The following is a 57,166-nucleotide window of genomic DNA, read 5'->3' as shown; positions in this document are numbered from 1 at the left end:
GTGCAGGTTGATGTAGCCGGGCCTGCCGACCGCCGCCAGGCCGAGCCCGATGTGGGCGGTCGGAGTCGTCGCCGTGGCCGAGGGGGCCTCCCCTGGTCGAGCGGAGCCGAGAGCTCGGGGAAGGGAGAAAGACATCGTGGGCTCCTCGTCGATCGGGTGCGCTTCCCCGTCAACGTAACTCAGCCGGATTCGCGTGCGCCCGGTCGCGGGATCCGCCCGATCGGACCCTCACCGGACGGGAAACGGACCGGGTCCGGTCATCAGCCCCGCGCCCTCTCGTCCCCCGCGCCGTCCGGTCGCCGGCCATTCCGGACGCCGAAGGGCGGGGAGCGTACGACCGCTCCCCGCCCCGAAGTCGCCGGCGCGCCGTCAGTTCTTCGCAGTGGCCCACGCCTGCTGGACGGCGAGGTCGGCCTTGACCTCGGCGAGCTGGACGGCAACGGCGGACGGGGCCGTACCGCCGCGACCGCTGCGGGAGGCGAGGGCGCCGGGCACGTTGAGGACCGTGCGGACCTCTGGGGCAAGGTGCTCGGAGATCTTCGCGAACTGCTCGTCGGTCAGCTCGTCGAGCTCGATGCCCTGCTGCTCGCACGTCTTGACGCACTCGCCCGCGACCTCGTGGGCGACGCGGAACGGCACGCCCTGCTTGACCAGCCACTCGGCGACGTCGGTGGCGAGCGAGAAGCCGGCCGGGGCCAGCTCCTCCATGCGCTCGCGGTTGACGGTGAGGGTGGCCATCATTCCGGTGAAGGCGGGCAGCAGGACTTCGAGCTGGTCGCACGAGTCGAAGACCGGCTCCTTGTCCTCCTGGAGGTCGCGGTTGTACGCGAGCGGGAGGGCCTTCAGCGTGGCCATCAGACCCGTCAGATTGCCGATCAGCCGACCGGACTTGCCGCGGGCCAGCTCGGCGATGTCCGGGTTCTTCTTCTGCGGCATGATCGAGGAACCGGTGGAGAAGGCGTCGTGCAGGGTGACGAAGGAGAATTCCTTCGTGTTCCAGATGATGACCTCCTCCGCGATCCGGGAGAGGTTCACGCCGATCATCGCGGTGATGAAGGCGAACTCGGCGACGAAGTCGCGGGATGCCGTGCCGTCGATGGAGTTGGCGACGGAGCCGTGCTCGAAGCCGAGGTCGGCGGCGACCGCTTCCGGGTCCAGCCCGAGGGACGACCCGGCCAGTGCGCCGGAGCCGTAAGGGGAGACGGCGGTCCGCTCGTCCCACTGGCGCAGCCGCTCGGCGTCCCGGGACAGGGACTGCACGTGGGCCAGGACGTGGTGCGCGAAGAGCACCGGCTGGGCGTGCTGCAGATGCGTACGGCCGGGCATCGCGACGTCCGGGTGCGCCTCGGCGAGGCCCACCAGGGCGCCCTGGAGCTCGGCGATCAGCCCGCCGATGATCCGGGCGTGGTCGCGCAGGTACATCCGGAAGAGGGTGGCGATCTGGTCGTTCCGGGACCGGCCGGCGCGCAGCTTGCCGCCCAGGTCCGGGCCGAGGCGTTCCAGCAGTCCGCGCTCCAGCGCGGTGTGCACGTCCTCGTCGGCGACGGTGCCGGTGAACGAGCCGTCGGCGACGTCGGCTTCGAGCTGGTCGAGACCGGCGATCATGCGGTTCAGCTCGTCCTCGGTGAGCAGACCCGCCTTGTTCAGGACGCGCGCGTGGGCGCGGGAGCCTGCGATGTCGTACGGCGCGAGCCGCCAGTCGAAGTGGACGGAGGCGGACAGCTTGGCCAGTGCCTCGGCGGGACCGTCGGCGAAGCGGGCGCCCCAGAGGCGTACGTCGCTGTTGCCGTTGCCGTTGCTCACTGCGTGCTCCTCGGAAGAACAAGGGGGTGGATGTGCGACCGCCTCCCCGTGCGGAGGGCCAGGGAGGCGGTGACGCGACTGCTGGGGGTCGGGCGAGGTCTACGTCACGCTATGCCTGAAGATCGCGCTTGGCGGCGATCTTCGACGAGAGGCCGAAGATCTCGATGAAGCCCTGCGCCTTGGACTGGTCGAACGTGTCGCCCGAGTCGTAGGTGGCGAGGTTGAAGTCGTAGAGCGACTGCTCGGACTTCCGGCCGGTGACGACGGCGCGGCCCGCGTGCATGGTCATCCGGATGTCACCGGTGACGTGCTGGTTGGCCTCGTTGATGAAGCCGTCCAGGGCGCGCTTGAGCGGGGAGAACCACAGGCCGTCGTAGACCAGCTCGCCCCAGCGCTGCTCGACCTGCCGCTTGTAGCGGGCCAGCTCGCGCTCGACGGTCACGTTCTCCAGTTCCTGGTGGGCGGTGATCAGCGCGATCGCGCCCGGGGCCTCGTACACCTCGCGGGACTTGATGCCGACGAGACGGTCCTCGACCATGTCGATCCGGCCGATGCCCTGGGCGCCGGCCCGCTGGTTCAGCTGCTGGATCGCCTGGAGGACGGTGACCGGCTTGCCGTCGATGGCGACGGGCACACCCTCCTTGAAGGAGATGACGACCTCGTCGGCCTCGCGTGGGGTGGCGGGGTTCTCGGTGTACTCGTAGATGTCCTCGATCGGCGCGTTCCAGATGTCCTCCAGGAAGCCCGTCTCGACGGCCCGCCCGAAGACGTTCTGGTCGATGGAGTACGGGGACTTCTTGGTGGTCGCGATCGGGAGGTTCTTCTCCTCGCAGAAGGCGATCGCCTTGTCCCGGGTCATCGCGTAGTCACGGACCGGGGCGATGCACTTCAGGTCGGGGCCGAGCGCGGAGATGCCGGCCTCGAAGCGGACCTGGTCGTTGCCCTTGCCGGTGCAGCCGTGGGCGACGATGCCGGCGTTGTGCTTGTCGGCGGCGGCGACGAGGTGCTTGACGATGGTCGGCCGGGACAGGGCCGAGACCAGTGGGTAGCGGTCCATGTAGAGGGCGTTGGCCTTGATCGCCGGGAGGCAGTACTCCTCGGCGAACTCGTCCCTGGCATCAGCGACCTCGGCCTCGACGGCACCGCAGGCGAGTGCGCGCTTGCGGATGACGTCCAGGTCCTCGCCGCCCTGGCCGACGTCCACGGCAACGGCGATGACCTCGGCGCCCGTCTCCTCGGCGATCCAGCCGATGGCGACGGAGGTGTCCAGACCGCCTGAGTAGGCGAGTACGACGCGCTCGGTCACGGGTTTCTCCTTACGGTGCAATCACTGATGGGTATAACTATGCAGTCCTCCGTATGTTTTGTCAAAGGTGCAGGTGAGAGTGGCGTGTCGCGGGGCCTTCGCGAGCGGAGAACAGCGGACTCGACGGTCCCGCGGCGCCTGGTGCCGCATCCGGCCGCACACCGGGACAAGGGCGGTGATCAGCGGCCACGAAGACCGCGAAGCGGTGCGCGACTGTTGCGGGCGGCGGGCCCGTACCGGCATCCCGCCAGCTGAAATGACCCCGGCCATGCAGTAGTTGGTGACGATAATGACCACCATGGGAAAAACGTACGAGCAAATCGACGGACGGATCAGGACCTTCATCGAAGAGCAGCACATCTTCTTCACGGCGACCGCGCCCCTGGACGGCGAGGGCACGGTGAACCTCTCCCCCAAGGGCGTCAGCGGCTCGTTCGCCGTCGTCGACGAGCTGACCGTGGCCTATCTGGACTTCGCGGGCAGCAATGCCGAGACCATCGCCCATCTGCGCGAGAACGGCCGCATCACGCTGATGTGGTGCGCCTTCCAGGGGCCGCCGAACATCGTGCGGGTGCACGGTCGCGGCGAGCCGGTCTTCCGTGACGATCCGCGTTTCGGCCCGCTGCTCGGCCACTTCCCCGACGTGGACCCCGCCACGCACGGGCTGCGCGCCATCATCGTGGTCACGGCCGAGCTGGTCCGGGACACCTGTGGGTTCGCCGTGCCGTTCATGTCGTACGACGAGGACCGGCCACTGCACGCCCAGCGCTTCGCCCGCGAGGACGACGCATCGCTCAGTGGCTACTTCGAGAAGAAGGAGCACGTCGCGACGAGTATCGACGGGCTGCCGGGGCTGCCGCTCCCGCTGCCGGCCATGCCGGGCGCAAAAGGAGACGTGGTGGGGAATTGAGCCGTCCGGAGCAGATCCGGAGGTGACAGCCCGCCGCACGGTCTAGCGTCCGTGGCATGCGCAGATCTCTGGTGATCGGTTCGGTACTGCTCGCGCTGGCCGGCTCGGTCGCGGCCCGGCCCGCCGCGACGCCGGCTCTCCCGGAACGGCTGGCCGACACCGGCGGCGGCACCCAGCTGATCACGGCCGAGGCCACGTCCGCGGGGTCCACCACGGGCACCGTCACCTGGTGGAATCTGCGCCGGGGCACCTGGGTGAAGGGCGGCTCCACCCCGGCCCGGTTCGGTGCGAAGGGCCTGGCCGAGGGGGCGTCACGCAAGCAGGGCACCAACACCACACCCACCGGCCTGTACGACCTGCCGTTCGCCTTCGGCATCAAGGCGGCGCCGGCCGGCACCGTCCACCCGTACCGCCGGGTCAACAACCGGTCGTGGTGGTGCCAGGACAACGGGGCGCGGTCCTACAACCGCTGGGTGGAGCCGCGGCCGGCGGACTGCCGGGCGAGCGAGGCGGAGCATCTGATCGCGTATCCGACGCAGTACGCCCGCGCGCTCGTCATCGGCTTCAACTACACACGCCCGGTGCGGGGGCTCGGCGCCGGGATCTTCCTGCACGTCAACGGGCGTGGCGCAACCGCAGGTTGTGTGTCCGTACCGGCGGCCGCGATGGACCGGATCCTGGACTGGGTGGATCCGGCCCGCCGTCCGCACATCGCGATCGGGACCCGTTCGGGACCGATCGCGATCACGCGCTACTGAGACCGACCGGCGATCGCCGGTCGGTCTCGGGTGCCTCGGGCCGGCGCCGGCCCGCTCAGCGTTCCTTCTGGGCCAGTCGCAGCAGGTGGTCGGCGAGCGCCTGGCCGCCCGCCGGGTCACGGCTGATCAGCATGAGGGTGTCGTCGCCCGCGATGGTGCCGAGGATGTCGTGCAGTTCGGCCTGGTCGATGGCCGAGGCGAGGAACTGGGCCGCGCCCGGCGGGGTGCGCAGCACCACGAGGTTGGCCGAGGCCTCCGCCGAGATGAGCAGTTCGGCGGAGAGGCGCCGCATCCGCTCCTCCTTCGCGGACCCGCCCAGCGGTGCCTGCGGGGTGCGGAATCCGCCCTCGCTCGGCACCGCGTAGATCAGCTCGCCGCCGGTGTTGCGGATCTTCACCGCGCCCAGCTCGTCCAGATCGCGGGAGAGCGTCGCCTGGGTGACGCTCAGCCCGTCGTCGGCCAGGAGCTTGGCCAGCTGGCTCTGCGAGCGCACCGGCTGCCGGTTCAGGATGTCCACGATCCGGCGGTGGCGTGCGGTGCGGGTCTGCGGCACGGACGGCCCGCCGTGCTCGGTCTCCTGCGCCTCGGTCATCGTCGTCGCCTCATTCTCCGGATCGTCCGTCCCCTTTTGCCGCGTCGAGAGCGCCCGGCAGCGCCCGGAGGAACGCGTCCACCTCCGTGTCACCGATGATCAGCGGCGGCATCAGCCGCAGCACATCGGGGGCGGGTGCGTTCACCAGGATTCCGGCTCCCTGAGCCGCCTGTTGCACCTGAGGCGCGAGGGGCTCGATGAGCACGATACCCAGCAGCAGCCCGGAGCCGCGGACATGGGAGACCAGAGGGTGCCCGAGACCCTCCACTCCGTTCCGGATCTTCTCGCCGAGCCGCTTCACCCGGTCCAGGGCGCCGTCGGCCGCCAGGGTGTCCAGGACGGCAAGACCGGCGGCGCAGGCGATCGGGTTGCCACCGAACGTCGTGCCGTGCTGGCCCGGCTTCAGCAGGTCGGCCGCCGGACCGAACGCGACGGCCGCGCCGATCGGCAGTCCGCCGCCGAGGCCCTTGGCGAGGGTGACGATGTCGGGCTCGACGCCCTGGTGGGCCTGGTGCTCGAACCACTGGCCGCAGCGGCCGATACCGGTCTGCACCTCGTCGAGGACGAGCAGGGTGCCGGTGGCCCGAGTGATCTCGCGGGCGGCTTCCAGGTAGCCCCTGGGCGGCACGACCACACCGTTCTCGCCCTGGATGGGCTCGATGATCACCAGGGCGGTGTCGGTGGTCACGGCGGCCCGCAGCTCCTCGGCGTCCCCGTAGGGGACGTGGGTGACATCGCCGGGCAACGGTTCGAAGGGCTCGCGCTTCCCGGGCTGGCCGGTGAGCGCGAGTGCGCCCATGGTCCGGCCGTGGAAGCCGCCGTCGGTGGCCACCATATGGGTCCGCCCGGTCAGCCGGCCGATCTTGAAGGCTGCCTCATTGGCCTCGGCGCCCGAGTTGCCGAAGTAGACCCTGCCCTCGCGGCCGAAGAGCTGGAGCAGCCGTTCGGCGAGGGCGACGGGCGGCGGCGCGATGTAGAGGTTGGAGACATGGCCGAGGGAGGCGATCTGGGTGGAGACGGCCTCGACGACGGCGGGGTGGGCGTGGCCCAGCGCGTTCACCGCGATACCGCCGACGAAGTCGAGGTACTCGGTGCCGTCGGCGTCCCACACATGGGCGCCTTCGCCGCGGACGAGAGACAGCTGCGGGGTGCCGTAGTTGTCCATCAGCGCGTGGCTCCAGCGCTGAGAGAGCTCCTGGTTGCTCATGACTCCCCCTGTGCGTCGGGCACGACCATCGTGCCGATTCCTTCGTCGGTGAAGATCTCCAGCAGGATCGAGTGCTGGACCCGGCCGTCGATGACACGGGCGGTCTCGACGCCGTTGCGCACGGCGTGCAGGCAGCCCTGCATCTTGGGCACCATGCCGCTGGACAGCTCGGGCAGCAGCTTCTCCAGCTCGCTGGCGGTGAGACGGCTGATCACGTCGTCACTGCCCGGCCAGTCCTCGTACAGGCCCTCGACATCGGTGAGGACCATCAGCGTCTCGGCGTTCAGCGCGGCGGCGAGTGCGGCGGCCGCGGTGTCGGCGTTGACGTTGTAGACGTGGTTGTCGTCGGCGGAGCGTGCGATGGAGGAGACCACCGGGATCCGGCCGTCGTCCAGCAGCGCCTGGATCGCCCCGGTGTCGATGGCGGTGATCTCGCCGACCCGGCCGATGTCGACGAGTTCGCCGTCGATGGTCGGCCGGTGCTGGGTGGCGGTGATCGTGTGGGCGTCCTCGCCGGTCAGGCCGACGGCGAGCGGGCCGTGCTGGTTGAGCAGTCCGACGAGCTCGCGCTGGACCTGTCCGGCCAGCACCATCCGTACGACGTCCATCGCCTCCGGCGTGGTGACGCGCAGACCGGCCTTGAACTCGCTGACCAGGCCCTGCTTGTCGAGCTGGGCGCTGATCTGCGGGCCGCCGCCGTGCACGACGACGGGCTTGAGGCCGGCCTGGCGCAGGAAGACGACGTCCTGGGCGAAGGCCGCCTTCAGCTCCTCGTCGATCATGGCGTTGCCGCCGAACTTGATGACGACGGTCTTGCCGTTGTGCCGGGTCAGCCAGGGCAGCGCCTCGATGAGGATCTGCGCCTTCGGGAGTGCGGTGTGCTTCCGCGCCGGAGTCATGAGCTGTACGCGCTGTTCTCGTGGACGTAGTCCGCGGTGAGGTCGTTGGCCCAGATGACGGCCGACTCGGTGCCCGCCGCCAGGTCGGCGGTGATCTCAACCTCCCGGTAGCGCATGTCGACCAGGTCGCGGTCCTCGCCGACTCCTCCGTTCTTGCAGACCCAGACGCCGTTGATGGCGACATTCAGCTGGTCGGGCTCGAAGGCGGCCTTCGTCGTACCGATCGCGGACAGGACGCGGCCCCAGTTGGGGTCCTCGCCGTGGATGGCGCACTTCAGGAGGTTGTTACGGGCGATGGAGCGGCCCACCTCGACGGCGTCGTCCTCGGTGGCGGCGTTGACGACCTCGATCCGGATGTCCTTGGAGGCGCCCTCGGCGTCACCGATGAGCTGCCGGGCGAGGTCGGCGCAGACGGTCCGTACGGCCTCGGCGAACTCGTCCTGGTCCGGGGTGATTCCACTGGCGCCGGAGGCGAGCAGCAGGACGGTGTCGTTGGTCGACATGCAGCCGTCGGAGTCGACCCGGTCGAAGGTGGTGCGGGTGGCGGCGCGCAGCGCGGTGTCCAGCGCCGGGGCGTCCACATCGGCGTCGGTGGTGAGGACGACCAGCATGGTGGCGAGGCCGGGGGCGAGCATGCCGGCCCCCTTGGCCATGCCGCCGACGGTCCATCCCTCACCGCCCGCGACGGCGGTCTTGTGGACGGTGTCGGTGGTCTTGATCGCGATGGCGGCCTTTTCGCCGCCGTGCTCGCTCAGCGCTGCGGCGGCGGTCTCGATGCCGGGCAGCAGCTTGTCCATCGGGAGCAGCGTCCCGATCAGTCCGGTCGAGGCGACCGCGATCTCGCCCGCGCTGTGGCCGGGGAGCACCTCGGCGGCCTTCTCGGCGGTGGCGTGGGTGTCCTGGAAGCCCTGTGGGCCCGTACAGGCGTTGGCACCACCGGAGTTGAGCACGACGGCGCTGACTTCGCCGCCCTTCAGTACCTGCTCCGACCAGAGGACGGGGGCGGCCTTGACGCGGTTGGAGGTGAAGACGCCCGCGGCGGCATGACGCGGACCGTTGTTGACCACGAGGGCCAGGTCCGGGTTACCGCTCTCCTTGATTCCCGCGGCGATGCCTGCCGCGGAGAACCCCTGTGCTGCCGTGACACTCACGGTGCGACTCCGATCGTGGAAAGACCTGTGTCCTCGGGAAGTCCGAGGGCGATGTTCATGCTCTGCAGGGCGCCGCCGGCGGTGCCCTTGGTGAGGTTGTCGATGGCGCTGATGACGATGATCCGGCCCGCCGCTTCGTCGTACGCGACCTGGATCTGCACCGCGTTGGAACCGTGGACGGCCGCCGTGGCGGGCCACTGCCCCTCGGGGAGCAGGTCGACGAACGGCTCGTCGGCGAACGCCTTCTCGTACGCGGTGCGCAGGGATTCGGCGCTCACGCCCGGCTTCGCCTTCGCGCTGCACGTGGCGAGGATGCCGCGGGGCATCGGCGCCAGGGTCGGCGTGAAGGAGACGGTGACCGGTGCGCCGGCTGCCGCGCTGAGGTTCTGGATCATCTCGGGGGTGTGCCGGTGGTCCCCGCCGACGCCGTACGGGGACATGTTGCCCATCACCTCGGAGCCGAGCAGATGCGGCTTGGCCGCCTTGCCCGCCCCGGAGGTGCCGGACGCGGCGACGATCACGGCCTCGGGCTCGGCCAGCTGGGCCACGTACGCCGGGAAGAGCGCGAGCGACACGGCGGTCGGGTAGCAGCCGGGCACCGCGATGCGCTTGGAGCCTGCCAGCGCCGAGCGTCCGCCCGGCAGTTCGGGCAGACCGTAGGGCCAGGTACCCGCGTGCGGAGAACCGTAGAACTTCTCCCAGCCCGCGGCGTCCTTGAGCCGGAAGTCGGCCCCCATGTCGACGATCAGCACCTCGTCACCGAGCTGCTCGGCGACGGCGGCGGACTGTCCGTGCGGGAGGGCGAGGAAGACGACATCGTGCCCGGCGAGTACCTCGGGGGTGGTCGGCTCAAGCACCCGGTCGGCGAGCGGCCGCAGGTGCGGCTGCAGCGCGCCGAGCTTCTGCCCCGCGTTGGAGTTGGCCGTGAGCGCCCCGATCTCGACCTGGGGGTGACCCAGCAGGAGACGGAGCAGCTCCCCACCGGCGTATCCGCTCGCCCCTGCCACTGCTGCACGTACCACCATCGAAATCCTCCTCGTGATGGCATGACTATACGCATTCCCGCACTTTTATGCAAAGGATCTGTGGGAGCGCGCTGCTCGGAACCCGATCCTGCAAGTCGTACGCCGACGGGCATCGCAACCTGCGCGTCGTAGTCGGCGAACGCCGCCAGCCATGGCCGAGTACACCTGGTGCCGTGACCGGCAATGTTTGCGACGGGGCAAAGCTTGCCGGGAGGGGCACTAGCCGAGCGCGCGGTCGAGACCGAAGGCCGCGCTGATCAGCGCCAGGTGGGTGAAGGCCTGAGGGAAGTTCCCGCGCTGCTCCCCGGTGTGGCCGATCTCCTCGGCGTACAGACCGAGGTGGTTGGCGTACGTGAGCATCTTCTCGAACGCGAGTCGGGCCTCGTCCAGGCGGCCGGCTCGGGCCAGCGCCTCGACGTACCAGAACGAGCAGATCGAAAACGTGCCCTCATCGCCCCGCAGTCCGTCCGGGCTGGCCTGCGGGTCGTAACGGTAGACCAGCGAGTCGGACACCAGGTCCTCGCCCAGCGCGTCCAGCGTGGCGAGCCACTTCGGGTCGGTCGGCGAGACGAACTTCGCCAGCGGCATCATCAGCAGGGACGCGTCGAGGACGTGCCCGTCCTCGTACTGGACGAAGGCATGCCGCTCCTCGGACCAGCCATGGCTCATGATCCGGCGATAGATCGCATCCCGGGCCCGCCCCCACCGCACGATGTCGACGGGCAGGCCGCGACGCTGGGCCAGCCGCATGGCGCGCTCGATGGCCACCCAGCACATCAATCGCGAGTAGAGGAAGTTCTTGCGCCCGCCGCGGGTCTCCCAGATTCCCTGGTCGGGCTGGTCCCAGTGGTCGCACAACCAGTCGACCAGCTCGCTGATGCCGTCCCAGTGCGCACTGGAGATGGGCTGCCCCCACTTGTTGTAGAGATAGAGGGCGTCGATGAGCGCCCCGTAGATGTCCAGCTGCAACTGGTCGACGGCGCCATTGCCTACGCGTACGGGGGCCGAGCCCCGGTAGCCCTCAAGATGGGTCAGCTCGCGTTCGGGCAGCTCACGGCGCCCGTCGATGCCGTACATGATCTGCAGCGGGCCGGTCTCCTCGGTTGCTTCGAGACGGACATGCTCGGTGAGGAAGCCCATGAAGGCCTCGGCCTCCTCGGTGAAGCCGAGCCTGAGCAGCGCATAGACACAGAACGCCGCGTCACGGATCCATACGTAGCGGTAGTCCCAGTTGCGCTCGCCTCCCATACGTTCGGGCAGGCTGGTGGTCGGCGCGGCGATTATGGCGCCGGTCGGGGCGTAGGTGAGCAGCTTCAGGGTGAGGGCGGAGCGGTGCACCATCTCCCGCCAGCGACCGCGGTACCGCGACCGGGACAGCCACCGCCGCCAGTACCCGACAGTGGCGTTGAACTGGTGCTCCGCCTCGGTCAGCGGGCAGAAGCGGGGTGCCACGTCGCCGCCGACCCGGTCGAGGGCGAAGACTGCGGACTCCCCCTCGTGCAGCTTGAACAGCGACCATACGTCCTGGCCGGCGACCTCGAGCGGCGCACTCGACGTCAGCGCGAGAGTGAGTGAGGGCGATTCGAAGACCGCCTGGCCATGCTGTACGTGAAGGGTGTGCGGCTGCTCCCCGTACTCGAAACGGGGGGCCACACGGGCGCGGAACGGCAGCGATCCGCGGACGCAGACCACGCGGCGGATCAGCCGGTGCCGGTCGGCCTCGCGCGAATCGTCGAGTACCGGCATGAAGTCCTGGACCTCGCCGACGCCGTCCTCCGCGAAGAAGCGGGTGATCAGCACATTGGTGTCGGGGAAGTAGAACTGCTTGGTACGCGTCGGAGCATCCGCCGTGAGTTCGAAGTACCCGCCACGGTCGGCGTCGAGGATCGAGGCGAAGACACTGGGTGCGTCGAAGCGCGGGCAGCAGTACCAGTCGATGGTGCCGTTGGTGTCCACCAGGGCCGCACTACGCAGATCGCCGATCAGGCCATGATCGGCAATCGGCAGATAGCGGGGCCCGCCGACACCCGCGGATGCGTCGAAAGCACTGACCGTCCCGGCGCTCGCGTTGGCCTCAACAGTCACATCGGACCTCCCTGAGCCTCCGCACCCCCTCTTCAGGCTAGCCAGTCGTCGACGTACAGAACAAACGGGAACGGGCGCCGGCGCACCTGCCCCAGTGACCGTGCCGAAGGGGCCGGTGCCCGCCCGTCGGCGCCGAGCGGATCGATGTCAGGATGGTCCCCATGACGAGCAAGGTTTACTTCGACATCACCATCAATGACGAGCCCGCTGGGCGGATCACGTTCAAACTGTTCGACGACGTCGTTCCCAAGACCGCGGAGAACTTCCGTGCCCTGGCGACCGGCGAGAAGGGATTCGGCTACAAGGGTTCCTCGTTCCACCGGATCATCCCCGACTTCATGCTGCAGGGCGGCGACTTCACCCGCGGTGACGGCACGGGCGGCCAGAGCATCTACGGCGCCAAGTTCGCCGACGAGAACTTCAAGCTCGCGCACACCAAGCCGGGCCTGCTCTCCATGGCCAACGCCGGCCCCAACTCCAACGGCTCGCAGTTCTTCATCACGACCATCGTGACGTCCTGGCTGGACGGCAAGCACGTGGTGTTCGGCGAGGTCGACAACCAGGAGAGCATGGACCTGGTCAAGAAGATCGAGGGCCTCGGTTCGCAGAGCGGCCGCCCCCAGGCGAAGATCACCATCGCGGACAGCGGCGTCCTCTGACCCGCACCCGCTGAACGAGCGCGCCCCCGACGGTCTCCGTCGGGGGCGCGCTCCGTCGTTCCCGGCGGCCGGCCGGACCCGGTCCTCCCGGCATGCGCACGAGTGGCATGCGCGGTCGGATTTCCGTCGGCCACCTACTGTCAACCAAAGGTTGACACATGTCGACTGTCAACCTAGGGTTGACACATGGAGAATCCCGTACGCATGACCCATCCGGTGCGCCTCGACGAGCTGATCGAGGCCATCAAGAAGGTTCACACCGACGCACTCGACCAGCTCTCCGACGCGGTCATCGCCGCGGACCACCTCGGGGACGTGGCCGACCATCTGATCGGGCACTTCGTGGACCAGGCCCGGCGCTCGGGCGCTTCCTGGTCCGACATCGGCAAGAGCATGGGGGTGACCCGGCAGGCGGCGCAGAAGCGGTTCGTCGCCAAGGACCCCGGCGAACTGTCCGACCTCGACCCCAGCCAGGGGTTCAGCCGCTTCACCGAACGGGCCAGGAACGTCGTGATGGCCGCGCAGAACGAGGCGCACGCGGCGCGCAACAACGAGGTGAGTACCGGGCATCTGGTGCTCGGGCTGCTCAGTGAGCCGGAGGCACTGGGCCCCGCGTTCATCAAGGCCCAGGGAGTCACGCTGGAGGCCGTCCGCCGGGCCGCGGCCGAGTCGCTGCCGCCGGCGGTGGCGGGCGAACTGCCCGAACTCGTCCCGTACGACGCGGGGGCCCGCAAGGCGCTGGAGCTGACGTTCCGCGAGGCCCTGCGGATGGGCCACAACTACGTCGGCACCGAGCACATCGTGCTCGCCCTGCTGGAACAGGAGGACGGTGCGGGTGTGCTGACGGGTCTCGGCATCGACAAGGCGACGGCCGAGACGGCGATCGCCGAGGCCGTCACCCTCGTCGCCGGCTCGCAGGAGCAGGCATGACCGGCTCGGTCAATCCGGGCTGAGCCGTGCGGGAGGCGGGAGGCGGGAGCCGGCCCCGCCTCCAGCACATCGTCACAGCGCCCCGTACACCGCCTCGATCAGGGCGGGACCGGCCTCCACAAGGCGACCGCCGGACCGCGGCTACCCGCGCCGTCGTGGCCGAAGGCCTGTGGAGCGAGGCCGCACGATCCCTCCGGGACGCGGTCGCCACCGCCTGCGGGACAAAGTTCGGTCAGCGCGCCCCGGCTTCGAGTCTGAGGCTCCAGCGGCCCGGCAGGCCGGTGAGCGTGACCGTGGACAGCGGCCGGACATCGATGTTCCAGTACGTCGGCGGCGGGGCCTTGAGCGCGTAGACGAGGGCGGCCCGGACGACCGCCGGTTCGGCGACGGCGACGATCGAGCCGTCGCAGGCCGGGCGGGTGTCCAGCCAGCCGCCTATCCGCGTGATGAAGGCGAGCAGCGGTTCACCGCCGTGTGGGGCGGAGCGCGGGTCCGCGAGCCAGGCGTCGACGGCCGCGGGTTCGCAGGCCGTGACATCGGCGAGGGTGCAGCCCCGCCAGCGGCCCATGTCGCAGTCGCGCAGGGCGGGCTGGACGAGCGGGGCGAAGCCGAGCGCGTCGCCCGTTGCGCGGCTGCGCGGGGTGGGTGAGCAGTAGCGCAGTTCGGCGGCGCCCAGCGGCACCAGCGCGTGCGCGGCGAGCTGCACCTCGTGCCAGCCGGCGTGGTCGAGCGGCCGGTCGTCGTCGAAGCGCTCGGCGAGCAGGGCGGAGCTGCGTGCCGCGGCGACGAGCGTGACTCGAACAGTCATGGCGGTGATCGTGGATCCGAACGCCACGCAGGTCAAGAGGGCCTCCACCGGCGCATCCGGCCGGGCATGACCACGTACCTCTCTTACGCCTCGTGGTGTCCTCGCTCACGGCGGCAGCTCACCCCCCGGACCCGCCCAGGACCTCGTCGCAGGCGGTGCGCAGACGGCGGACGCCCTCGGCGATCTCGGCCGCACCGGCCACCGCGGCATAGCTCAACCGGACCTGCGGGGACGGGGGTTCGGCGCAGAAGTACGGGCGACCGGGCGCGATGGCCACGCCCGCGCGCAGGGCCGCCGAGACCACCGCGGACTCGTCCGTACCGGCTTCCGCCTCGGGCAGGCGCAGCCACAGGCTGCCGCCGCCCGCGGGAATGTGCGGGAGTGCGAGGGCCGGGAGCTCCTGCCGCACTGCCGTCGTCATGGTGGTGCGCCGGTTTCTCAGCTCGGTCGACACCGAACGCAGATGGTGGCCCCACGCCGGGGAGCCGACCAGCTCGAGCGCGGCCTCCTGGAGCGGTCGGGGGACGAAGAAGCTGTCCACGACCTGGATGGCCCGCAGCCGGCCGAGGACCGGACCGCGCGCGGCGAGCGCGCCCACCCGCAGACTCGGCGAGGTGATCTTGGTGAGGGAGCAGACGTGGACGACCACGCCGTCCGGGTCGTCGGCGGCCAGGGGTGTGGGCAGCGGCCCGGCGTCGTCGTGGGCCAGGCGGCGGGCGAAGTCGTCCTCGATGACGAAGGCCCCCGCCGCACGGGCGATCCGGACGACCTCGCCGCGCCTTTCGGGGGCCAGGACCGCGCCGGTCGGGTTCTGGAAGAGCGGCTGGCAGACGAAGACGCGGGCGCCGGTGGCCCGGAACGCGGCGGCGAGCAGCTCCGGCCGCACACCGTCGGCGTCGACGGGCACCGGCACGGGCCGCAGCCCGGTGGCGCGGGCGGCCGCCAGCATGCCGGGGTAGGTGGGCGACTCGACCAGGACCGGGGCGCCGGGCGGGGCGAGCGCACGCAGCGCGGTGGCCAGGGCGCTCTGGCCGCCCGCAGTGATCAGGACATCGGCGGCGGTGAGCGCGGGCCCGATCTGGCGGGCGAACCAGGCCCGTAGTTCGGTCAGACCGTCGGTGGGCGGTCGCCCCCAGGCACCGGGGCGGCGCCCGGCCCTGGCGAGGGCGGCGGCGAGCGCCCGCTCCGGCTGGAGCGAGGGATGGAGGTAGCCGCCGTTGAGCTCGATGACACCGGGCGGGGGTGCGGCGAGCGTGACCAGGACACCGGAGGCGTCGACCGTGCGCGGCACCGCTTCGGCGCCGCGGTCGCCGCTGAGGGAGACCTCCTGCCAGGAGGTGTCGCCCTGCGGGGGCGCATCGGTACGGGGCTGCGCCCGGAAGGCTCCGGAACCGGGCCGGGTGACGACGAGGCCCTCGGCGGCGAGCTGGGCGATGGCCCGGGAGACGGTGACGGGGCTGACCCGGAAGCGCTCCACGAGGGCCCGGCTCGACGGAAGCTTTCCACCGGGTGAGTAGCGGTTCAGTTCGCTGCGGAGAGATCTGACGAGTTCAGCGACACTGCTACGCTCTTGCATGAAAGCTGATGATAGCGCTACTCCCGTTGGCACGATAGCGGTTGATGCATCGACGGCCGGACCGACGGCTGAATCGACCGCCGGATCGACCGCCGTATCAACGGCCGGTCCGGCGAACCGCGGTGGCGTGGTTCTCGCCGGGCTCGGTGTCGTCGCCTTCTCGCTGACCTTCCCGTCCACGGCCTGGGGCCTGGGGAGCTTCGGCCCCTGGTCGCTGGTGGCGCTGCGCACCCTGCTCGCCGCGGCGATCGCGGGCGCCGTGCTGATGGCGGGGCGCGTACCGGTGCCGGACCGACGGCACCGGCCGGGGCTCCTCGTCGTCGCCGCGGGCGTGGTGATCGGCTTCCCGCTGCTGACCACGCTGGCCCTGCAGACCTCGACGACCTCGCACGCGGCCGTGGTGGTGGGGCTGCTTCCACTGACCACCGCGGTGTTCTCCTCGTTGCGGACAGGGGCGCGGCCGCCCCGTACCTTCTGGGTCGCGGCGCTCACCGGGGCGGCGGTGGTGATCGCGTTTACCGTGCAGCAGAGTGGCGGCGCGCTGTCCGGGGGTGATCTGTATCTGTTCGGTGCGCTGCTGGTGTGCGCGGCGGGGTACACCGAGGGCGGCAGGCTCGCCGGGATCATGCCGGGCTGGCAGGTGGTCGGCTGGGCACTCATCTTCTCCCTGCCGCTCGCGGTGGCGGGGGCCGCGATCGCGCTGCCCCTGGAGCCGGTGCGGCCGACCGCGCACGGAGTGATCGGCCTGGTCTGGGTGGCGGCCGGGTCCACGTTCCTCGGCCTGTACGTCTGGTACCGCGGGATGGCGGAGATCGGGGTGCCGCGGGCCAGCCAGCTCCAGCTCGCCCAGCCGATGCTGACTCTGGTGTGGTCGTTCCTCGTACTCGGCGAGAAGGTCTCGACGGCAGCGCCGGTGGCGGCGATCGCGGTGCTGGTCTGCATCGCGGTCACTCAACGGGCGGGGCGCGCCCGGCGTGCGGGGTGAGAACCCCGCACCCTCCACCGGGCGAAGTCGCATTTCGGTCATAGACTTGTCGACATGGACCGCCACCCGTGAGGAGGTCACACCCGATGGAGGCACACGCGGGCGACCGTCTGCTGATGCACGGCAGGACCGTGGGACAGCACGACCGGGTCGCAGAGATCGTCGAAGTGCTCGGGGCCGGGGGCACTCCCCCGTACCGCATCCGCTTCGAGGACGGACACGAACACCTGATTTCGCCCGGTCCCGACAGCGTCGTACAGCACAAAGCCCGTAAGCAGGCACCGGAGACCCGGTAGCGGCCTCCGGCGGACGGCACTGCTCTTCCCCCGGGCCCCGGGCGGGCCGACGGGGATCCCGGCGGCCCGCCCGCGCAACAGGGTGCGTCCACCCCGCTGCTTCGGTCAGCGGGGTGGACGCACCCTGTTGCGGTAGTGGTCGGCCACCACCCGGCCCATGGTTCCGATCCGGTCCGTGACCACGTCCGTGCCGGAGAAGTAGACGTGGCCGCGCACCTGGTCGTAGTCGGCGGCGAAGTCGAGGTGGCGGGAGAGTTCGGTCGGGTCCTGCCAGGCGGCGGGCTGCGCGGGGTCGCCGGCCTTGTAGAGCGCCTCACCCACGAACAGATCGACGCCCGTGCCCCGTACGACCTGGTTCCACCAGGGCAGCAGCTTGGCGTAGTCGGCGGCTGCGAAGCCGATGTTCCAGTAGATCTGCGGACAGATGTAGTCGATCCAGCCCTTCTTGATCCAGCCGCGAGTGTCGGCATACAGATCGTCGTACGTCTGCACGCCCGCCTTCGTGTCGGAGCCGAGCGGATCGGTCGCGGCGTTGCGCCAGACGCCGAACGGGCTGATCCCGAACTGGACGTGCTTCTTGATGCTCTTGATCCGCTCGGCGGTCTCGCGCACCAGCTTGTCGGTGTTGGCGCGCCGCCAGGCGGCCTTGTCCGGGAAGCCCGCGCCGTACTTCGCGTACGTGGCGTCGTCGTCGAAGACCTGCCCGGCCACCGGGTACGGGTAGAAGTAGTCGTCCCAGTGCACGGCGTCGATGTCGTAGCGGCGGACCGCGTCGAGCATCGCGTCCTGGACGAAGCGGCGGACCTCGGGGATTCCGGGGTTGTAGTAGAGCTTCCCGCCGTACGGCAGGACCCAGTCGGGGTGCAGCCTGGCGGGGTGCGAGGCGATCAGCCGGGACGGATCGGTGTGGTTGGCGACCCGGTACGGGTTGAACCAGGCGTGCAGTTCCAGGCCGCGGCGGTGCGCCTCGTGGACGGCGGTGCCCAGCGGATCCCAGCCGGGGTCCTTGCCCTGAACCCCGGTGAGGTACTGCGCCCACGGTTCGTAGGGCGAGGGCCACAGCGCGTCGGCGGTCGGCCGGACCTGGAGGATCACCGCGTTCAGCCGCCGCTCGACGGCCTCGTCGAGATACCCGATCAGCTCGGCCTTTTGCTTGGCCGCCGTCAGACCGGGCGCAGAGGGCCAGTCGAGGTTGGCGACGGTCGCGACCCACATACCGCGCAGCTCACGCCGCGCGACCCGGCGACCGCCCACGCGCGGCGGTGCGTCCGTCCGCCCGGAACCGGCCTGCCGGGACGGAGCCGCGACGGCGTCACCGGCCATGGTGACGGTGCTCACCACCCCCGCGACCACTCCGGCCGCACCCGCAACAAAGCCTCTCCTGGCCATTTGCCGCATTTCGTTGCACCTGCCGTCTCTATGTCATCGTCCGTCGCCCCTGTATTCAGGCGTAACGCAGAGCATGCCCGCCCCGGCCCGCGGTGACCCCTAGGTCGCGGAGTAACGTCGGGGGGTCGGGGCGGGCACCGGATCGGACGGGAACCTGCGACTCTGAGAACAGCGAAAGGCATGAGGTGACGGACTCTATGGCCGACATTGCACGCGTCGGAGTGGTGGGCTGCGGCCAGATGGGCGCGGGCATCGCAGAGGTGTGCGCCCGCAGCGGTCTCGAGGTGATGGTGGCCGAGACCACCGGCGAGGCGCTGGAGATCGGGCGCACCCGGCTGCACAACTCCCTCTCGAAGGCCGCAGAACGCGGCAAGATCACTCCGGCGGAGCGCGACGAGACCCTCGCCCGGCTGAGCTACACCACCGACCTCGGGGAGTTCGCCGATCGCGATCTCGTCATCGAGGCCGTCGTGGAGAACGAGCAGGTCAAGACCGAGATCTTCCAGGTGCTCGACCAGGTGGTGACTCGGCAGGACGCGATCCTCGCCTCGAACACCTCCTCCATCCCGCTGGTGAAGCTGGCCGTGGCGACCTCTCGCCCGGACCATGTCATCGGCATCCACTTCTTCAACCCGGCCCCGGTCCAGAAGCTCGTCGAGCTGATCCCCGCGCTGACGACGTCCGACGAGACGGTGGAGCGTGCCGAGGCCCTGGTGCAGGACGTCCTCGGCAAGCACCCGATCCGCGCCCAGGACCGCTCCGGTTTCGTCGTCAACGCGCTGCTCATTCCGTATCTGCTCTCCGCGATCCGGATGTTCGAGTCGGGCATCGCCAGCCGTGAGGACATCGACAACGGCATGGAGCTCGGCTGCGCCCACCCGATGGGCCCGCTGAAGCTCTCCGACCTGATCGGTCTGGACACCGTGGCCTCGGTCGCCGATTCGATGTACGCGGAGTTCAAGGAGCCGCTGTACGCCGCTCCCCCGCTGCTCCAGCGGATGGTGGACGCGGGCCGGCTCGGCCGCAAGACCGGCTCGGGCTTCTACCCGTACTCCTGATCCGTCCTCTCGTGCCCGTACGGGACCGGCCGGTGCAACGCCCCGGCCGGTCCCGTACGCGGTTCAGGGCGTCTCACCCCAGCCGTAAGTGATGGAGCATCATCAGCCCGGCCACCATGCCGGCGGCCGGGACCTCGCCGCGGGCGATCATGTCGGGCACCAGCTTGAGCGGTATCCACTCGCGGCGCGAGGACTCGAAGTCGTCGCTGGGGTGGCCGGTCCAGGTGGCCTCCTCGGACCAGTAGAGGTGGTGCCGGGCGTCGGTGAGACCGTTCGACGGCTCCACGGTCAGCAGCGGACGCAGCGGGCCGGGGCGCCAGCCGGTCTCCTCCTCCATCTCCCGGGCCGCGGCGGCCGCGATGTCCTCACCGTCCTCGACGACGCCGGCGGCAAGCTCCCAGCCCCAGCTGTCGGTGATGAACCGGTGCCGCCACAGCAGCAGCACCTCGTTGGCGTCGTTGACGACGGTGGCCGCCGCGACGGGGCGGAGCCGGATCAGGTAGTGGTCGAGATGACGGCCGTCGGGGATGAGCACATCCGCCAGATTGACCCGGAACCAACGGTTCTCATACACGGTTTGTTCGTTGAGATTCGTCCAATGCACAGTTTTGCCACCTTCCGACAAGTAGGTGGCAACATCGCAGCAGGCGCAGGACCGGAGGGGAACGTACTGGTACCGGCGGTCACTCATGCGCAGGCGTACTCACAGCGGAACGCGCAACGCCCCGTCGATCAGTTCGGCGGCCCGCCCCGCCTCGGCACAGCCGCTCGCGATCAGGTCCTCGCGCACCGCGCGCAGCCGGTCGCGCAGCCGCCGCGACTCCATGCCCCTGGCCCGCTCGGCCATCTCCACCGCGGTGGCCGCCGCGCGGTCCGCTTCGCCCTGGCGCAGCTCGATATGGGTCAGCATCGCGAGCCGGTGCACCCGGCCCCGGTCGTGCGCCGGCGTCCGTACGGCCGTCGCCGCGTGTTCCCTGGCCCCCGGCAGATCGCCGAGGCTGAGCAGCGCCTCGGCCACCTGCACATCGACCAGGCCCGGCTGGACGTACCCGGTCTCGTCCGGTTCCTGGCCCGGACGGATGCGTTTCGCCTCCGACTCGGCCCGCCGGATGCACTCCAGGGCGCTGCCCGCGTCGCCGAGGTTGGCGTACGCCTTGGCCTGCATGGCGTACAGATCGGCGGCCAGCGCGGGAGTGATGTGGCCGCCGGCGGCCCGCAGTGCCGCCTGCGCGAAGGCCACCGACTGCCGGTACTCGGCGAGGCACAGCGACTGGTTGACCAGCAGGGCGATCACATAGCCGCCGAAACCCCGGTCCCCGCTCGCCTTGGCCAGCCGCAGCGCCTGGTGGAAGTAGCGCTGGGCGAGCCCGTGCGCGTCGGAGTCGTAGGCACAGATGCCCGCGACGGCCACCAACCCGCCCGTCGCCCGGTGCAGTTGCCGCCCCGTCGCATCGCTGTAGGCGCCACGCAGCAGCGGGGCGGTCTCCGTGTTGAGGAAGCCGACGATGCGGGATCGGGTCGCGATTCCGCCTGCCCTGCGGTACATGAGTTCGTAGTGGGCGCGGGCCGCGCGCAGGGTCACTATGTCGGCCGTGCCGACCCGGGTGGTGCCGCTGCGGGCGACGTCGAGGTCCTCGGGCGGGTTCTCCCATTCCCAGACGGGCATCACCGCCGTGGTACCCGTGACGGCGGCCGAGGCGAGTATGTGCGGGCGCTGCTGTGCGTCGGAGCGCCACAGCGCGGTGGCCCGCTCGACGAATCCGCCGAGCGTGGACGCGGGCACGGCCGCACCGGCGCCCGGAGCCGCCATGCCGACGTCGTCCAGCGAAAGAGGCCTGTTCAGCCGGTTCCCGAGCACCTCGCAGACCAGGTCCGGCACCTGGCCGCGGGGGCGCTGCCCCTTCAACCAGCGGGCCACCGCGGTGTGTTCGTACCGCAGGCACAGTCCGCGGGAGCGGCCGGCCCGGTTGATGTGCGCGGCGAGGCCGGCCCGGGAGACGCCCGCCTCCTCGATCAGGGCCGCCAGCAGAATGTTGGGCTCCCTTGCCCCCATGTGCCCCTCCGGTGGTTCGGCACGCCGAGGCGTGCCGAACCAGTGGAGCACGATTCACACGGGGTGTGAACGGAATGCCCGAACCGTCCCGCCGCGCGCTCTGGCACGCCGGGGCCCGGATCGGTTGAATCAGTCGTCTCGCAAGAGGCGGTCGGGTCGTCTGCTCCCCCTCGTACAGCCGACGACCCGCACCCGCGCCGTCCGTTTCCGCCGACCTGCCCGATACTCCGTGGCGGCGCGGACGGCGCCGGATCGCACGACCCACTGCCCACGGATCGGAGGGTGGCTGCGGAGTCGGCACGGAGCCGGGCTCCCCCGGGCCGGGCCGGGGCCCGCGTGCGGTCCTCGCCGTTCGGCGAGCACGGGAGGGGGCGCGTCCGGTGACCGGACGCGCCCCCTCCTGATCGCTGTCCACGGGATCACGAAGTAGAGCAACAGCAGCGGGAAACCGTTCCCTTCGTGCCTGCGGCGGTGTCCGTACCGGGCGGTTCACCGTGGCAGTACGGTCACGCCGGTGGTGGAGACGGTGGGGCCGGGCACCGTACGGGACAGATGTGCAGGTGACCGGCCCCGAGGGCTTCACCCTGTGCATGTGCACAGCTCTCGGGGGTGCGGGCTGTGGCAGCCTGTACTGATGCCCGTGCTTGCGTCTCACCTGCTCGCCCAGCGTGAACTGCGGCTGACCGCGGTCACCGATCCCGGTGGCTGGGCCGAGGTGCCCATCAGCTGGTCCTCCACCACCGAGCTGGAGGATCCGGTCCCGTTCCTGCGCGGCGGTGAGCTGGTTCTGACCACCGGCCTGCGGCGGCGTACCCGCCGGGAGTGGGACCAGCTGGTGCGTGACCTGGTCGCCGTGCCCGTCGCGGCGCTCTGCATCGGGATCGGGCTGGTTCACGACCGGGTGCCGGCGGGGTTGCGGGACGCCGCCGAACGACACGGGCTCGCGCTGCTGACTTCCCCGGTGGAGATCCCGTTCATCCAGATCAGCCGGTGGACGGCGGACCAGATCTTCGCCGAGCAGTACGCCCGGACCCGGCTCATGATCCGCCTGCAGGACGAGATCACGGGAGCCCTGCTCGCGGGCCGCGGCCTGCGTCATCTCGTCGCCGTACTGGCCCACCATCTGAGCGCCGAGGTCGCCGTCCTCGACACGGCGGGCACGGTGCTGGAGCAACACCCGTCGGCCGCGCGCTGGCCGGTGGAGGAGGTGGCCGCCGCCTCGAACCAGCCGCAGGCAGCGGACACTTCGGGGACCGTGTCCTTGCCGGTGCGAGCGGATGGCGTCGTCGTCGGGTACATCGCGGCCCGGGGCCCCGGTGAGCAGGTCACCCTGCTCGCGCCGACGGCCAATCTCGTCGGCCTGGAGATCGCGCGGCGCCAGGCGCTGGTGTCCGGCGGCCGTGAGCTGGTCGCGCAGGTGATCGCGGACATCGTCCACCACGGTCTCCCCGAGAAGGAGGCGCAGCGCAAGCTGGCCCAGCTGGGGCTGGATCCGCAGGGCAGCCACCGGGTGGTCGTGGCGAGCTCCGCACACGCGGCCTCCTTGCTGCGGCAGCGCCCCCTCGACCTGGTCGCACTGTTGCAGGGCCGGTCCGACCCGTACCCGATGTGCCCGCTCGACGACGGCATCGTCGTGGTGGTCGGTGCGGACGGCGACGCACGGACGGTCGCCGACCGGTTGTTGCGCCACCTCGACGGCCGGCCCACGGCAGCGACGGTCGGCGTCAGTGGCCCGCACCGCGGCTCCCACGGCATCCGCATCGGCTATCACGAGGCCCGGCACGCCCAGGGGCAAGGGTCCGGCGTGCAGGAATGCCGCACGCTGTCACTCCCCGGCCTGATCCTGAGCAGCGCCGACCTTCCGCTGGCAGAACTCGCGAGGAGCCTGCTCGAACCCCTGCGCCGCTACGATGCCGCCCACGGTGCGGCGCTGGAGGCCACCGTGCGCCTCTACCTCGAACACGACGGCTCGATGGCCGAAACATGCCGGGCCATGAACCTGCACCGCAATTCGCTGCGGTACCGGATCGACCAGATCGAGCGACTGCTGGGCAAACGACTCGGCGCCACCCAGGACCGACTGGAACTATGGCTGGCCCTCCAGGTCCTGGCGCCACCGGATGACTGATCCGGCACGGCCGGCCGACCCTTCGGGCTCTCACCACGCCGAGTGCGGCCAGGCTCAGCGGCCCAGTACCTGCCGCGCCATGACGACCCGCTGGATCTGGTTGGTGCCCTCGTAGATCTGCGTGATCTTGGCGTCGCGCATCATCCGCTCCACCGGGTGATCGTGTACGTAGCCGGCCCCGCCGAGGAGTTGGACGGCGTCGGTGGTGACTGCCATGGCGGTGTCGGAGGCGAGGCACTTGGCGGCAGCGCCGAGGAAGGTGAGGTCACCGGCGCGGGCCTGCGAGGCCGCCGCGGCCCGGTAGGTCAGCGAACGGGCGGCCTCGATACGCATCGCCATGTCGGCGATCATGAACTGGACCCCCTGGAACTCCGCGACCGGGTGGCCGAACTGCTGCCGTTCGCGTACGTAGTCCGCTGCGTAGTCCAGCGCTCCCTGTGCGATGCCGACGGCCTGTGCCGCGATGGAGATCCTGGTGTGGTCCAGCGTTTCCAGCGCCAGGTGCAGGCCGCGGCCACGCCGTCCGAGCAGCCGGTCGCCGGGAAGGTACACACCGTCGAAGTGGACCTCCTTGGTGACCGAGCCGTGCAGGCCCATCTTGCGCTCCGGGGCACCGTAGGAGATCCCGTCGTCGGTCTCCTCCACGACGAAGGCCGAGATACCGCGCTTGCCCTGTCCGGGATCGGTGACGGCGAAGACGATCAGGAGGGCGGCCTCGCCGGCCGAGGTGATCCAGCTCTTGGTGCCTGTCAGCCGCCAGCCGTCCCCCTCGGGCACCGCCCGGCAGGTCATCGCCGCGACATCGCTGCCCGCCTCCCGTTCGGAGATCGCGTAGGCGCACAGCGCCTCGCCGGCGGCCACCTTCGGCAGATAACGGTCGAGCTGTTCGGCGGATCCGGCGAGCAGCAGCGGGGTGACACCGAGCTTGTTGGAGGTCAGCACGGTGGAGATGCCCGCCGATACCCGGGCGATCTCCTCGATGGCGATGGCCTGCGCCAGTGCGTCCGCCCCCGCCCCGTCGTAACGCTCGGGAACGCCGAGCGCGTGGAACCGCGCGGCGACAAGTTGCGCGTAGCCCTTCTCGGAGAAGACGTCCTCGGCGTCGGCGATCGACGCCAGGGGCTGGATCCGCTCGTCGGCGAAGGCGCGCACGGACAGTCGGAAGTCCTCGTACTCGCTGGGCATCCGGTACGGCAGGTCCGCCTGCGGAGTCTGTTCAGAGGTGTTCATGTCTTCAGTCACCCACCGGCCGCCCGCCACCGGCAATGTGCCGACGCACGACGGCGGGGTCGTTCTCCGTGCGGCTGCACATACCTTGTGCCGACTGCTCCTGCCTAGCGTTCGGCGCAGTCGAACGAAGGAGTTGCCATGCCGGCATTGAGCGGAATCCGCGTGCTGGACCTGTCCCGGGTACTGGCCGGCCCGTTCTGTACGTCCTTGCTGGCCGACATCGGCGCCGACGTGGTGAAGGTGGAGCCGCCCAACGGCGACGACACCCGCCATCTCGGGCCGTTCGTGGAGGGCATGAGCGTCTACTTCGCGATGCTCAACCGGGACAAGCGCAGCATCGCGCTCGATCTCAAGAACGATGAGGACCTGCGCACGCTGTGGTCCCTGGTGGACCGCGCGGACGTACTCGTGGAGAACTTCCGGCCGGGCGTCGCCGACCGGCTGGGCGTCGGCGCGGAGGCGATGCTCGCCCGCAACCCGGGCCTGATCTACACGAGCATCTCCGGATTCGGGCAGACGGGCGCGATGTCCGCCCGTCCGGCCTACGACCTGATCATCCAGGCCATGTCCGGGATCATGGAGACCACCGGCCGGGCCGACGGGGAACCGACCAAGGTCGGCGAGTCCATCGCCGATCTGCAGGCCGGCCTGTACGGCTCATGGGCGATCTGCGCCGCCCTCGTCGAACGCGGCCGCACCGGACGGGGGCAGCACCTGGACATCGCCATGCTCGATGCGATGGTCTCCCTCCAGCTCACCAACGCCAGCCTGCTGGCCGCCAACGGCACCCCGCCCACCCGCGTGGGCAACCGCCATCCCGTCTCCACCCCGTTCGGTGTCTACCAGGCGGCCGATGCCCCCGTCGTCCTCGCGGCCGCCAACGACCGCACCTTCCAGAACCTGCTGGCCCTGATCGGACGCCCGGATCTCGCCGACCACCCCACGTACCGCACGGACGAGGCACGCACCGCCCACGAACCGGAGGTCCGCGCCACCATCGAGTCCTGGACGCGGCAGCATTCCGCCGCCGACGTCGTCGCGCTCGCCGGCCAGCAGGGCGTCCCCGCCGGCCCCGTACAGGATCTCCAGCAGGCTCTCGACAGCGTCGGTCACCGGGGCCTCACCGGACGCTTCCAACACCCCGCCCTGGACGGCATGACCGCACTGCGTCAACCCGTCGCATTCCAGAACACGCCCCACGCCTCGCCCTCCACCACCCCCGAACTCGACGCCCACCGCGCCGAAGTCCTCCGCGACTGGACCATCGGCTGAACCGGGCCCGGGACCGCCACGGAGACGGCCGGTCACTTCAGGGCTGGAGAACGAGCCCGCCCGGACGGGCACCAAGGGCCACCTGAACACCGGGCAGGCCCGAAACGAACCGGCCCCGACGGGCGCCGAGATGCCTTCGAGCGCCGCGCCGACCGGAATTGCCGCCTGTCCTCGGGCGGGCTCCGAATCGTCCTCGAACGCGCCGGGCGGGCCGAAGATCCGGCCCGCCCGGCGATCGAGGACGACGGCGCCTCACGCGCCCCGCAGCACCGCGCCCGTCCGCTCGGCGGCGAGGGCCACCGCGGCGTCGCGCGCTGCCGAGGCCTCGTCGACGGTCAGCGTGCGGTCCGCCGCGCGGAACCGCAGCGCGTACGCCAGGGACTTGCGGCCCGCACCGATCTGGTCGCCGGTGAAGACGTCGAACAGCCGCAGCGATTCGAGGAGTTCACCCGCGCCCTCGCGCAGCGCCTGCTCCACCTCGGCGGCGGGGACGTTCTCCGCGACGATCAGCGCGACGTCCTGGGTCGCCACCGGGAAGGCGGAGATCCGCGGTGCCTGGAGCGGGCCGTCGGCAGCCTGTTCCAGGAGATCGAGTTCGACCTCCATGGCGCAGGTGCGCTCGGGCAGGTGGAGCTCCTTGATGACGCGCGGGTGCAGCTCACCGGCGTGCCCGAAGAGGGTCTCCTCGCCATTCACCGTGACATACAGCGCGGCGCAGCGGCCCGGGTGCCAGGGCGCGTGCTGGTCGCTCCGGACGGTCACCTCGACACCCGCCTCACGGGCGATCGTACGAGCGGCCTCGACGGAGTCCGCCCAGTCGGCCGGGCGGCCCTTGCCCCACCAGCCGGCCTGCTCGCGGGCGCCCGCGAGGACGACCGCGGCGCGGCGCGGCTGACGCGGCAGCGTGGCGTCGAGCCCGGCGATCTCCTCGCCGGTGGGACGGCGGTCGACGGGCAGCCGTACGGCCTTCGCCTCGTCGCCCGTCGGCCTGAAGACGAGACCGGTCTCGAAGAGCGCGAGGTCGTGGCTGCCGCGGCCGTCGTTGCGCCGCAGTGCGCCGAGCAGGCCCGGCAGCAGCGTGGTGCGCAGCGCCGGCTCCTCGTCGGAGAGCGGGTTGACGAGGTCGACCGTACGGCGGCGGGCGTCGTCGGCGTCGAACCCGAGCTGGTCGAGCACGGCGGCGCCGACGAACGGGTAGTTCAGCGCCTCGACGTAGCCTGCTCCGGCGAGCGCCCGGCCGATCCTGCGGTGCAGCCGCTGGCGGTCGGTGAGCCCGCGGCCGGACGGCGGCGTCGGGAGGGTGGACGGGAGGTTCTCGTACCCCTCGAGCCGGATGACCTCTTCGGCGAGGTCGTTCGGCTCGCTGAGGTCGGGGCGCCAGGACGGCACGGTGACGATCAGCTCGTCCTGCCCGTAGACGTCGCAACCGACCTCCTGGAGGCGGCGTACGACGGTCTCGCGGCCGTAGACGACACCGGCCACCCGGTCGGGGTGGTCCGCCGGCATCGCGATGGTGCGGGGCGCGGACGGGGCGCTGACCTCGGTGGCGCCGGCCTCGGCGGTGCCACCGGCGAGCAGCACCAGCAGGTCGACGGTGCGCTGCGCGGCGGCGGCCGCGGCCTGCGGGTCGGAGCCGCGCTCGAAGCGCTTGGACGCCTCGGAGGACAGCTTGTGGCGGCGCGCGGTCCGGGCGATCGAGATCGCGTCGAAGTGCGCGGCCTCGATGACGACCTCGGTGGTGCTGTGCGCACCCTCCTGGACGTCCGCGATCTCGGTGTTGGCCCCGCCCATGACACCCGCGAGGCCGATCGGCCCGCGGTTGTCGGTGATGACCAGGTCCTCGGCGTCCAGGACGCGGGCCGTGCCGTCGAGGGTGGTGAGCTTCTCGCCCTGCTCGGCGCGGCGCACCCCGATCGGCCCGTCGAGGCGGGTGCGGTCGTAGGCGTGCAGCGGCTGGCCGAGTTCCAGCATCACGTAGTTGGTGATGTCGACGGCGAGCGAGATGGGGCGCATCCCGGCCTTCTGCAGCCTGCGCTGCAGCCAGATCGGGGAGCGGGCCTCGGGCTGCAGGCCGACGACGGTGCGCGCGGTGAACTTGTCGCAGCCGATCGGGTCGGCGACCTTGACCGGGTAGCCGAAGGCGTTCGGCGCGGGCACGTCGAGGAGCGCCGGGTCGCGCAGCGGAAGCCCGTACGCGATGGCGGTCTCGCGGGCGACACCGCGCATGGACAGGCAGTAGCCGCGGTCCGGCGTGACGGCGATGTCGAGGACCTCGTCGACCAGCTGGAGGAGCTCGATCGCGTCGGTGCCGGCCTCGTGCTCCGGCGGCAGCACGATGATGCCGTGCGTGCCGTCGTCGCCCATGCCGAGTTCGTCGGTGGAGCAGATCATGCCGTGTGAGGTCTTGCCGTACGTCTTGCGTGCGGCGATCGCGAAGTCGCCGGGCAGGACGGCGCCCGGGAGGACCACGACGACCTTGTCGCCGACGGAGAAGTTACGGGCTCCGCAGACGATCTCCTGCGGCTCGCCGGTGCCGTTGGCGTGGCCGACGTCGACCGTGCAGAAGCGGATGGGCTTCTTGAAGCCCTCCAGCTCCTCGATGGTCAGTACCTGTCCGACGACCAGCGGGCCCTTGAGGCCGGCGCCGATCTGCTCGACCCTCTCGACCTCCAGACCCACGGCGACGAGCTTGGCCTGTACGTCACGGCCGGTCTCCGTCGCCGGCAGGTCGACGTACTCCCGCAGCCAGGAAAGCGGGACGCGCATCAGATCTCCATCCCGAACGGCCGGGTGAACCGGACGTCACCCTCGACCATGTCTCGCATGTCTTCGACGTTGTGGCGGAACATCAGCATCCGTTCGATGCCGAACCCGAAGGCGAATCCGCTGTACTTCTCGGGGTCGACACCGCAGGCGACGAGCACCTTGGGGTTGACCATGCCGCAGCCGCCGAGCTCGATCCAGCCCTCGCTGCCGCAGGTGCGGCAGGGGCGGTCCGGGTTGCCGACGGAGGCGCCGCGGCAGACGTAGCAGACCATGTCCATCTCGGCGGACGGCTCGGTGAACGGGAAGAAGTTCGGCCTCAGCCGGGTCTTCATGTCCGGGCCGAAGAGCGCCTGGACCATGTGGTCCAGGGTGCCCTTGAGGTCGGCCATGGTGAGGCCCTCGTCGACGGCGAGCAGCTCGATCTGGTGGAAGACCGGGGTGTGCGTAGCGTCGAGCTCGTCGGTCCGGTAGACGCGGCCGGGGCAGACGACGTAGACGGGGGGCTCGCGGTCGAGCAGGGTGCGGGCCTGGACCGGCGAGGTGTGCGTACGCAGCACGACACCGGACTCGTCGCTCTCGGCACCGTCGGCGCCCCGGACGAAGAAGGTGTCCTGCATCTGCCGGGCCGGGTGGTCGGGCACGAAGTTCAGGGCGTCGAAGTTGAACCACTCGGCCTCGACCTCGGGGCCCTCGGCGACCTCGTAGCCCATGGCCACGAAGACGTCGGCGACGCGCTCCATGATGGTCGTCAGGGGGTGGCGGGCGCCGGCCGGAGTGCGGTCGTAGGGCAGCGTGACGTCCACCGCCTCCTCGACCAGCACGCGGGCGTCCCGCTCGGCCTCCAGCTCCGCCTGACGGGCGGCGAGGGCCTTGCTCACGGCGCCGCGGGCCTGGCCCACGCGCTTGCCCGCCTCGGCCTTGGCCTGCGGCGGCAGTGCGCCGATCTCCCGGTTGGCGAGCGACAGGGGCGAGGTACCACCGGTGTGCGCGGTCTTCGCCTGGGCGAGCGCGTCGAGGTCACCGGCGGCGGCGAAGGCGGCGAAGGCCTCGTCCCGCATGCGCTCGATCTCTTCCGGTTTCAGTGCCTCGACCTCGACTGGGTCGTACGACTTGTTCGGTGCCGACATCTCTTCCCGTGCTTCCGATTGGCTGGTACTGCTCTGAACCGGGGACACCCCGGACCCCGCGGCCCCGCTCGACGACTGGAGGACGCAAAGGTGCCAAAAGTCGAGTCTAAGGGTCACCGGATGTGTAGGAGGCCCGTGGGCTGCTCAGACCAGGTAGGCCGGCACGCTCACGGGCAGAATAAATCGGAATTCCGCGCCGCCTCCGGGGCCGCGGCCGACGGTGATCGTACCGCCGTGCGCCTCGACGATGCCCTTGACGATGTAGAGGCCCAGGCCGGTTCCACCGCGCTTGCTCCCCCGCCAGAAGCGGGTGAAGACACGGCCCATCGACTCCTCGGGGATGCCGGGGCCTTCGTCGCTCACGGTGACGGCCGTTCCCTTCTCGTCGCTCTTCGCGGGTACGGATGCGGGTGCGACTTCAATGGTGACGGTTCCCTCGCCGTGGCGCACCGCGTTTTCCAGCAGGTTGCCGAGCACCTGGTCGACCTTGTCCGGGTCGGCCCAGACCGCGGGCAGCGGCTGGCAGGTGCGGACGAGGAAGCGGTCGGGGGTCTGGCCGTTCGCGGTGAGGGCCTGGATGTGGCGTTCGACGGCGGCGGAGAGATCCACGGGCTGCCGTCGCAGCTCCAGCCGGCCGGAGTCGATCCGGGAGATGTCGAGCAGTTCGGCGATGAGCCGGGTGACGCGGCCCGCGTCGGCGTCGACGGTCTCCAGCATCAGGCGCTTCTGGTCGTCGGTGAACCGTTCCCATTTGGCGAGGAGGGTCGCGGTGAAGCCCTTGACGGAGGTCAGCGGGGAGCGCAGCTCGTGTGCGACGATCGCGATCAGCTCGGCGTGGCTGCGTTCGGTGCGGCGGCGGGCCTCGGTGCCGCGCAGCGAGATGACCAGCCGGCGTACGGGACCGGTGGGGTGCTCGCGTACGTACCGTGCGGAGACCAGCACCTCGCGGCCGCCGGGCAGCAGCAGATTGCGCTCCGGTTGGCCGACCCGGGTGGCGAGGCCGCCGTACGGATCGGTCAGCGCCCACCAGCGGCGGCCCTTGAGATCCTCCAGCGGCAGTGCGTGCTCCAGGGGACGGCCGAGAGCGGCGGCCCGGGGCACGGCGGTGATCCGGGCGGCCGCGGAGTTGAAGCAGATGATCCGGCCGGCCTCGTCGGCGATGACCAGGCCGTCGGGGAGGTCGTCGGGATCGACGGTCGCGTCGACGGGTCCGAGGTCCGGTCCTTCGGCCGGTTCGCCCGCCGTGCCGGGGCCTTCACCGGCGCGCACGACGGCCGCGCGTGTCTCGCGCGGCCTGCTCATGCCGACAGCCATATCCCGTACCCCACCTCTCGAACCGGTGCAGTGGGCCCCCGAGTTCGTCACCCTACTAGTCGTCGGTGACGGAGCGACACCCTGCGGGGGCGCACTGCTGCGGTCCGCCGTTCGGCGGGGTACGGGGCATGGCCCCGGTCAGACGGCGGCCTCGACGCGGGCCCCGGCCGGCCGGGCCGCCCGGTCACGCCTCGTGAGCGATCCGGAGGCGAACGATCCGGCGGCCGTGCAGGCCGCGATCACCATCAGGAGCAGGGCCGCACCCCACGAGGCACCGTTCGCCGCCCCGGTCAGCGAGGTGGCGAGCAGCGGTACGAATCCGGCCACGACTCCCGCGAGGTTGTAGGACATCGCGACGGCGCTGTAGCGGAACGCCTCGGGGAACATCCCGGAGACCACGGCGCCGATGGGGGCGTACGGAATGGAGAGTGCGCCGATCCCGAGCCCCACCCCGAGGTAGACCAGTGCGGGCTTGCCGGTGTCGACGAGCCAGAAGGCCGGGAAGGCGACGGCCATCGAGACGATGCCGCCGATGGCACAGACCGTCCAGGCGCCGATCCGGTCGGCGATCCGCCCCGCCACGACGAGCACGACGATCTCGACGACCGACCCGATGACGGTGGCGTTCAGCATCACGGACTTGTCGATGCCCAGCTCGTCGGTGCCGTACGAAATGATGAACGTGGTCATCAGGAAGAAGCCGCCGACGCCGAGCAGGGCCGCGCCGATGCCGATGATCATGCGGCCCCAGGTGCGGCGGAACGCCTCGATGAGCGGTGCGGGCTTCGGGCCGTTCTTCTCGGCGTCGGCGAGCATCGCGTGGAAGACCGGCGACTCCTCGATCCGCAGCCGCATGTAGAGGGCGAAGCCGAGCAGCGGGAACGCGGCGAGGAACGGCAGACGCCAGCCCCAGGAGTAGAAAGAGTCGTCGGGCAGCATCCCGACCAGGGCGAACGCGCCGGACGAGACCAGGGTGCCGACGGGCGAGCCGAGCTGCGGGATCGAGGAGTAGCTGCCGTGCTTCTCCTTCGGGGTGTGCTCCAGCGTGAGCAGCATGGCGCCGCTCCACTCACCGCCGACCGAGATCCCCTGCAGGAAGCGGAGGAGTGCGAGGAGGGCGGGGGCCCAGATGCCGATGGTGGCGTAGCTGGGCAGCAGGCCGATGCAGCCGGTGGTGACGCCCATCATCACGACGGTGATGATCAGGGCGACCTTGCGGCCGTAGCGGTCGCCGATGTGGCCGAAGACGGCCGCACCTATGGGGCGGGCGACGAAGCCCACGGCGAAGGTGACGAAGGAAGCGATGGTGCCCACGGCCGGGTCCAGCTCGGGGAAGAAGAGCCGGTTGAAGACCAGGGCGGCGGCGGTGCCGTAGAGGAAGTAGTCGTACCACTCCAGGGCGGTGCCGGTGAAGGCGGCGATCAGCAGTCGCCGGATGTCCTTGATGTCGGGCGAGCTCACACGTTCTCCTGGGGACGGAGGGCCTGGTGGCCTTGAGGGGACGGGGGAACGGGCTGTGCGGCTGTGCGGGCGGCGGCCTGGGCCGCGAGGCCGTGCGGGTCGTGGACGGGATCGCCGTCGACGACGGTCGCGCGGACCTGGATCGAGCCGATCCGGTCCGGATCGGTGCGGAGCGGGTCGGCGTCGAGGATCGTGAGGTCGGCGAGCTGCCCGGGGACGAGGCGCCCCTTGCGGCCGCCGAAGCCGGTGGCGCGGGCGGAGCCCTCGGTCCAGGCGCGCAGGGCGTCGAGGACCGGGACGCGCTCGTCGGGCCCGTACACGGCGCCCGATCCGGTGCGCCGCTGCACCATGGCCTGGATGGCGGGCAGCGGGGCGCCGGGGGCGACGGGCCGGTCGGAGCTGCCGGGTACCGGCAGGCCGAGGTCGAGCAGCGAGCGCAGCCGGTAGGACCAGGCGGTGCGCTGCGCGCCGAGCGTCTCGGCCATGGCATCGCCGAACGGCGGCAGGAAGTTGTGCTGTGGTACGGGGATCACGCCGAGCTCGGCGAACCGGCCGAGCTGGTCGGGGCGGACCACGCCGGCGTGCTCGATGCGGTGGTGCACGCCGGGGCGCGGGAGTTCGCGCCGGGCGCGGGCGAATGCGTCGAGCGCGAGGTCGACGGCCCGGTCGCCGATGGCGTGGGCGGCCACGGTCCAGCCCGCTCGGTGGGCGGCGACGACGGTTTCGGTCATGGCGTCGGCGTCGTTCTGGAGGTACCCGGTGGGATTCGCCGCCTCCGCCTCGTTGTGCGGGCAGCCGCAGAAGGGTTCGGTGACGGCGGCGGTGCGGCCGAGCAGGGAGCCGTCGAGGAAGATCTTGACGGGTCCGAGGGAGAGCCGGTCGTCGCCGAAGCCGGTGCGCATCCCGAGGTCGAGCCCGAAGTCGATGCCGTCGTCGGCGTGCGAGACGAGCGGGTGCAGGACGTCGGAGGCGGCCATCAGCTGAGCTCGGGTGTGGAGCCTGCCGGTGTCCCGGGCGAGCTGGTAGGCGGCGAGTTCGACCGGGGTGTGGCCGATCCAGCCGCCGCCGATGCCGGCCTCGGTGAAGCTGGTGATGCCTTCGGTGAGGTAGTGCCGGGTGGCGGCGCCGACTGCGTCGGCGACGGTCTCCACGGGGTACGGGAGTACGTGCCGCTGCACGAGGCGCTGGGCGGTCTCCTCCAGGAGCCCGTCGGGCCGGCCGTCCTCGTCGCGGGAGACGACCCCGCCGTCCGGGTCGGTGAAGCCGTCGGCCAGGATCCCCGCGAGCCGCAGCACCGGGGTGTTGACGACACAGGCGTGCCCGGAGGTGTGCTTCAGCCACACCCGCCGGCCGGCCGCCACCCGGTCGAGGGCGTCGCGGTGCGGGTAGCGTCCGCCGGTCCGGTTGTGATCGAGTCCGGCGCCGATCACCCAGGCGTCCTCGGGCAGCGTGGCGGCATACGCGGCCACGGCGCCGTACACCTCGTCGACGGTCCGTGCGCCGGAGACATCGAGCTGGGTGAGGGTGAGGCCGAACCACGCGGTGTGGCAGTGAGCGTCGTTGAAGCCGGGCACGACCGTGGCGCCGCCCGCGTCGAGGACCCGCGCGGCGGGCAGGTGCTCGACCTCCTCGTCGAGTCCGACGATGCGGCCGTGCAGGGCGCCGAGGGTACGGGCGGTGGGCCGGTCGTCGTCGAGGGTCAGGATGTTCGCGTTGCGAACCAGCAGATCGAGTTTCACGGGTGAGGGTCTTTCGGGCTCAGGTCTTCGCGTTCAGGTCTTCGCGTTCACGCGAGGTGGTGCAGCTGGGCGAGCGGTACGGCGCCTGCGGCGGGGGTGCCGGTGGGGACTCCGTCCACGAGGACGGGGGCGGGTTCGCGCGGCACCACTACGTGCGGGGTCGCGGTGTTGTGCAGCATGTCGGCGCGGGTGAGGCCGCGGGAGCCGCGGATCGGCGCGTACGTCAGCCCCTTGGGCAGCGCCGCCCGGGCCGCCCGGTCCGCCAGCGCGGCCTCGGCGACGAAGATCCGGGAGAGTCGCGCGGGCGCCTGGCCGAGGGCGCCGAAATAGGGCCGGTACGTACGGGGCTGGGTCAGCCGGGTCGATCCCGAGCCGGACCCCGTGTTGCCCCACGCCACGAACCCGGCCTTGATGACCAGTTCGGGCTTCGAGCCGAAGTAGGCGGGGTGCCAGAGCACCAGGTCGGCGAGGCGCCCCACCTGGACGGTGCCGACCTCGTGCGCGAGGCCGTGCGCGATCGCCGGGTTGAGGGTGATCTTGGCGAGGTAGCGCAGGGCCCGCGCGTTGCCGCGGTGCTCGACGCCGCCCTCCCCGGCCGCCAGGGCCTGGAGGTGGGCGAGCTGCCAGGTGCGGCGGACGGTCTCGGCGATGCGGCCCATGCCCATGGAGTCGGAGTTGACGATGGAGATCGCGCCGAGGTCGTGCAGGGCGTTCTCGGCGGCGATGGCATGGGCGCGGATACGGCCCTTGGAGATCTCCACGTCGCTGGCGGAGTGGTGGTTCTGCCGGTGCACGGTCATCGTCATCGGGAAGAGTTCCCCGACGGTGTTCGGGGTGTACGGGATGGTCGGCGTGGTCGACGAGGGCAGGATGTTCGGCTCGGAGAGGATCTCCAGCAGATCGGGGTGACCTCCACCGCCCTCCACGTGGTACGCGTGCACGGTCCGGCCCCGGGTGGAGCCGATGGTGTCGCGCAGATAGCCGGACTCGTTCATGGAGTCGGTGTGCAGGGCGACCGGCAGATCGGCGGCCTCGGCCGTGTCGAGGCAGTTGTCGATGATGCGCGGGGTGGCCCCGAAGTCCTCATGGATCTTGAAGCCGCCGGCCCCGGCGAGCACGGACTCGTCGAGCAGCGCGCGGGAGCTGGACGAACCGCGGGCCAGGAACGCGATGTTGAGCGGGGTGCCCTGCCAGGAGCTCATCAGGGTGTGCAGGTTGTGGGCCGGATTGCAGCCGATCTCCCAGACCCCGCCGAGCCCCATGCCGACGAGTGTGGTGACCCCGGCGGCGAGCGCGGCGGGCGCCACCTCGGGCGAGGAGAGGTGGACATGGCTGTCCACGATGCCGGGGGTGGCGATCAGCCCCTCGCCCGGGACGACGGATGTGTGCGAGTCGATGGCGTACTCGACCGGCATCACGTCCGGGTTGCCGACGCCGCCGACGGAGACGATCCGGCCGTCCTTGATGCCGATGTCGGTCTTGCGGACGCCGAGGACCGGGTCCATGAGGACGGCTCCGGCGACCACCATGTCCAGCGCGGAGTCCCGGTCGGAGCGGGGCGAGGCGAGCAGCCCGTCGCGCACGGTCTTGCCGCAGCCGCCGAGCAGTTCGTCGCCGGGGGTGCCGTCGTCGGCCTCCACCTCGACCCACAGGTCGGTGTCACCGAGCCGGATGCGGTCACCGGTGGTGGGCCCGTACAGAGCGTTGTACGTGCGGCGGTCGATGCTGGTCATGCGCGCTGCTCCTCGGACTGGACGTGCTGCGGGTGGCGGGAGAGGGGGATCAGCGAGACCTCCCGGGACTCCCCCGGCTCGAAGGCCAGCGCGGTGCCGGCCGCGATGTCCAGCCGCAGCCCGCGCGCCGCTTCGCGGTCCAGCTCCAGGGCCGCGTTCACCTCGTGCAGCGGGTAGTGCGAGGAGATGAACACTGTGCGGTCACCGGTGTTGCGGAGGGTGAGGGTGGTGCGCGGGCGCCCCTCGTTGATCCGTACCGGATCGGGGGCGGTCCGTACGGCTCCGGGGGCGGTGCCGGGTGCTCCCGGGCCGATCGGCCGGTCGACGGCGACGAGGGCGGTGCCGCTCGGGAAGAGCGCCTCGACCTGCACGGTGGTGACGATGTCGGCCACGCCGTCCATCACCTCGGCCTCGGTGAGCACGGAGCGGCCCACCTCGATCACCTCGTCCAGACCGAGCCCGTCCCAGGCGGCTTCCAGCACCTCGTCGCAGATCAGGGCGATGGCCTCCGGCGTGTTCAACCGCCGGCCGCGCGCCCTGCGGCGGCGGGCCAGCTCGGCGACGGTGAACAGCTGGAGACGCTCCTGCTCGCGCGGCGTCAGATGCACTGCCAGGACCTCCCTGAATGCGGTGGACCCGGAGGGGATTTCCGGATTGCCTCAGCTTCGAGGGCAACGAGCACAAAACCAACGTTGAAACATCACCCGTACAGCCCCTTACATTGGTCATATGCACACTCCGGTTTCGCACTTCCCTCCCCCGTCCCGTCGGATCGCGGAGCTCGCGGGCCAGTGCCTGGACAACATCGACGGCCTGATCGGCCAGTGGATGGAGATGATCAACCCGGTCCGCAGCGCCTACGCGGACCGGGTGCCGGACGCCGATTTCCGCAGCTCCGCCTGGCAGGCCTTCGAACTGCTGCTGCGTACGGTGGCGCAGCTTCCGGTGCCCGCGCACATCGCGGGGGTGTCGCAACGCGTGGGTGAGCAGCGGGCCCGACAGGGGGTCCCGCTCGACTCGCTGCTGGAAGCGGCCCGGCTGGACTTCCGGGTGGTGTGGGCGGCGCTGGTCCAGCGGGCCGACGAGGCCGACATGGCGGATCTGGTGACGTCCGCGTACCACGTGTGGGAGGCGGTCGAGTCCCATGTCACGGGCATCATGACGGCGTATCAGCGCACGGTCCTGGAGATGGGCCGGCGCCAGGAGGACGAGCGGCGGATGTGGTTCGCCCGGCTGCTGGAGAGCGAGGGCCACAATCCGACGGTGGTACGCAACGCCGGGCTGGCCCTGGGCTTCGACGGCGCGGGCACCTATCTGTGCGCGGCGGCCCCGGCGTCGGAGGGCTCGGGGCTGCACCGGGCGGCGACGGCGCTGCGCGCGGCGGGTGCCCCGGTGCAGTACCAGGCGGTCGGCGGGGACGCGGTGCTGGTGGTGGAGCTGGGCAGGCGCACCACGTGGCAGTCGGTGCTGGTCCGGCTCGCGTCCACGCCGTGCGGTGTCTCGCCGCAGGCGAACGGGCTCGCGGCGGTGCCCAGGGCCGCCGTGCTCGCCATCGCGACGGCGCAGACGCTGCCGCCGGATGCCCGTTCACCGAGATTGCTGGAGGACAGCTGGCTGGATGTGCTGGTGCGGCGGGCCGGAGACTTCGGTACGGATCTGGCCACCGATGTGCTGGGCGGTCTGGACGGCCCCTCGGTGTCGGCCACGGAGGCGGCTCGTCTGCTGGAGACCGTCACGGAGCATCTGCGGGGCAGCGGCTCCATCGCGGACACCGCGGCCGCGCTGTACTGCCACCGCAACACGGTCCAGCACCGCTTCGCCCGCTTCCACGAGCTGACCGGCCGCGACGTCCGCCGCCCCGACGACGCGGCACTGGTCGCGGTGGCGCTGCGGGCCAGGACCGCGGCTGCCGACTAGGACAGGGCCTAGCCAGTGCCCCTCCCGGCAAGCTTTGCCCCGTCGCGCCGCCCAGCACGCACTCCCCCAAGGCCTCAAGGGCCAGGGGGGACCCCCTTCCGCGTTGGCCAAAAGCCCTGGTAGCTCCTTCCCCAAGCTCTCAACTTCGTTCGAGCAGGGGAGACCCCATCCAAGGACTTCCGGCCGCCTTGCGATCGCACGCACCGGACAACGCTCCTTACGGGGCAAACATTGCCGGTCACGGCACTAGCGGCGCGGACGCTGGGCCCGTGCGGAGGCGTACAGGCACACGGCCGCCGCCGTCGCCAGATTGAGGCTCTCCGCCTTGCCGTGGATCGGCACCCGCACAACGGCGTCGGCCAGCGCTCGGGTCTCCTCGGGCAGGCCCCAGGCCTCGTTGCCGAAGACCCAGGCGGTCGGCCCGCCCATGGTTCCGGCGTCGAGCTCGTCGTCGAGGTCGTCCTCGCCCGCGCCGTCGGCGGCGAGAATCCGTACGCCCGCGTCCCTCAGCCCCTGCACGGCCTGCTCGACCGGGACACCGACGGCGACCGGCAGATGGAAGAGCGAGCCGACGGAGGCCCGGACGGACTTGGGGTTGTAGAGGTCCACCGAGGCATCGGTGAGCACGACGGCGTCGGCGCCCGCGGCGTCGGCGCAGCGCAGCACCGTACCGGCGTTCCCCGGGTCGCGTACGTGGGCGAGCACGGCGACCAGTTTCGGCTTCGCGGCGAGGATCGCGTCGAACGGCGAGTCGAGGAAGCGGCAGACGCCGATCAGGCCCTGCGGGGTGACGGTCTGCGACACATCGGCGAGCACACCGCCGTCCGCGAGGTGCACCCGCGCGCCCGCCGCGTGGGCGGCGTCGACGATGTCGGCGTACCGCTCGGCCGCCTCGACGGTGGCGAACAGCTCGATCAGCGTCGGTTCGCCGTCACTGCCGCGGTGCTCGGCGGCCTCGCGCACGGCCTGCGGCCCCTCGGCGATGAACCTGCGCTCCTTGCCGCGGAAGTTGCGCTTGGCCAGCCGCCGGGCGGCGGTGACGCGTGGCGATCGCGGGGAGATCAGTTCGGGGGTGCCCATGGTCGGCGGCGAGCCTCTCTGCGTACGGAGGTGACGGGTACGGAGGTGACGGACGTACGGAACATGTCGTGCAACGCACCGGACCCGCAGACGACGAGCGCCTGCGGGTCCGGCTCAGAAGACAGGAAGTGCGACCTGGATCAGGCGGCCTTCGGGGCGTTGACGTCGCTCGGGAGGGCCTTCTGGGCAACCTCGACGAGGGCGGCGAACGCGTTGCTGTCGTTGACCGCGAGCTCGGCCAGCATCTTGCGGTCCACCTCGATGTTGGCGGCCTTCAGACCCTGGATGAGGCGGTTGTACGTCATGCCGTTCTGGCGGGCAGCGGCGTTGATGCGCTGGATCCACAGCTGACGGAAGTCGCCCTTGCGCTTCTTGCGGTCGTTGTAGTTGTAGACGAGGGAGTGGGTGACCTGCTCCTTCGCCTTGCGGTACAGGCGGGAGCGCTGGCCCCGGTAACCGCTGGCCTGCTCGAGGATTGCCCGGCGCTTCTTGTGAGCGTTTACTGCCCGCTTGACGCGTGCCACTTTTTAACTCCTTGTAGCGGGGCCGTGGTTGAACTCACACGGCCCGGAAACGAATTGGTCCCGGTCTGAGTCGAGTTCGCGGCCCGCGGGTTCACCGCGGGCCGCGAACTCACTTGCCGAGAAGCTTCTTGATCTTCTTGGCGTCGGACGGAGCCACTACGACCGTGCCGGTCAGCGAGCGGGTCTTCTTGGACGACTTGTGCTCAAGAAGGTGGCGCTTGCCGGCGCGCTCACGGAGCACCTTGCCGGAGCCGGTGATCTTGAAGCGCTTGCTGGCACCGCTGTGCGTCTTGTTCTTCGGCATCGCGCCGTTCTCTCCTCGTCAGTGGCGCCCCTCTCGGTGCGGGCACCGGACAACAGGGGCGTCAGATCTTGGTGGGAATTCCGTGCAGACCCGGGGCCGCCTGGATGGCGGCCCCCTGAGTCACGCCTCGGAAGGTGTGTCGCCCGGAGCCTCGGGCTGCGCTTCGGCAGCCCCGCCCGCGGGTTCGGCGTCGGGGGTGGAACCCTGACGCCCCGCCTTGCGGGCGGCCTGGGCCTCGCGGGCCTCGGCCATGGCTTCGGTCTTCTTCTTGTGCGGGCCCAGAACCATGATCATGTTCCGGCCGTCCTGCTTCGGGTTGGACTCGATGAAACCGAGTTCCTCCACATCCGAAGCGAGACGCTGGAGCAGTCGGAAGCCCAGCTCGGGGCGGGACTGCTCACGACCACGGAACATGATCGTGATCTTGACCTTGTCGCCTTGCTTGAGGAACCGGACGACGTGACCCTTCTTGGTGTCATAGTCGTGCGGGTCGATCTTCGGCCGGAGCTTCATCTCCTTGATGACCGTGTGCGCCTGGTTCTTGCGCGCCTCACGGGCCTTCATGGCCGACTCGTACTTGAACTTCCCGTAGTCCATGAGCTTGCACACGGGCGGACGGGCGGTCGCCGCCACCTCGACCAGGTCGAGGTCGTACTCCTGTGCAAGTTCCAGGGCCTTGGCAAGCGGAACAATCCCGACCTGCTCGCCGCTGGGACCGACAAGTCGCACCTCGGGAACGCGAATCCGGTCGTTGATGCGGGGCTCGGCGCTGATGGATCCTCCTCGGTAGCACCACGCGGCCGCCTGGCGGACAGCCACGTAACGTCTGTTTTCGTCAGACCAACCGCACCAGGGCCAAGAAAAATGCCCCGGACGGGACACAGGCGGGGCTCCTGGAACAACCGGAACACCGCCGCGGTCAACCGCGGGGCGATATCGGGCGGCTCCATCGTCCGTACGGAACGATGGGCGCCACCTGACCGGTGACCCGCTGTCCGAACGGACAGCCAGGTGGGAGATCGGAGCCTCCACTTGTGGGCTGAGCACATAGCTGCACAGCCGGTCGTTACACAAGGTTAGCAGCTCCCCCGGGCGGGCGCGAACCAGCTGCCGCCCGCCACTCCCGTAGACGGGGCGGCACCGGAGTGGGCCTATCGTATGGCGCATGAGTGACGCGACCCCCACCACCGATTCCCCCGGCTTCGACGACATGGCCCGCGACATCGCGGAGGTCCCCGCGGTCGAGGTGATCGTGACGGTCGCGGTCAATCTGATGAGCGCCGCCGCCGTGAAGCTCGGGCTGACCGAGGACGGCGACGAGCACAAGGACCTCGACGAGGCTCGCAAGCTGGTCCATGCGCTGGCCGGTCTGCTGGACGCCAGCACCACCGAGATCAGCTCCTTCCACGCGGCTCCGCTGCGTGACGGCCTGAAGTCGCTGCAGCTGGCGTTCCGCGAGGCGTCGCTCGTACCGGACGAGCCCGGCCAGGGCCCCGGCGAGAAGTACACCGGCCCCGTCTTCGGCTGACCCCGCCCGCCTTCCCTCTCTTACGACTTACGACTTCCGACGACGTGAGCCCCCTGCCCGGCCCGGGCAGGGGGCTCACGTCGTCGCGAGTACTTCGAGCCGGCGGCCGGCTCGGGGGTCAGCGCGTGAACAGGGCCTCACCGGGCGTGGTCGCATCGGCCGGGAGCAGCGCCAGGTCCAGGCCGCGCACCAGGCGGGCACGCAGGACGTCGTCGGCCGCCAGTAGTTCCGCAACCCGGCGGGCCGCGTCGGCGGGATCCGCATCGGGTGCCAGGACGAGGGCCAGGGTGCCGTCGGCCCGGCCGGGACCGAGGTGGGCGCGGAGCACCGCGGGCTCGGCGGCGACCGCCTTCCGTACCGCCGAGGTGACCGCGGGGTCGTCCAGCGGATCGGCGCTGGTGCGGCCCTCGGCGAGGGCGAGCAGTGCGGAGCCGGTCAGCTCGAATGCGACCGGGCCGGCGAGATCGAGGACGACCGTGTCCGCCTTCTCGTGCGCGGCGGCCTGCAGCGCCTGGTGCAGGGGTACGGCGACGGGGCGGGCCTGCGGGTCCCAGCGGGCCAGCGAGGCGGTCGAGGTGAAGGCGGGCAGGGCTCGGCGGTCCCCCGCCTGAAGGGTGGGGACGGCCATGTCACTGGTCTTCTCGCGACGCAGTCCCTTCTCGTCCTCCTCCACCTCCCCCAGGACGGCGACGACAGGGACCAGGAGCCGGGCGCCCTTGAGGGCTTCGAGCACCGGGCCGATGGCCTTCCGGTCCTCGGCCCAGGCGGCGAGCGCCGCGGTCAGGGCCGGGGCGGCCGTGCCGTCGTCGTCGGAGTAACCGGGGTCCGGAATTTTCTTCAGCGCCACAGGCCGAGCGTAATGCCTGAGGTTTCCCACCCCGGCAACCGGGGGTTTCTTACCCCGGCAACCGGGGGTTTCTCACCCTGACAACAGGTCGGACCCAGCCTGTTCTCAGGTGCCGTTCCTAACGTCCGGGGCATGTCCCGAAACAGGTTCCGCGGCTCCGCCCTGTCCGCATCGGTGACGGCCGTGCTCCTGCTGGCGGGTTCGGCCGTGGGTGGCATGTGTCTGGCCGGCCGGTCGTCGGATCGCGCTCCCCGCGCCTCGGCGTCCGTATCGTCCGTGCCGGCCGCCGGGAGCACTCCGGACCCGGCAACGACGGCTGAGGAGCCGGCGGTGGATCTCGACGCGGCGCTGGCCGCAGCGGTGGAGCCGCTGCTGACCGACGTGGGTGACGCGGAGGTGTCCGTCGCGGTGCTGGAAACCGGGAGCGGGGCGCGGGCCGTCTACGGGGACGGGGCGTACGACACCGCCAGCATCGTCAAGGTCGACGTACTCGCGGCGCTGCTGCTCAGGACCCAGGACGAGAAGCGTGCGCTCACCGCCGGCGAGCACGGCTACGCGACCGCCATGATCGAGCAGAGCGACAATGCCTCCGCCACCACGCTGCTGCGGGCGATCGGCGGGGCGGAAGGTCTCGACGCGGCCAATGAACGCCTGGGCCTGACCGGGACGACGGCGGCGCACGCATGGGGGCTGACCCAGACCACGGCGGCGGATCAACTGGCTTTGTTGCAAGCGGTGTTCGGTACGGAGTCGGAGCTGAGCGAGGGTTCCCGTACGTATCTGCAGGGGCTGATGGGGCAGGTCGCGGACGACCAGCAGTGGGGGGTGTCGGCGGCGGGCAGCAGTTGGGCCCTGAAGAACGGCTGGATGCCCCGGACGACGACCGGGCTGTGGGACATCAACAGCATCGGGCGGGTGAAGGCGGACGGCCGCACCTATCTGGTGGCGGTGCTTTCGGGCGGGCAGCGGACGATGGAGACGGGGATCGCACTCGTGGAGTCGGTGGCGAAGGCGGCGGTGGGCGTGCTCGACGCCGCCCGGTGAGCGCGGCCCGAGCGTTGCCGGAGCCGCGTTCAGCGCCGTACGGTGGCCGGTCTGTTGCCCCTGCCTCGCCACAGCATGACGGCCAGCGCCAGCAGGACCGCACCGAGGCCGCCCGCGGCGGGTGCGAGCCAGCCTGCGGGGCCGCTGAGGTGGTGCTCGGGACCGGGACCGGGACCGAAGTACCGCTTCCGGTATCCGGCCTCGGCGGATTCCGCGCGCAGACCGGCTGGACGGAGCGTGGCCCCGGCCTCGATCGCCGCGGCGGGGTCGACGATGCCGTACCCACGGGCGTCGTCCCGGCCGGACTTCGGGGCGCTGCGGGCGGTGTCCGTGAGCAGTTGCCTGATCTGGGCGGGCGTCAGTCCCGGATGCGCGGCACGGACCAGGGCGACCGCGCCCGAGACGAACGCGGAGGCGGCGGAGGTGCCCCACTCCACGTAGTACTGGCGGTCGGGGGCTGCGACGACGACGTCGACTCCGGGGGCGCTGACGGTGGCGTACCAGCGGCGGGTGGAGAACGCGGCATGGGTGCCGTACCGGTCGACGGCGGCGACCGCGATCACGCCGGGATAGGCGGCGGGGTACGAGATGTGATCGCCCTTCTCGCCTCCGTTGCCCGACGAGGCGACGACGACGGCGCCCTTCTTCAACGCGTACTGGATGGCGGCGTCCTCGCCCGGTTCGGGGTGTGCCGACTTGCTGTCGTCGCCGAGCGAGAGGTTGATGACGTCGGCGCCGTGGTCGGCGGCCCAGCGGATGCCGTCGGCGAGGGCCGTGCCACGGGACTCCCGGGCCTTGGCGCGCGCCGGGTCGGAGGCTTCGAGGATCACCCGGACCGGGAGGATCTTCGCCTCGGGCGCAATGCCCAGGACTCCGTCGCCACCTCCGGCACCATGGCCGTGACCTGCGATGATCCCCGCCATCGCGGTACCGTGCCGCGCCCAGGACCGGTCGCCGCGGCCGGCGCCGAAGCCGATCATGTCCTTGCCGGGCAGCACCTGGCCCGCCAGGTCGGGGAGGCTGCCGTCGACCCCGGTGTCGACGACCGCGACGGTGATTCCTCTGCCCTTGGTGGTCCGCCAGGCCTGATCGGTGTGGAGCGCCTCGAGGCCCCACTGCTGGTCCCGGATGGCGTCGGCCCTGGCCGGTGCCGCGGGCAGGAGCGCGAACGCGGTGGCGGCACAGACCGCGCCCAGCGCGCGGCGGCGGGTGCGGGTGCGGCGGATCATTCCGGCTTCTCCGTGAGGTCGGTGATGGTCCGGCGCAGGCCACGCTCGATCCGGTCGGCGATTCCCTTGGCCTCGTGGCCGAGTCCGGCCTGCGCGGCAGCCGTGGTGGCGTTCACGGCCAAGGCCTTTTCCACGGGTTGCGGATCGGTGACCGTACGACCGTCGGCGAAACCGGAAACGGCGAACACGACGACGGGGACCTCGGTCAGCACATGGACGGTCCAGCTGGCGCGCTGCCGGTCGCCGAACCCCGCGGCGACCGTGCCCTCGACGGGATACGTGCGTGGCATCAGGTCGGTACGCAGGCCGAGGTGCTGGCCGGTGAAACGGGTACTCAGCGCTCTCATGGCCTCGGTGTCGCCCTCGGTGAAGATCACCCCGACCGTGGTGACGCTGCTTCTGGTGGCGTCGGTGTACGTGGCACGGAGCATGCGCGCACAGCCGACCGGGCCGAGCGTCCGGGCCAGCAGCGGATCCAGGCCCGCCCGGCAGCCGCTGTCCGGGGCGACAGCGACCCGGGTCCAGACCCGGTCGGCGCCGCCGGGCCCCGCACCGTCGCCGGCCAGGGTGCGCGGAAAGAGGGTGTCCACGGGGACGCTGTGCCAGGCGGAGCGGCCCACGGTGTAGGCGCTGTGGGCCGCCGGGTCGGCGGAGGAATCACTGGTGAGCCAGGCGCCGGTGGCCGCTCCGCCGATCAGCCCGAGCCCGAGGACGACACAGGCCGCGGCGGTCGCGGTCCGGATCGGGCGGCGGCTCCGGACCGGGCGCAGCCGGGTGGTGGTCTCGGCGGGCGTCTCGGGGACCGGATGGCGGTACGTGTACGGGTGCGGCTGCTGGTACGGGTGCGGGATGCGCGGCAGGCCGGACGATGGCGGGGCCGTTCCCGGACGCGGGGTGAGGTCCACTGCGCCGACGGGCCGTCGCCGGGTGGCGGCGGGCGGCTGCTCGGGGCGGGGCGGGGTGGTGTCCGGCGTGGGCACGGGCGCAGCGAGGGCGGGCGGAGGCACCGCTGCCGTGGGCGGTGGCGGTGTCGTCGGGTGTGGCGGACCGAATGCGCCCGCGGAAGGTGCGACCGGCGCCGGCGCCGATGGTGGCGGGGTCGTGGGTCGGGGCGGGACAGGAGCGCGCTGCGCCTCGGTACTCATCCGCCCCCCTGTTCCTCTTCCGTACCGTGCGCGGATCGACGTCACAGGCAGGCCCGTTGGTTGCCGCGTGCCCGTCACTCTACGGGGTGGAACGGCCCCCGTGGGAGCGGGACGCCCTGCCCACGGGCGATCTGCACGGATCATCCCCCTACCCAGCGGTACGGACGTCTGGCAAGCTGCGGCCATGACTGCCCGCGCCGCTGACCGGACCCGTTACAACCGGGCCACCGCCCATCTGGACGCCCCGATCGCCGTCGTCGATCTGGACGCGTTCGATGCGAATGCCGATGATCTCGTGCGCCGGGCCGCCGGGAAGCCGATCCGGGTGGCGAGCAAGTCGGTGCGCTGCCGGGCGCTGCTGGAACGGGTGCTCGCGCGGCCCGGGTTCGCCGGGATCATGTCGTTCACACTGGCCGAGTCGTTGTGGTTGGCGCGGGCCGGTTTCGAGGACGTACTGCTGGCCTACCCGTCGGCCGACCGGGCCGCCTTCGCCGAGCTGGCCGCCGATCCGAAACTGGCCGCGGCCGTGACCGTGATGGTGGACGACCACGCGCAGCTGGAGCTGATCGACGCGGCGCGGGCCGGTGGCCGCGAGGAGATCCGGGTCTGTCTGGAGCTGGACACCTCGCTGCGGCTGCTCGGCGGCCGGGTCCGGATCGGCGCCCTGCGTTCACCGCTGCGCTCCCCCGCCCAACTGGCCGAACTGGCACGCTCGGTGGCGCGCAGGCCCGGCTTCCGGCTGGTGGGGCTCATGGCGTACGAGGGTCACATCGCCGGGGTCGGGGACGCGGTCGCCGGGCGGCCGCTGCGCTCCCGGGCGATCCGGCTGATGCAGGCCGCGGGCCGCAAGGAGCTGATGACCCGGCGGGCCGAGGTGGTACGAGCGGTACGGGCGGTGGCTCCGGACCTGGAGTTCGTGAACGGCGGCGGCACCGGCAGTGTGCAGCACACGGCGGCGGAGCGCGCGGTGACCGAGATCGCGGCCGGGTCGGGGCTCTACGTACCGCGGCTGTTCGACAACTACACGTCGTTCACGGCGCGTCCGGCGGCGCTGTTCGCCCAGCCGGTGGTGCGCCGGCCGGGCGTGGGCGTGGTGACGGTCCTCGGCGGCGGCTATCCGGCGTCCGGGCCGGCCGGGGCGGACCGGCTGCCCGTCCCGTATCTGCCGGAGGGACTGCGCTACGACCCTCAGGAGGGGCCGGGCGAGGTGCAGACCCCGCTGCTGGGCGCCCCGGCCGACGATCTCCTGATCGGCGACAAGGTGTGGTTCCGGCACGCGAAGGCCGGTGAACTGTGCGAGCGCTTCGATGAGTTGCGGCTGATCGAGGGCGACCGGGTGACGGCGACCGTACCGACGTACCGGGGCGAGGGCCGTACGTTCCTCTGAGCGCAGGCAGGCGCTTCTCGCGGCGGTGGTGATGTCCTGCTCGGCGAGCTTCTCGACGGAGGCGATGTCCGCGCCGTTCGCCGTGCGGGTGGTCACCGTGCCGTGGTAGCAGAAGTCGGAGGAGTCGCCGGGGCAGTTGTACGAGTCGACGGTCCGCATGGTGAGGGCCTCGTCGACGGTGCTCTCGGGCTTCTCCCACCCGTCGGGGACCGGCGGCGTGATGCCGTTGAGCTGGTCGACGAGGACCTTGGGGTCGCCCTCGACCGGTGTTGCGCTCGGCTCCGGGGTGTTCCGGCCGGCGGTGGGGAGCGGCCCGCCCCCCATTTGCCGGTCGGTCTAAAGTCCGGTTCCCCGGGGCCCGGTGCGGGCGAAGTGGTATCCGGACCCGGGGGCCGTCGTCCAGGAAGGCGAGCGCCGACGTCTGCCCAAGCCTCGCCGGAGAGGCCCGGCCTCTTTGGTGGGCTCCGGCAGCGGCCGGCGGTGCTCCTCGGTCGCGAGCAGGTGGTCGAAGGTCCGCCACCCCTCCCACTGGCGTATGTCCGCGTCCACCTGTGGCTTGAGCGGTGCGAACCGGCCCAGTTCGAAGTCCTCGCCGTCCAGGTCGAACCAGCGCTCGCCGAAGACTTCCGTGCCCAGCCCTCCGGCCTTGGCCGTCAGTCGGACCAGGATCTTCACGGACTCGGCGCCGTCGAGGCGTGTGCCCTGGATCTCGGTGATCGGCAGAGCGGGTACGGCCGCTTCCACGGGAACCCACACGGTGAAGGGAGAACCACGGTCCATGACGAACCAGGTGCGCTCATCTGCCGGATTGCCCTGCTGGTCGAGTACCCGCAGCTGCTGTTTGTAGAAGACCGGAGTTCCGTCGTGCGGCGACTTGCGCAGGTACCAGAGGTAGACACGGGCTGTCAGATCGATGATGGAGAGGTTCTCCATCCGGTTGTAGAACCGCACGGCGATGATGCGTTCCTCGCGGCCCCGGTGCGCCTCGGCGAACTCACGGGCGTCGGCCTGATGCGCGTAGCAGACACTCAGTTTCTTCCGCCAGACGAAGGGCCGTACGGAGAACATCTTGATGAAGACGACGCCCACCATCGTCGCGGGCACGACGGCACCGACCACGGATGCGACGGTGGAGAGAAACTCTTGCGCCGAGTTGTCGTCCTGCGGAGTGATGCTGTCCGTTCCGACGCAGGCGCGCAGCGACTGCATCGTCAGATCCAGTAACTGTCCCGCATCACTCAGTCTTTCGGCGTGGCCGCGGGGGGAATCGAGCGTGAGCGTCAGCCCCACGGCGATCAGCGCGGACAGCAGGACGAGCCCGCCGATCACGAGACCGACGAGTCCCAGTGCCGTGCGCTCGGCGACCCACCAGCGCAGTGATGTCCGGAAGCGCGGGTGGCCCCTGCCACTGATCAACGCGCGCGTCAGCATCATCAAAACGCCTCCCCCACAAGCCATTTGAGCTGAACGGCTCGATTTTAGCCGTGCCCTCACGCTTGCTGAGCCAGGTGGCGTAAACGACCGGACCGTCCTACCGTCAGCTATGGCAAGCTCAGCAGCGGAGTGTGTCGTCGGTGAGGAGAATCTAGGTGCTGAATCGTTCACTCGAAGCCCTCGGCCTGGCGACCGTGCCGGCGAAGGAGCCACTCTCGTACCCTGGACGACCGATCACGGCACCCTCTCTTCTCGATGACGGATCCCTGCTGGAACTGACGGTCGGTCATGGCCCCGTCGAAACCTGGGAAGTCCTCACGGAGCAGGGACCGGTCCCGCTCGACGCCCATCTGTCGGCTCGGGGCGCGGCTCCGCTCCGGGAGCGTCACGCCGCCGTGTCCGTCGGCTCCAACGCATCACCGGCGCAGCTGAACAACAAGCTGGTGAGCCGCGGGCTGCAAGGCACCGTCCCGATGGTTCCGGTCCGGGCCCACGGGCTCGCGATCGGCATGTGCGCCCATATCTACCCCGCCGGATACGTGGCCACCGCGCCCTACGCCGACAAGCGTTCCGAACTGACCCTGGTCACGACCTGGCTGGACGACGACCAGCTCAAAGCGGTCGACGAGACGGAGGTCCCGTTCTACGAGCGGGTCCTGCTGCCCGGAGACGCTTTCCCCATGCGGCTGCCGCACGGGGAGATGTTGGAGGAAGTACATCTGTACACCAGCGCCATGGGTGTACTCGCAGGACCGGACGGAACACCCCGGCCCGCACAGGCGGAGCAGGCGGCACTGCTCGAAGACCTCTTGGCGGCCTCCGCCCCGCTCCGCGCGATTCTCGGGCCCGATCCCCTCACCTGGGTGGAACGCGCCTCCACGCAGCCGGAGTTGCGGGAGACGGGAACCCGGATCTTCCAGGAGGAGGGCTGGGTCCTCATGGTGGACGATTTCACTCAGTACGCCATCGGACACTCGTGACCGGGGCGGCGACGTGACGCACTGCACGGCCTCGGTCGGTGTGACCGGATACCGTTTTCCCGATCTGCGGACCGGCTGCTCAGCGGAGCGCTGCTCGCAGCGCCGCAGGGGCCTGCGCCAGTGACGGCCCGTACCACGTGAGGAATCGCCCGTCGACGAGTGCGGCGGGCAGTGCGGGGAAGGCCTCGGGGCCGTCGTCCGCGGTGAAGCGGTACGGCTCGTCGGGCAGGACGACGAGGTCGGCGCCCGCGGCGTTGAGTGCGTCGAGCGGGATACGGGGGTAGCGCTCGGAGTGGTCCGCGTAGACGTTCTCGACGCCGAGCCTGGCCAGCAGGTCCCCGGCGAAGGTGTCGCGGCCCAGCACCATCCAGGGCCTGCGCCAGACGGGTACGACCGCACGGCGCGGGGCACGGGGCGGCGGGAGTGCGGCCCAGGCGGCCTCGGCCTCGTCCAGCCAGCGTGGCCTGGCCTGTCCGCAGGCGGTGGCCAGGACCCGTTCCAGTTCCTCGAAGGCCTGGTCGAGGGTGCGGACCGTGGTGACGAGCACCTCGATGCCGGCGGCCCCGATCGCCGCGAGGTCGGGTTCGCGGTTCTCCTCCTCGTTGGCGACGACGAGATCGGGCCGGAGCGCGATGATCGCCGCCACATCGGGATTCTTGGTGCCGCCGATCCGGGCCGCGGTCAGGCCGGGCGGGTGGGTGCACCAGCCGGTGGCGCCGACCAGCAGGCCGGGGGCGGTGACGGCGACGGCCTCGGTGAGCGAGGGGACCAGGGAGACGACTCGCACGGCGGACGTCCTCTCTCAGCGACGCGGGTCGAAGGTGGCGTCGATGTGCTCGGCGACGGCGACGACCAGCAGTCGCGTACCGGGCACCGTGGCCCGCCAGCGGTGCCGCACCCCACCGGACAGGAACAGCGTGTCGCCCTGCTCCAGCCGGTACGCCTGCCCCTCGGCCTCCACCTCCGCCGCGCCCTGCACCACGTACATCACCTCGTCGTTGCGGTGCTGGAACTCGCGCCCGAGGTCGAGCTCGCCGGTGAACTCCAGGGCGCTGAGCTGATGACGTCCGCGCACCACCCTGCGTACCCCGTCGCCCTCGCCCGCCCGTACGACATCGACGGCGCGCGCCGAGTCCGCGGCGGCGCGCAGCCGTGCGGTACTGGTCTCCAGCGCTTCGGCGACCCGGTCCAGGGAGCGGGCGCTGGGCCGGGCCCGCTCGTTCTCGATCTGGCTGAGGAACGGCACGGACAGGCCGCTGCGGGTGGCGACCACGGCCAGTGTGAGCCCCAGGGATCTGCGCCGTCGTCGGACCGCGGCGCCCACGCGGAGTGCTTCCTTGTCGTCCATGTCCGGCTCCCTCCCGACTCGTCATCCTCCCGGCTGCCAGCACATTACGCACACGGTTACGCAAGGTCGGCCGGTGGATGAGCGTCTTCCGGACAGCGGGAAGGGGTGGGCACCGCCGACGGCGGTGCCCACCCCTTCCCGTTTTTCGGGTCCTGTCGGGCCCTACTGCGGGGCCATCGTGTCCACGATGCCCGGATTCTTCCCCATCCAGGCCTTCACGGCCTCTTCCTCATGTCCCGCACCACTCTTCTGGATCTGGTTCTCCAGACCGGCGAGCTGCTCCTCGCTCAGCTTGAAGTTCTTGAACCACTTCGTCAGCTGCGGGTAGTTCTTCGGGAAGTCCTTGCCGGCGATGGTGTGCAGCCGGTCGCCGTTGCCGAAGGCCTTCTCGGGGTCCTTCAGCTTGGTCATGCTGAACTCGTTGTACGCCCAGTGCGGCGTCCAGAGCAGCACCGCGATGGGCTCCTTCTTGACGTACGCGCGCTTCAGCTCGGACAGCATGCCCGGCGTCGAGGAGTCGACGACCTTGTACTCCTTGTCCAGGCCGTACGTCGGCAGCACGTTCTTCTTGAGGTTCTCCATCGTGGCGGTGCCCGGCTCGATGCCGACGATCCGGCCCTTGAACTGCGACCCCTTGCCCTTCAGGTCGGCGAGGGTCTTGACGTCCTTCACGTACGAGGGCACCGCGACCTCGATGGAGGTCGGGCCGTACCACGAACCGATGTCGGTCAGCTGGGAGCCGTACTTGTCCCAGTAGTTCTTCTGGGTGTACGGCAGCCAGCCGTCGAACTGCACGTCGATCTGGCCGCGCGACATCGCGGCGTACATCGGACCGACCTCGAACTGCTTGAGGTTGACCTTGTAGCCGCGCTCCTCCAGGACCGCCTTCCACAGATACGTGGCGGCGATGTCCTCCTCCCAGGGGAACCAGGCCATCTCGACGGCGCGGTCACGCTCGTCCTTGCCGTTCACGCCCGTGGGCGTAGCGGTGGCCTTGGCGACGGGGGTCCACTTGTCGGCGACGCCCGGGTTGGCCTTCAGCCAGGTGCGGACGGCCTGCTGCTCGTTGCCCGAGCCCGACTTCTGGATCTCTGCTTCGAGGCTGGTGAGCTGGTCCTCGCTCATCTTGAAGTTCTTGAGCCAGGCGCCGACCTCGGGGTTGTCGGCGGAGAAACCCTTGCGGGCCAGGGTGTGGATGCCGTCGCCCTTGCCCCAGAGGTTCTTGGGGTCCTTGAGCTTGGTCAGTTCGAACTGGTTGTACGCCCAGTGCGGCGACCAGAGCGGGACGACGATCGGTTCCTTCTTGGCGTACGCCCGCTTCAGTTCGGCCAGCATCGACGGTGTGGAGCCGTCGACGACCTTGTACTCCTTGTCGAGGCCGTAGCCCGGCAGGATCTTGTCCTTGAGCAGGCCCATTTCACCGGCGCTCGGCTCGATGCCGACGATCCGGCCCTTGAACTGCGACGCCTTGCCCTTCAGGTCGTCCAGCGACTGGACGTCCTTCATGTACGAGGGGACGGCCAGCTCCAGCGAGGTGGGGCCGTACCAGGAGCCCATGTCCTCCAGGCGGTCGTGGTACTTCTTCCAGTAGCTGGCGTGGGTGACGGGGAGCCAGGAGTCGGTCTCGAAGTCGATCTGGCCGTTGGCCATACCGGTGTAGAGCGCACCGGCCTCGTACTGCTTGACGTCGACCTGGTAGCCGCGCCGCTCCAGCATCTCCTTCCAGAGGTAGGTGGAGGCGATGCCCTCGTCCCACGGGATGTAACCCATGCTGATCTTCTTGCCCGCACCGACGTTCGAACCATCGGCGGTGCTGGTGGACTTGCCCGAGCCGGACGAGCCGAAGATTCCCATGGCGCCTGCGACGAGCGCGAGAACGACGATGCCGGAGACGGCGACGACGGGCTGCGGGCGGTGATTCCAGACCTTGAGTCCGCCGGCCATCGACTGCGCCTTCGCCAGCGCGCGGCGGGCGAGCGGGGAGACCTCGCGGCCGAGCGCGCTGGTCATCCGGTCCAGGTACATCGCCACGATGACGATGGAGATGCCCGCCTCGAAGCCGAGGCCGACGTCGACGTTGCCGATGGCGCGGTAGACGGCGCCACCGAGGCCGCCGCCGCCGACCATGCCGGCGATGACCACCATGGACAGGCCCAGCATGATGACCTGGTTGATGCCCGCCATGATCGTGGGCAGGGCGAGCGGCAGCTGGACCCGCAGCAGGGTGTTGCGCCGGGTGGTGCCGAACGCCTCGGCCGCCTCGACGAGTTCGCCGTCGACCTGGCGGATGCCGAGCTCGGTCATCCGGACGCCCGGGGGCAGCGAGAAGATGATGGTGGCGATGATGCCGGGCACCACGCCGACGCCGAAGAAGATGACGCCGGGGATCAGGTAGACCATGGCGGGCATGGTCTGCATGAAGTCCAGGACCGGCCGCGTCACCGCGCTGACGGTCTTCGAGCGGGACGCCCAGATGCCCAGCGGCACGGACAGCACCAGCGCGATGATGGTGGCGACGAGCACCAGGGTGACGGTGTCCATCGCTTCGTCCCACAGCTCGACGGAGTCGATGAGGGCGAAGCCGACGAAGGCGAGCACTCCCGCGAGCAGACCGCGCAGCCACCAGGCGATGACGGCGACGATGCCCGCGAAGAGCAGCGGTGCGGGGGCGGAGAGCACGGCGGCTATGCCGTCGAACATCCCGCTGACGACCGCGCTGATCGCGTCGAACAGCCAGGACAGGTGGGTCTGCAGCCACTCCACCGCGGAGTCGACCCAGTCACCGAGAGGGAGCCTAAACACTGGCCACCTTCTTCGTGTCGACCGCGCCGGGCCTGACGTCCTGCGGGGCCTCGGCGGGGGTCATCGGCTCGCCGAGGACGGCGAGCAGCCGGGCACGCGGTACGACGCCGACGAGCTTGCCCTCGGTGTCGGTCACGGCGACCGCCACACCGCTCTGCGAGCAGGGCGTGAAGAGGTCGATGATCGGCGTGGACTCGGTGACGGTGGCCGGGGCGGCCGACAGGACGTCGGCGGCGGTACGCAGCTCCTTGCCGTCGTCCGTGGTGGTGCCCATGACCGTGTGCGGCTCGGCCATGATCGCGCCCGCGGTCAGCACCCGGGAGCGGTCGACATCCTGGGTGAAGGAGGCGACGTAGTCGTTGGCCGGGGTGACGAGGATGTCCTCGGCGGTGCCGAGCTGGACGATCTTCCCGTCGCGCATCACGGCGATGCGGTCGCCGAGGCGCATGGCCTCGTTGAGGTCGTGGGTGATGAAGACGATCGTCTTCTTCAGGCGCTTCTGCAGTTCGAGCAGCTGGTCCTGCATGTCGCGGCGGATCAGCGGGTCGAGCGCGCTGAAGGACTCGTCCATCAGCAGCAGGTCGGCGTCGGTGGCCAGGGCGCGGGCCAGGCCGACGCGCTGCTGCATACCGCCGGACAGCTCATCGGGCCAGGACTTCTCCCAGCCGGCGAGACCGGTCAGCTCCAGCGCCTCGGCGGCACGCTTCTCGCGCTCGGCGCGCGGCACACCCTGCACTTCGAGGCCGTACCCGGCGTTCTCCAGCACGCTGCGGTGGGGGAAGAGCGCAAAGTGCTGGAACACCATGCTGATCTTCGAGGACCGGACGTGGCGCAGTTCGGCGGGGCTCAGGGCGGTCAGATCCTGGCCGTCGAACAGCACGCGACCGGCTGTGGGCTCCAGAAGTCCGTTGAGCATGCGCAGCAACGTGGACTTTCCGGACCCGGACAGACCCATCACGACGAAGATCTGTCCCGGTTCAACGGTGAACGAGGCGTCGATCACCGCTGCGGTCGTTCCGTCGGCGCGCAGCGCATCGCGGTCGGCGCCGCTTTCGAGCTTCTGCACGGCTTGATCGGGTCGTCTGCCGAACACTTTGTACAAATGTTCGGCTTGCAGCCTTGACACATACACCTCGCGGGTCGAACCGAAAAACGGTCTGCCACCCCCTCCGGCAGACCGTGGAGCGACGCGGATTCGGCCCGCATGACACGTGCAGTAGTTGAAATTGCTACGTGCTTCGCTCCGGCTGCGCGCCTGCCCTCACTTACACGAGCCAAACGCAAGAGTGACCCGGTTCACACATGAGCGGGCAGAGCCGGGCCGGAGCCGCCCCGGCTCCGGCGGCCGGTCCCGGTGAGGCGCGACGGCCTGTCAGTGGGGTGCGGCATCATCGGGGGTGTGACGCGACGCCTGATGCTCCTCGACACCGCCTCCCTCTACTACCGCGCCTACTTCGGGGTCCCCGATTCGGTACGCGCCCCGGACGGGACGCCGGTCAACGCCGTGCGCGGGCTGCTCGATTTCATCGGGCGCCTGGTGCAGGACCACCGGCCGGACGACCTGGTCGCCTGCATGGACGCGGACTGGCGACCGCACTGGCGGGTGGAGCTGATCCCTTCGTACAAGGCGCACCGGGTCGCGGTGGAGACCGCCGCGGGACTGCCCGACGAGGAGGAGACACCCGACACCCTGGCCCCGCAGGTGCCGGTCATCGAGGACGTGCTCGATGCGGTCGGCATCGCCCGGGTCGGCGTCCCGGGATACGAGGCGGACGACGTGATCGGCACGCTCACGGGCCTGGCCACCGGCCCCGTGGACATCGTCACCGGCGACCGCGATCTCTATCAGCTGGTCGACGACGCCCGCGGGGTGCGGGTGCTCTACCCGCTGAAGGGGGTCGGCTCACTCCAGCCGACCGATGAGGCATGGCTGCGGGAGAAGTACGGGGTGGACGGCTCCGGATACGTCGATCTGGCCCTGCTGCGCGGCGACCCGAGCGACGGGCTGCCCGGAGTCCCGGGCATCGGCGAGAAGACGGCGGCGAAATTGCTGGACGCCTTCGGCGATCTGGCCGGAATCATGGCAGCGGTCGACGATCCGGCCGCCAAGCTGACGCCCTCGCAGCGCAAGCGGCTCGACGAGGCCCGGGACTATGTCGCCGTCGCACCGAAGGTGGTCCGCGTCGCCGGTGACGTACCCCTGCCGGAGTTCGACCCCGCGCTGCCCTCCGAGCCGCGCGATCCGGTCGCACTCGAAGCCCTCGCGGAGCGGTGGGGACTGGGCGGGGCGCTGCAACGCCTGCTCTTCGCACTGCACGCCTGACTCCGACCCTCCACAGCACACGACCGAGGTGCTAACTTAGGTAAGCCTAAGCAATCGGAGCAGGGAGAACCTCGTGGCAGAACGACCGGCACGGCAGGCACCCAAGGCGCAGGGGGCCCACGTTCTGCGCACCGAGCAGATCACCCCGCACATGGTCCGCGTGGTGCTCGGCGGTGACGGTCTTGCCGAATTCGGGCTCTCCGGGTTCACCGACCACTACGTCAAGCTCTGCTTCGCCCCCGAGGGTGCGGCCTACGCGCACCCGTTCGACATGGCCCGCATCCGTGAGGAGCAGCCGCGGGAGTTGTGGCCCACCACCCGCACGTACACGGTGCGCTCCTGGGATCCGGTCGCCCAGGAGCTGGTCATCGACTTCGTGGTCCATGGCGACGAGGGCCTCGCAGGACCCTGGGCGATGCGGGCGGCCCCGGGCGATCAGGTGACGTTCCTCGGCCCGGGCGGGGGCTACGGCCCGGACGCCTCGGCGGACTGGCACCTTCTGGCGGGCGACGAGAGCGCCCTCCCGGCCATCGCGGCTGCCCTGGAGCAGATGCCGGCGGGCGCGGTGGTGCACGCGCTCGTCGAGGTGGCGGACGCGACGGAGGAGCAGAAGATCATGACGCCCGACGGCGTCGAGGTCACCTGGCTGCACCGCGGGGAGCGGCCGGTCGGCGAGGCACTGACCGCCGCGGTGAAGGAGCTGGAGTTCCCGGCGGGCGAGGTCCAGGCGTTCGTCCACGGCGAGGCGGGCTTCGTGAAGGAGATCCGCCGCCATCTGCGCCTGGACCGCCGGATCCCGCTCCCCCGGCTGTCGATCTCGGGCTACTGGCGGCTCGGCCAGAACGACGACGCCTGGCGCTCGGTCAAGCGCGAGTGGAACGCACAGGTGGAGCGCGAGCAGGAGAAGGCGGCCTAGGGGCAATGCCGTTCGGTTAGGGGTTCGACTGGCGGCGCAACTCTCGGCGTTTCGGCTGGTGATACGGGTGCAGCCCTTGTAGTGGTTCTCGGGTCCGC

Annotated in this window: 50 protein-coding genes (1 of these 50 cut by a window edge); 16 read left to right on the top strand and 34 right to left on the bottom strand. The window is 70.7% G+C overall.

Features of this window, described 5'->3' with window-relative positions; all coding sequences use genetic code 11:
* From ACZ7L9_RS26265 to ACZ7L9_RS26255, 3 genes are all read right to left on the bottom strand, one after another.
* On the bottom strand, positions 1-135 hold the 5' end (the start) of the coding sequence (locus tag ACZ7L9_RS26265) for an aldo/keto reductase (protein WP_471418783.1). The gene continues 876 nt to the left of window position 1, outside the view; 135 of the gene's 1,011 nt are visible here — the first part of the coding sequence; the start codon lies at positions 133-135; the stop codon falls past the left edge of the window.
* Positions 136-369: 234 nt separating this feature from the next.
* Entirely contained in the window at positions 370-1,803 is a 1,434-nt protein-coding gene (gene argH / locus ACZ7L9_RS26260; protein ID WP_471418781.1) for an argininosuccinate lyase, read from the bottom strand.
* Positions 1,804-1,912: 109 nt separating this feature from the next.
* A complete protein-coding gene (locus ACZ7L9_RS26255) occupies positions 1,913-3,109 on the bottom strand; it encodes an argininosuccinate synthase (protein WP_471418779.1) in 1,197 nt (398 codons plus the stop codon).
* A 298-nt stretch (positions 3,110-3,407) separates the two neighbouring features.
* Between ACZ7L9_RS26255 and ACZ7L9_RS26250 the strand changes: the two genes are divergently transcribed.
* Positions 3,408-4,019 (top strand): pyridoxamine 5'-phosphate oxidase family protein, encoded by a 612-nt coding sequence (locus ACZ7L9_RS26250; RefSeq protein WP_471418777.1) that lies wholly within the window; start codon positions 3,408-3,410, stop codon positions 4,017-4,019.
* Between the two features lie 56 nt (positions 4,020-4,075).
* Entirely contained in the window at positions 4,076-4,777 is a 702-nt protein-coding gene (locus ACZ7L9_RS26245; RefSeq protein ID WP_471418776.1) for a L,D-transpeptidase family protein, read from the top strand.
* A 55-nt stretch (positions 4,778-4,832) separates the two neighbouring features.
* Here the strand turns inward: ACZ7L9_RS26245 and ACZ7L9_RS26240 are convergent, their stop codons facing one another.
* The 6 genes from ACZ7L9_RS26240 to ACZ7L9_RS26215 form a co-directional block, all read right to left on the bottom strand.
* Complete coding sequence (locus tag ACZ7L9_RS26240; RefSeq protein WP_266745179.1) at positions 4,833-5,369, bottom strand: arginine repressor; 537 nt, start codon at positions 5,367-5,369, stop codon at positions 4,833-4,835.
* Between the two features lie 10 nt (positions 5,370-5,379).
* Positions 5,380-6,576 (bottom strand): acetylornithine transaminase, encoded by a 1,197-nt coding sequence (locus ACZ7L9_RS26235; protein WP_471418775.1) that lies wholly within the window; start codon positions 6,574-6,576, stop codon positions 5,380-5,382.
* Positions 6,573-7,475 carry an acetylglutamate kinase gene (argB, locus tag ACZ7L9_RS26230; RefSeq protein WP_471418774.1) on the bottom strand — a complete coding sequence of 301 codons (903 nt, stop codon included), beginning with the start codon at positions 7,473-7,475 and terminating at the stop codon, positions 6,573-6,575. The genes ACZ7L9_RS26235 and argB overlap by 4 nt, the downstream gene beginning before the upstream one ends.
* Positions 7,472-8,626: a bifunctional glutamate N-acetyltransferase/amino-acid acetyltransferase ArgJ gene (argJ, locus tag ACZ7L9_RS26225; RefSeq protein ID WP_471418773.1), complete on the bottom strand. Its 1,155-nt coding sequence runs from the start codon at positions 8,624-8,626 to the stop codon at positions 7,472-7,474. The genes argB and argJ overlap by 4 nt, the downstream gene beginning before the upstream one ends.
* Positions 8,623-9,651 (bottom strand): N-acetyl-gamma-glutamyl-phosphate reductase, encoded by a 1,029-nt coding sequence (gene argC / locus ACZ7L9_RS26220; protein WP_471418772.1) that lies wholly within the window; start codon positions 9,649-9,651, stop codon positions 8,623-8,625. Before argC ends, argJ begins: the two co-directional genes overlap by 4 nt.
* A 219-nt stretch (positions 9,652-9,870) precedes the next feature.
* On the bottom strand, positions 9,871-11,658 hold the full coding sequence (locus ACZ7L9_RS26215) for a glycoside hydrolase family 15 protein (protein ID WP_471418970.1): 1,788 nt from the start codon (positions 11,656-11,658) through the stop codon (positions 9,871-9,873).
* 239 nt (positions 11,659-11,897) lie between these two features.
* On the opposite strand from ACZ7L9_RS26215, the gene ACZ7L9_RS26210 reads away from it, so the two are divergent.
* The gene (locus ACZ7L9_RS26210; protein ID WP_471418770.1) at positions 11,898-12,395 is read left to right on the top strand and encodes a peptidylprolyl isomerase; all 498 of its coding nucleotides are present in this window, start codon (positions 11,898-11,900) and stop codon (positions 12,393-12,395) included.
* 186 nt (positions 12,396-12,581) lie between these two features.
* Positions 12,582-13,325, top strand: a complete 744-nt coding sequence (locus ACZ7L9_RS26205; RefSeq protein ID WP_471418768.1) for a Clp protease N-terminal domain-containing protein — start codon at positions 12,582-12,584, stop codon at positions 13,323-13,325.
* 232 nt (positions 13,326-13,557) lie between these two features.
* On the opposite strand, the gene ACZ7L9_RS26200 is transcribed toward ACZ7L9_RS26205, so the two are convergent.
* On the bottom strand, positions 13,558-14,133 hold the full coding sequence (locus ACZ7L9_RS26200) for a histidine phosphatase family protein (RefSeq protein ID WP_471418766.1): 576 nt from the start codon (positions 14,131-14,133) through the stop codon (positions 13,558-13,560).
* 118 nt (positions 14,134-14,251) lie between these two features.
* A complete protein-coding gene (locus ACZ7L9_RS26195) occupies positions 14,252-15,709 on the bottom strand; it encodes an aminotransferase-like domain-containing protein (RefSeq protein WP_471418765.1) in 1,458 nt (485 codons plus the stop codon).
* Here ACZ7L9_RS26195 and ACZ7L9_RS26190 point away from each other — a divergent pair.
* Together ACZ7L9_RS26190 and ACZ7L9_RS26185 are read left to right on the top strand one after the other, a co-directional pair.
* On the top strand, positions 15,708-16,694 hold the full coding sequence (locus ACZ7L9_RS26190; protein WP_471418763.1) for a DMT family transporter: 987 nt from the start codon (positions 15,708-15,710) through the stop codon (positions 16,692-16,694). The genes ACZ7L9_RS26195 and ACZ7L9_RS26190 overlap by 2 nt on opposite strands.
* A gap of 86 nt (positions 16,695-16,780) precedes the next feature.
* Positions 16,781-16,990 carry a DUF1918 domain-containing protein gene (locus tag ACZ7L9_RS26185; RefSeq protein ID WP_471418761.1) on the top strand — a complete coding sequence of 70 codons (210 nt, stop codon included), beginning with the start codon at positions 16,781-16,783 and terminating at the stop codon, positions 16,988-16,990.
* A 105-nt stretch (positions 16,991-17,095) separates the two neighbouring features.
* On the opposite strand, the gene ACZ7L9_RS26180 is transcribed toward ACZ7L9_RS26185, so the two are convergent.
* Entirely contained in the window at positions 17,096-18,388 is a 1,293-nt protein-coding gene (locus tag ACZ7L9_RS26180; protein ID WP_471418759.1) for a glycoside hydrolase family 10-like protein, read from the bottom strand.
* A 188-nt stretch (positions 18,389-18,576) separates the two neighbouring features.
* Between ACZ7L9_RS26180 and ACZ7L9_RS26175 the strand changes: the two genes are divergently transcribed.
* Positions 18,577-19,437, top strand: a complete 861-nt coding sequence (locus ACZ7L9_RS26175) for a 3-hydroxybutyryl-CoA dehydrogenase (RefSeq protein ID WP_471418757.1) — start codon at positions 18,577-18,579, stop codon at positions 19,435-19,437.
* A gap of 73 nt (positions 19,438-19,510) precedes the next feature.
* On the opposite strand, the gene ACZ7L9_RS26170 is transcribed toward ACZ7L9_RS26175, so the two are convergent.
* Positions 19,511-20,041, bottom strand: a complete 531-nt coding sequence (locus ACZ7L9_RS26170) for an NUDIX domain-containing protein (protein ID WP_471418755.1) — start codon at positions 20,039-20,041, stop codon at positions 19,511-19,513.
* Positions 20,042-20,140: 99 nt separating this feature from the next.
* Positions 20,141-21,490: a transcriptional regulator gene (locus ACZ7L9_RS26165; RefSeq protein WP_471418753.1), complete on the bottom strand. Its 1,350-nt coding sequence runs from the start codon at positions 21,488-21,490 to the stop codon at positions 20,141-20,143.
* Positions 21,491-22,130: 640 nt separating this feature from the next.
* Between ACZ7L9_RS26165 and ACZ7L9_RS26160 the strand changes: the two genes are divergently transcribed.
* Positions 22,131-23,618: a PucR family transcriptional regulator gene (locus ACZ7L9_RS26160; RefSeq protein ID WP_471418751.1), complete on the top strand. Its 1,488-nt coding sequence runs from the start codon at positions 22,131-22,133 to the stop codon at positions 23,616-23,618.
* A gap of 54 nt (positions 23,619-23,672) precedes the next feature.
* Here the strand turns inward: ACZ7L9_RS26160 and ACZ7L9_RS26155 are convergent, their stop codons facing one another.
* On the bottom strand, positions 23,673-24,848 hold the full coding sequence (locus tag ACZ7L9_RS26155; protein WP_471418749.1) for an acyl-CoA dehydrogenase family protein: 1,176 nt from the start codon (positions 24,846-24,848) through the stop codon (positions 23,673-23,675).
* A gap of 138 nt (positions 24,849-24,986) precedes the next feature.
* Here ACZ7L9_RS26155 and ACZ7L9_RS26150 point away from each other — a divergent pair, with 138 nt between their 5' ends.
* Positions 24,987-26,120: a CaiB/BaiF CoA transferase family protein gene (locus ACZ7L9_RS26150; RefSeq protein ID WP_471418747.1), complete on the top strand. Its 1,134-nt coding sequence runs from the start codon at positions 24,987-24,989 to the stop codon at positions 26,118-26,120.
* A 252-nt stretch (positions 26,121-26,372) separates the two neighbouring features.
* On the opposite strand, the gene pheT is transcribed toward ACZ7L9_RS26150, so the two are convergent.
* From pheT to ureA, 7 genes are all read right to left on the bottom strand, one after another.
* Positions 26,373-28,886 (bottom strand): phenylalanine--tRNA ligase subunit beta, encoded by a 2,514-nt coding sequence (pheT, locus tag ACZ7L9_RS26145; RefSeq protein ID WP_471418745.1) that lies wholly within the window; start codon positions 28,884-28,886, stop codon positions 26,373-26,375.
* The gene (gene pheS / locus ACZ7L9_RS26140; RefSeq protein WP_471418742.1) at positions 28,886-30,013 is read right to left on the bottom strand and encodes a phenylalanine--tRNA ligase subunit alpha; all 1,128 of its coding nucleotides are present in this window, start codon (positions 30,011-30,013) and stop codon (positions 28,886-28,888) included. Before pheS ends, pheT begins: the two co-directional genes overlap by 1 nt.
* A gap of 144 nt (positions 30,014-30,157) precedes the next feature.
* The gene (locus ACZ7L9_RS26135; protein WP_471418740.1) at positions 30,158-31,327 is read right to left on the bottom strand and encodes a sensor histidine kinase; all 1,170 of its coding nucleotides are present in this window, start codon (positions 31,325-31,327) and stop codon (positions 30,158-30,160) included.
* 138 nt (positions 31,328-31,465) lie between these two features.
* On the bottom strand, positions 31,466-32,788 hold the full coding sequence (locus tag ACZ7L9_RS26130) for an MFS transporter (RefSeq protein ID WP_471418738.1): 1,323 nt from the start codon (positions 32,786-32,788) through the stop codon (positions 31,466-31,468).
* Positions 32,785-34,527 (bottom strand): amidohydrolase, encoded by a 1,743-nt coding sequence (locus tag ACZ7L9_RS26125; RefSeq protein WP_471418736.1) that lies wholly within the window; start codon positions 34,525-34,527, stop codon positions 32,785-32,787. The genes ACZ7L9_RS26130 and ACZ7L9_RS26125 overlap by 4 nt, the downstream gene beginning before the upstream one ends.
* A gap of 47 nt (positions 34,528-34,574) precedes the next feature.
* On the bottom strand, positions 34,575-36,260 hold the full coding sequence (locus ACZ7L9_RS26120) for an urease subunit alpha (RefSeq protein ID WP_471418733.1): 1,686 nt from the start codon (positions 36,258-36,260) through the stop codon (positions 34,575-34,577).
* Positions 36,257-36,868, bottom strand: a complete 612-nt coding sequence (ureA, locus tag ACZ7L9_RS26115) for an urease subunit gamma (protein ID WP_471418731.1) — start codon at positions 36,866-36,868, stop codon at positions 36,257-36,259. The genes ACZ7L9_RS26120 and ureA overlap by 4 nt, the downstream gene beginning before the upstream one ends.
* Positions 36,869-36,989: 121 nt before the next feature.
* On the opposite strand from ureA, the gene ACZ7L9_RS26110 reads away from it, so the two are divergent.
* A complete protein-coding gene (locus ACZ7L9_RS26110; protein WP_471418729.1) occupies positions 36,990-38,177 on the top strand; it encodes a PucR family transcriptional regulator in 1,188 nt (395 codons plus the stop codon).
* 246 nt (positions 38,178-38,423) lie between these two features.
* Here the strand turns inward: ACZ7L9_RS26110 and ACZ7L9_RS26105 are convergent, their stop codons facing one another.
* The 4 genes from ACZ7L9_RS26105 to infC form a co-directional block, all read right to left on the bottom strand.
* Entirely contained in the window at positions 38,424-39,257 is an 834-nt protein-coding gene (locus ACZ7L9_RS26105) for a TrmH family RNA methyltransferase (RefSeq protein ID WP_266745197.1), read from the bottom strand.
* Between the two features lie 140 nt (positions 39,258-39,397).
* Entirely contained in the window at positions 39,398-39,781 is a 384-nt protein-coding gene (gene rplT, locus ACZ7L9_RS26100; RefSeq protein WP_189543645.1) for a 50S ribosomal protein L20, read from the bottom strand.
* Between the two features lie 109 nt (positions 39,782-39,890).
* Positions 39,891-40,085 (bottom strand): 50S ribosomal protein L35, encoded by a 195-nt coding sequence (rpmI, locus tag ACZ7L9_RS26095; protein WP_072484441.1) that lies wholly within the window; start codon positions 40,083-40,085, stop codon positions 39,891-39,893.
* A gap of 120 nt (positions 40,086-40,205) precedes the next feature.
* The gene (infC, locus tag ACZ7L9_RS26090) at positions 40,206-40,904 is read right to left on the bottom strand and encodes a translation initiation factor IF-3 (RefSeq protein ID WP_471418725.1); all 699 of its coding nucleotides are present in this window, start codon (positions 40,902-40,904) and stop codon (positions 40,206-40,208) included.
* Between the two features lie 346 nt (positions 40,905-41,250).
* Here infC and ACZ7L9_RS26085 point away from each other — a divergent pair, with 346 nt between their 5' ends.
* On the top strand, positions 41,251-41,613 hold the full coding sequence (locus tag ACZ7L9_RS26085) for a DUF1844 domain-containing protein (protein ID WP_093896122.1): 363 nt from the start codon (positions 41,251-41,253) through the stop codon (positions 41,611-41,613).
* Positions 41,614-41,731: 118 nt separating this feature from the next.
* On the opposite strand, the gene ACZ7L9_RS26080 is transcribed toward ACZ7L9_RS26085, so the two are convergent.
* Positions 41,732-42,460: an SseB family protein gene (locus ACZ7L9_RS26080; RefSeq protein ID WP_471418723.1), complete on the bottom strand. Its 729-nt coding sequence runs from the start codon at positions 42,458-42,460 to the stop codon at positions 41,732-41,734.
* Between the two features lie 132 nt (positions 42,461-42,592).
* On the opposite strand from ACZ7L9_RS26080, the gene ACZ7L9_RS26075 reads away from it, so the two are divergent.
* Complete coding sequence (locus ACZ7L9_RS26075; protein ID WP_471418721.1) at positions 42,593-43,504, top strand: serine hydrolase; 912 nt, start codon at positions 42,593-42,595, stop codon at positions 43,502-43,504.
* A 29-nt stretch (positions 43,505-43,533) separates the two neighbouring features.
* On the opposite strand, the gene mycP is transcribed toward ACZ7L9_RS26075, so the two are convergent.
* Both mycP and ACZ7L9_RS26065 read right to left on the bottom strand, forming a co-directional pair.
* Positions 43,534-44,733, bottom strand: coding sequence for a type VII secretion-associated serine protease mycosin (gene mycP / locus ACZ7L9_RS26070; RefSeq protein ID WP_471418719.1), 1,200 nt, complete (start codon positions 44,731-44,733; stop codon positions 43,534-43,536).
* Positions 44,730-45,593 carry a hypothetical protein gene (locus tag ACZ7L9_RS26065; protein WP_471418968.1) on the bottom strand — a complete coding sequence of 288 codons (864 nt, stop codon included), beginning with the start codon at positions 45,591-45,593 and terminating at the stop codon, positions 44,730-44,732. Before ACZ7L9_RS26065 ends, mycP begins: the two co-directional genes overlap by 4 nt.
* Positions 45,594-46,062: 469 nt before the next feature.
* Between ACZ7L9_RS26065 and ACZ7L9_RS26060 the strand changes: the two genes are divergently transcribed.
* On the top strand, positions 46,063-47,265 hold the full coding sequence (locus tag ACZ7L9_RS26060; RefSeq protein ID WP_471418717.1) for an amino acid deaminase/aldolase: 1,203 nt from the start codon (positions 46,063-46,065) through the stop codon (positions 47,263-47,265).
* A 336-nt stretch (positions 47,266-47,601) separates the two neighbouring features.
* Here ACZ7L9_RS26060 and ACZ7L9_RS26055 read toward each other — a convergent pair whose 3' ends face one another.
* Positions 47,602-48,699, bottom strand: a complete 1,098-nt coding sequence (locus ACZ7L9_RS26055; protein ID WP_471418715.1) for a hypothetical protein — start codon at positions 48,697-48,699, stop codon at positions 47,602-47,604.
* Positions 48,700-48,854: 155 nt separating this feature from the next.
* On the opposite strand from ACZ7L9_RS26055, the gene ACZ7L9_RS26050 reads away from it, so the two are divergent.
* Entirely contained in the window at positions 48,855-49,679 is an 825-nt protein-coding gene (locus ACZ7L9_RS26050) for a hypothetical protein (protein WP_471418713.1), read from the top strand.
* A 79-nt stretch (positions 49,680-49,758) separates the two neighbouring features.
* Here the strand turns inward: ACZ7L9_RS26050 and ACZ7L9_RS26045 are convergent, their stop codons facing one another.
* From ACZ7L9_RS26045 to ACZ7L9_RS26030, 4 genes are all read right to left on the bottom strand, one after another.
* Entirely contained in the window at positions 49,759-50,466 is a 708-nt protein-coding gene (locus ACZ7L9_RS26045; RefSeq protein WP_471418711.1) for a helical backbone metal receptor, read from the bottom strand.
* Positions 50,467-50,481: 15 nt separating this feature from the next.
* Positions 50,482-51,027, bottom strand: coding sequence for a helix-turn-helix domain-containing protein (locus ACZ7L9_RS26040; protein ID WP_471418709.1), 546 nt, complete (start codon positions 51,025-51,027; stop codon positions 50,482-50,484).
* Between the two features lie 162 nt (positions 51,028-51,189).
* Complete coding sequence (locus ACZ7L9_RS26035) at positions 51,190-53,829, bottom strand: ABC transporter permease/substrate binding protein (protein ID WP_471418707.1); 2,640 nt, start codon at positions 53,827-53,829, stop codon at positions 51,190-51,192.
* Positions 53,822-54,895, bottom strand: a complete 1,074-nt coding sequence (locus ACZ7L9_RS26030) for a quaternary amine ABC transporter ATP-binding protein (protein ID WP_471418704.1) — start codon at positions 54,893-54,895, stop codon at positions 53,822-53,824. Before ACZ7L9_RS26030 ends, ACZ7L9_RS26035 begins: the two co-directional genes overlap by 8 nt.
* Before the next feature lie 348 nt (positions 54,896-55,243).
* Here ACZ7L9_RS26030 and ACZ7L9_RS26025 point away from each other — a divergent pair, with 348 nt between their 5' ends.
* Positions 55,244-56,152: a 5'-3' exonuclease gene (locus ACZ7L9_RS26025; protein ID WP_471418966.1), complete on the top strand. Its 909-nt coding sequence runs from the start codon at positions 55,244-55,246 to the stop codon at positions 56,150-56,152.
* A gap of 73 nt (positions 56,153-56,225) precedes the next feature.
* Positions 56,226-57,068, top strand: a complete 843-nt coding sequence (locus tag ACZ7L9_RS26020) for a siderophore-interacting protein (RefSeq protein ID WP_471418702.1) — start codon at positions 56,226-56,228, stop codon at positions 57,066-57,068.
* The last annotated feature ends 98 nt before the right edge of the window (positions 57,069-57,166 follow it).

The sequence above is a fragment of the Streptomyces sp. NPDC111516 genome (assembly GCF_055635345.1).
Note: the sequence above shows the minus strand (reverse complement) of the source record. Positions and strands in the feature narration are given on the sequence as shown.

Bases quoted from the DNA above. Each gene is read 5' to 3' on its own strand.
- ACZ7L9_RS26105 (WP_266745197.1), bottom strand. From the start codon at position 39,257: ATGGGCACCCCCGAACTGATCTCCCCGCGATCGCCACGCGTCACCGCC.
- ACZ7L9_RS26240 (WP_266745179.1), bottom strand. From the start codon at position 5,369: ATGACCGAGGCGCAGGAGACCGAGCACGGCGGGCCGTCCGTGCCGCAG.
- ACZ7L9_RS26060 (WP_471418717.1), top strand. From the start codon at position 46,063: ATGACTGCCCGCGCCGCTGACCGGACCCGTTACAACCGGGCCACCGCC.
- ACZ7L9_RS26205 (WP_471418768.1), top strand. From the start codon at position 12,582: ATGGAGAATCCCGTACGCATGACCCATCCGGTGCGCCTCGACGAGCTG.
- ACZ7L9_RS26245 (WP_471418776.1), top strand. From the start codon at position 4,076: ATGCGCAGATCTCTGGTGATCGGTTCGGTACTGCTCGCGCTGGCCGGC.
- ACZ7L9_RS26135 (WP_471418740.1), bottom strand. From the start codon at position 31,327: ATGGCTGTCGGCATGAGCAGGCCGCGCGAGACACGCGCGGCCGTCGTG.
- ACZ7L9_RS26155 (WP_471418749.1), bottom strand. From the start codon at position 24,848: ATGAACACCTCTGAACAGACTCCGCAGGCGGACCTGCCGTACCGGATG.
- ACZ7L9_RS26190 (WP_471418763.1), top strand. From the start codon at position 15,708: ATGAAAGCTGATGATAGCGCTACTCCCGTTGGCACGATAGCGGTTGAT.
- ACZ7L9_RS26025 (WP_471418966.1), top strand. From the start codon at position 55,244: ATGCTCCTCGACACCGCCTCCCTCTACTACCGCGCCTACTTCGGGGTC.
- ACZ7L9_RS26150 (WP_471418747.1), top strand. From the start codon at position 24,987: ATGCCGGCATTGAGCGGAATCCGCGTGCTGGACCTGTCCCGGGTACTG.
- ACZ7L9_RS26120 (WP_471418733.1), bottom strand. From the start codon at position 36,260: ATGACCAGCATCGACCGCCGCACGTACAACGCTCTGTACGGGCCCACC.
- ACZ7L9_RS26110 (WP_471418729.1), top strand. From the start codon at position 36,990: ATGCACACTCCGGTTTCGCACTTCCCTCCCCCGTCCCGTCGGATCGCG.
- ACZ7L9_RS26055 (WP_471418715.1), bottom strand. From the start codon at position 48,699: ATGATGCTGACGCGCGCGTTGATCAGTGGCAGGGGCCACCCGCGCTTC.
- mycP (WP_471418719.1), bottom strand. From the start codon at position 44,733: ATGATCCGCCGCACCCGCACCCGCCGCCGCGCGCTGGGCGCGGTCTGT.
- argB (WP_471418774.1), bottom strand. From the start codon at position 7,475: ATGACTCCGGCGCGGAAGCACACCGCACTCCCGAAGGCGCAGATCCTC.
- ACZ7L9_RS26195 (WP_471418765.1), bottom strand. From the start codon at position 15,709: ATGCAAGAGCGTAGCAGTGTCGCTGAACTCGTCAGATCTCTCCGCAGC.
- pheS (WP_471418742.1), bottom strand. From the start codon at position 30,013: ATGTCGGCACCGAACAAGTCGTACGACCCAGTCGAGGTCGAGGCACTG.
- ACZ7L9_RS26200 (WP_471418766.1), bottom strand. From the start codon at position 14,133: ATGACTGTTCGAGTCACGCTCGTCGCCGCGGCACGCAGCTCCGCCCTG.
- rpmI (WP_072484441.1), bottom strand. From the start codon at position 40,085: ATGCCGAAGAACAAGACGCACAGCGGTGCCAGCAAGCGCTTCAAGATC.
- ACZ7L9_RS26075 (WP_471418721.1), top strand. From the start codon at position 42,593: ATGTCCCGAAACAGGTTCCGCGGCTCCGCCCTGTCCGCATCGGTGACG.
- ACZ7L9_RS26235 (WP_471418775.1), bottom strand. From the start codon at position 6,576: ATGAGCAACCAGGAGCTCTCTCAGCGCTGGAGCCACGCGCTGATGGAC.
- pheT (WP_471418745.1), bottom strand. From the start codon at position 28,886: ATGCGCGTCCCGCTTTCCTGGCTGCGGGAGTACGTCGACCTGCCGGCG.
- argC (WP_471418772.1), bottom strand. From the start codon at position 9,651: ATGGTGGTACGTGCAGCAGTGGCAGGGGCGAGCGGATACGCCGGTGGG.
- ACZ7L9_RS26250 (WP_471418777.1), top strand. From the start codon at position 3,408: ATGGGAAAAACGTACGAGCAAATCGACGGACGGATCAGGACCTTCATC.
- ACZ7L9_RS26085 (WP_093896122.1), top strand. From the start codon at position 41,251: ATGAGTGACGCGACCCCCACCACCGATTCCCCCGGCTTCGACGACATG.
- ACZ7L9_RS26165 (WP_471418753.1), bottom strand. From the start codon at position 21,490: ATGGGGGCAAGGGAGCCCAACATTCTGCTGGCGGCCCTGATCGAGGAG.
- ACZ7L9_RS26175 (WP_471418757.1), top strand. From the start codon at position 18,577: ATGGCCGACATTGCACGCGTCGGAGTGGTGGGCTGCGGCCAGATGGGC.
- ACZ7L9_RS26180 (WP_471418759.1), bottom strand. From the start codon at position 18,388: ATGCGGCAAATGGCCAGGAGAGGCTTTGTTGCGGGTGCGGCCGGAGTG.
- ACZ7L9_RS26040 (WP_471418709.1), bottom strand. From the start codon at position 51,027: ATGGACGACAAGGAAGCACTCCGCGTGGGCGCCGCGGTCCGACGACGG.
- ACZ7L9_RS26210 (WP_471418770.1), top strand. From the start codon at position 11,898: ATGACGAGCAAGGTTTACTTCGACATCACCATCAATGACGAGCCCGCT.
- ACZ7L9_RS26185 (WP_471418761.1), top strand. From the start codon at position 16,781: ATGGAGGCACACGCGGGCGACCGTCTGCTGATGCACGGCAGGACCGTG.